The following is a 56,667-nucleotide window of genomic DNA, read 5'->3' as shown; positions in this document are numbered from 1 at the left end:
CAGGAACGCGAGCTGCTGAACGGCCTCGCACGCCGCGGCGGACAAGGCGTCCTCTCGCTGCGGTCGGCCCGCGAAGCCGATCCCGACGGGAAGGTCGTCGCGCATGGGGAGGGCGAAGACGCCGACGACCTCGACCGACGCCGCGAACGACCCTTCTCCAGCTGGAAACGCATAGGCGGACCATTCGTAAGACGGTGACGCGAGGTCATGAACGATCGGCACCGGGCGGAGCTCGCCCGCCCACGCGCGGAGCACGCGATCCCGCTCGGCAAGCTCCCACACCGCTCGTTCACACGCCGCGCGCCATCCAGAATGGATCGCGACGCCGTTCGAGCGCGCGTAGACCCAGCGCTCCGGCTCAGGATTCGCAGGAAATACGTCGGCGCGGTCCAGCTGACCGACGATGGCTCCGGTCTCGTCGCGCAAGGGGTAGGAAGCCTCTCCCTCCGCGATCGCCTGGACGGCAGAGACGCGCTCGACGAGTTCGAACCACGCGCGCTCGGTGGCGGGTCGACCACGCGCCGCCGCCGAGCCGCAAATCTCCTCGCCGGTCGGTCCCACCGCGGACACACCCGACCGGTGGACCGTCCAGCCGTCGACGTCGATCGTGTCGCCCACCTCTTCCGGTACGGTCCACCCCTCAGGCAGCGGAAACACTCGGCGCCTCGACGACCAGCGTCGTCCCGCTCTCCGCAGCGGGAACGACGGCCGTGCACTCTGCGCAGTAGTTGTCATAGCGCGCCATGCACTCGGCGAGGATCTTGCGCATCGCCGGCAGCATCGCCGGATCGGTGATGAGGTCGTCCATGAGCTCGAAGCCTTCCTCGGCGTGCGCTCCGTCGAGCTCGATATGGTTCGTGATGACGGTCAGCGCCTCCAGCGGGATCCCGCAGCGCTGCACGAGCATCTCCACCCACGTCGGCCCGACCATGACGGTGATGAACTCGGCGAACGCGGCGTACGCGAGGTAATACGCAGGATGGTCGTCAATCGCGGACTCGATGTACGCGGCGAGCTCGCGGGCGCCGGGGGCGACGTCGCCGGACGCCCCCGCCCTCTTCGCGCGGAGCGTCCGCAGGTCGGACTCGGACCACGCTTCGTGCCCCACCTCCTCGCCGACCTTCTTGTCGAAGTGATCCGCGAGCTCGTCCAGCCCTCGCGCCCGCGCGGCGTCGCGCGCGCGAACCAGATGAACCGGCGTCAGGCAGATCATGAAATGCAGCGAAGCGAGGTAGCGCGCCATCATCTCCGGGGTGAGCCTTCCATCCTTCGTCGTCGCGAAGAGGGAGTTTGCCTCCGGCTTGGAGATGTACCGTTCGATGTCGATTCGAAGCGCGCGACCAATCATTGACTGTTCCTTTCCCGGCGCCGACCCGACGCCTCCCAGAGACTCGATGGCGGCACGGCCCTCCCCCCACCGTGCCGCCCACGTGTCGATCGCCTCAGAGGCTGGTGCGAGCGAACTTCTTCACGGACTACCTCCTTCCTTCGACTGAGCGCTGCGTCCGTAGTTGGGGACGCTGATGTACTGGCGGCGGAAGGCCTCTTCCGCCTTCGGGTTGAAGAAGCGCGTGAAGCGGAGCATCGTCCCCCAACGCTCCGAGAGCGTGGTGGAGGTGATGAGGAAGCCCGCTTGGAGGAGCGCGCGCTGCACCGGCACGTTCGCCGGCGACGTGTCGACCTCCGCGCGGTCAATCCCCTGCTCGGCGAGCAGCGAAGAGGTCCGCCGCGTGAACTCCGTGAGGAGCGAGCGCTCGCGGTACTTCGGCAGGAGCGCGAAGCTCCGCGAGTACCACGTCGACCAGTCGGTCGGATGCCCGATCGCGATGCCGGCGAGCTCTGCGCCGTCGCGCAGAACGGAGATGTCACACTCCTCGAGGAAGCGGCGCTTCGCGTCCGTCATCGCCTCCGTGAGGAAGGGGCCCGCCTCCAGCGCGAAGATCGACGGGTAGTGATCGGCGATGAAGGAGCGCACCTCCTCGAGCCCGGCCGGCTCGCAGACGATGCCGTCGTGCGTCCAGGTCGGCCATTCGAGCCCCCACAAGCGTTTGCTCATCCGACTGCGCTCCGTGGCGCTCGCGCGTGTCATCGCACAACCTCCTGCGACAGCGTGCTCATGCCGTGGTTGTGATTTCTCGTTTTTCTCGGTAACTAAGTCTTCCACCGAGAAACAGGATCTCGAGCCTGTCAGTCTAGGCGAGACTAAAAGGCCCGACCAAGTATTCAACAACCCCGACGAAGCGCCATATTTAGCGGACGAACTGCATTTATACGCCCACGAACCGTTCGGCGCTCGCGTCGGCGAAGAGACCAATGTAGGTCGATCGAAATTACCCCTGACCTCACATTTCGCACATTCAACACTGAAAGCGTGCGCTCTGCCTACTTTCGCGTTTATCCTGTTTCGGATGAACATGCGTCGAACGGAGCGTGCTTGCGCTCTCGAAGGGACGAGGCAGCCATGATCGATCTTTCCCCTCGCCCGACCGTGCTCGTCGTCGAGCCGGATGACCTCGTTCGGCGCGTGCTCGTGCGGCGGCTCGCGACGCGCTGCGAGGTCACGCCGCTCGCGAACGGCGCGTCCGCCCTCCAGCGCCTGCGCGAGCAACACTTCGACGTGCTCCTCCTCGACCTCGCGGTCGGCGACATGCCGAGCGCCGAGGTCGCGCGATGTGCGCTCGAGCTCGACCCGGAGCTCGCGATCGTCGTCAGCGCGACGTCGACCCGAACGCCGTCGGTCCCCGGCTCCGTCGCCGCCCTCGCGAAGCCCTACGACTCCGCCGCCGTCGACCGCGCGCTCGACCTGGCCCTCGGCGCACGCCGCCGCACGGCGTAGCCCTCCCGCGCGAGCTCGCCGGGCGACCTACTGGAAAAGCTCGTCGACGCTCGAGACGGTAACGGCGCGGACCAGCCATCGACCGAGAACAGCCGGATCAGACTCGGCGGCGAAGCGGACCTTCGCGTCTTCGGAGACGGTGAGGCCCCGAGCGGCGAGCACCGCAAGGAGCCCTTCGAGCTTGCCCTTGAGCTCGCCCTCGAGCCTGCCTTCGAGCTTGCCCTCGAGCTTGCCCTCGAGCCTGCCTTCGAGCTTGCCCTCGAGCTTGCCCTCGAGCTTGCCCTCGAGCCTGCCTTCGCGACGCTCGTGCTCGCGCTCTTGGCGGAGGGCGATGGCGTTGAGCTTCAACGCGTCGGAGCGGTCGCGTGCCAGGCGGGCGGCTTCTGGGTCCTGAGAGAGCTCGTCGAGGGCGGAGCGGGCAGCGCTCATGATAGGATCCTCCGTCGCCAAAGCATCCAACTCGGCCTCCGACTCCGCAAGGAGAAACCGTCCCCACCGGCGCACGGCCTCGTCGGCGCCGGGGACGCCGATGAAATCGAGCTGGAGCAGGTGGATCGCGAGCTGCGACGAGAAGAGCTCGTGCGTACGGCGCTCGCGGAGCTCGAAGATGGAGTGGTACTGCTCGAGATCCTGGAAGAGCGGTGCGACCGTCCAGATGACGAGGATGGTCGGCGTCAGCCCGTCGTAGTCGCCGCCGCGCGCGAGCTGGCCCGCGTAGTCGCGCGCGGCGTAGTAGAGGAAGCGGTCGGCGAGCGCGCGGTAGGCGCGGACCTGCATCTCGACGTCGACACGGGTGCCGTCCGCGAGCCGAACGCGAACGTCGAGCTCGACGCTCTTGTCGCCGATCAGGTCGCCTACGATCGTAGGGTTGAGCACCTCGAGCTCGTCGATGCGCTGCCCCAGCACCGCCTCCAGCATGCTCCGAAGCAGCTCCGGATAGCGCGTCAGCAGCAGCTTGAACGTGACGTCGAGCTTCGGGTCCAGACGAGCCATCGAGGCGCGAGCATAGCGTGTCGTGCGCGGTGGGGCGGCCGTTGCCTAGCACCTCGCGCGCCGGACAAGAGCGCACACCTCACACGAGCTCGGGAGACGACGCGCGTTTCTGTGAGGTGAGGTGTCGCTGGCTCACGATCTCCGTCATCAGCTTCGTGCGTACGAGCCGGAGGGGGTGGGCGACGCCCTTGACCGTCGTCTCGAGCTTCGAGACGAGGCGGAGCTTCGACTTGTCGACCTCGGGGAGGCGGTCCCAGACCTCCTCCTCGAAGACGATCTCCCCCGTCTCCGCGCAGTGCTGCACGCGGGAGGCGCAGTTCACCGTCTGACCGAAGTAGTCGATCGCGTCGTTGGCGGTGACGACGTAGCAGGGGCCCGCGAAGAGGCCGAGCTTGATCCCCGTGAGCTCGCCGTTGTCGGCGTCGACGCGGAACGTCTCGAAGGCGTGGAGGCAGGCGATCGACGCGCGCACGCAGGCGAGCGGCTCGATGAACGCCGCCATGATCGCGTCGCCCATCGTCTTCACCACCGAGCCGCCGTGCTCGTCGATGACCTTCCGCAACACGTCGAAGTGATCGTCGACGAGACGGAACGCGGCCGCGTCGCCGGCCCGCGTGTAGAGCGCGGTCGAGCCGGTGAGGTCGCTGAACAGGATCGCGACGCTCGCCACCTTGAGCGGCGTGCTCGGCTTGAGGAGGTCCTTCGAGAAGAAGCGGCGGAACTCGCTCAGGGTCGTGACGACGTGCGCCGTCGCCGCGCGGCTCGCGTAGCCGAGGCGCTCGAGCTTCACGTGGAGCGGCGTGCTCGTCCGGTTGTGCACGACGATGCTCGCGCCGGGCGCGACGTCCACCGCCGGCGGCGTCAGCGCCTCGCCCTCGAGCGTCACCGTCGCCGACGTCGCGCCTTCGCTCGTCACGTCGACGGACGCGATCGCGCCGCCGCGCGCGAAGACGCGGTAGCGGCCCGCCTCCGCCGGCGCCTCGAGCGACTTCTCGCCGCGCGCGTCGACGACCGCCTGCGCGACGACGTGGGGCGTGCGCGCGGGACCGCCGATGCAGAACATCATGTTCGACACCTCGCGCACGCTCGGGTGCGGGACGAAGGTGGCCTCCACCGCCTTGTCGAGCTCCACCCCGAACTGGAGATCGCAGAGCTGGCAGTGGCTCGCGTCGCCGATCTCCGCGAGCGACGTGACCTGATCGCTCGCGGTGCGGCAGCTCGGGCACACGAGCGCCCACCGCAGCTCGACCACGCCGAGCGTGACGGCGTGGAGGCAGATGCGGAGCATCTCGCGCTCGTCCACCCCGTGCTCGTGCGCGAGCTCGAAGGGGCGGATGCGGACGAGGTCGGCGTCGGGGCCGTTGCGAATGAGGTCCACGAGCGTCGCGATCGCCTTGGCGTCGAGGTCGCGCTTCTCGAGCTCGCGCTGCGCGAAGTCGAGCCGCTCCTCGTTCGCGGGGGAGCTCGGCTTCAGGTACGGGCTCGGCGCCTTGTCGCGGAGGTGCGCGTCGATCGACTCGGCGAGCTTCGCCATCCGCGCGACGATGCGGTTGCCCTCGATCTGGGCGATGGGGCGGAGCAGCCAGTGACGCGGCACCAGGTCGAGGCGCACCGTCACCTTCGTCCCGCCGTCGGGCGCCGGATCGAGCGTGATGCCGTAGGTGTACGACTCGAGCGGGCCGGAGCGCATCTTCCGGTAGACGCTGAACGACTTGTTGAGCGTCCACTCGAACGGCGCCTCCTCGTACGTCATCGTCATGCCCGCCGCCTTCGCCTCGACGAGGAAGCGGGCGCTGCTCTTCGTCCCCTTCTCGATCGGCCGGTAGACGTTGGCCGATCCGATGACGAGGCGATTCGTGCGATCCGTGTCGGTGATGAACGGCCACACGTCGCCCGGCGACGACGAGAGGCTGAACGAGGACGACACGACCACGGAACGCATCGGCGACTTCTCAGTATAGTGGGAGGGTGTTGAAACCGGGGCAGGTCGTCGATCGGTACGAGCTCGTTTGCCCGATCGGCGAGGGTGGCATGGCCACGGTGTGGGCGGCGCGCGAGCGGGACGGGGCCGGACGGCTCGTCGCCCTGAAGATGATCCATTCCCGTTTCGCGGAGGATCCGTCGTTTCGCGCGATGTTCCTGGACGAGGCGACCATCGTCGCCGCGATCGAGCACCCGAACGTCGCCAAGGTCTACGAGCACACCGCGCAGGCGGATCGCCTCTACCTCGCGATGGAGTACGTCGACGGCGATTCGTTCTTCTCGCTCGTCTCGCAGCACCGGACCGCTCCTGTCGCCGTCGCGCTCCACGTCGTGGCCGAGGTGTGCGCCGGCCTCCACGCCGCCCACTCCGTCGTCGGGCCGGACGGCGCGCCGCGCAACGTCGTCCATCGTGACGTGTCGCCGCAGAACGTCCTCCTCTCGCTCGACGGGCGCGTGCGCATCATCGACTTCGGGATCGCCCACGCGCGCGACCGCCACGCGCACTCGACCGCGCTCGGGACGATCAAAGGCAAGATCCGGTACATGTCGCCGGAGCAGGCGCGGCGTGAGGAGATCGGCCCCTGGACCGACGTGTTCGGGGCCGGCGCGATGCTCTTCCGCGCCCTCGTCGGCTCGACGCCGTACGCCGCCAACACCGACCTCGTGACGATGCAGGCGCTGCTCGCCGCCGCGCCGCCGCTCGTCCCCCTCCCCGCCGACATGCGCCCGGAGATCGCGCAGGTCATCCAGCAAGCGATCGCGCCGAACGTCGCCGATCGCTTCCGCTCGGCGGAGGCCCTCCGGCGCGCGCTGCTCGGCCTCCTCGCCGAGCTGAGCGAGATCCCCGATCTCCCCGCTTTCGTCGACGCGCGCATGAGCGAGCAGGCGCGCCAGCGCCACGCGCTCCTCGGCCGAGCGCAGGTCGTCCCGGACCTCGCGCCGCCGGCGGTGAAGCGGACGCCGCAAGGCACCGCGCTCATGGCGCCGCTCGCGCCGCTCGCGCCGGAGCCGGCGCCCGCGATCAAGTCCACCGCGCTGATGCCGACGCGCCCGGACGGAAAACGCGAACCCCCGCCGCCGGAGCCAGCGAGCAGCGATCCGGGCTTCATGGACGTCCGCGCGATCGTCGAGGGGCGCGTCCCCGACCTGCCGGCGCCGGAGCATCGGCCCGCGAACGAAGGACGCTCCCTCGCGCAGCCGCAGACTCCGCAGAAGCTCGAGCTCCAGTTCGAGCCGAAGAACCGCGCCGCCGCGCCGGTGAAGAGCGGCGTGCCGCGCATCGCGATCCTCGTCATCAGCGCGGTCATCCTCGTCGTCGTCTTCTTCATCGCGCTGCCGCTCATCGTGAAGAACCGCGCGATCGCGACCGCGCACGACGCCGGGTTCGAGATGACGATCGAGCGGACCGGGGTCGGCCTCGGCACCGCGACGTTCCGCGGGGTGAAGCTGAAGCCCATTCGCGTCCCCGGCGTCAGCGCCGACGTCGACGAGCTCTTCGTCTCCGGGTTCAGCATGAAGGAGCTCCGCGCGATCGGCGCGCACGTGCACCTCGACGGCGCGCCCGCCGACTTCGAGATGGGCCTCGGCCTCGTCCTCTCCGAGAACCGCGTCCGCTTCGCGGGCACGCCGCAGGCGCCGCGGCGCTTCACCGTCGCGGGGGGCACGATCGAGTGGAAAGGCCCCGGCGGCGCGGGCTTCGAGGCGGGCGACGTCGGGCTCGAGGTGGAGTCGCGCGGGAACGGGAACGAGGACGTGAAAGGCTCGATCGGCCGCTTCTTCTACAAGACGGGGAAGACGAGCATCGGGCCGTGGGGGGCCTCGCTCGAGAGCGGGCCGCAGGGCAGCCGCTTCCGCCTCGCGCTCGATCCCGCGCTCCCGGACGGTCCGAGCGTGCTCGTCGTCGCGAGCCCCTCCGCGCCGGTGCGGATCACGGTGAAGATCGCGCGCTCGCCGATCGCGAACCTCGGCCTGAAGCCGGCCGAGGTCGGCCTCCCCGCCGACGCGTCGACCGAGATCGAGACGTACCTCGAGGGGGAGATCGCGCAGGACGGCAAGATGAGCCTCGTCGGTCCGACCTCGCTCTGGGGCCTCAAGGTGAAGGACCTGAAGAAGCCGATCGACGTGAAGATCGAGGGCGGCGTCAGCGGGATCGCCGGCCAGCCGCTCGACATCGACAGCATGCTCGTGTCGTTCGGTCCGTTCAGCGCGGTCGTGACGGGGACGATCACGCCGGACAAGGGCAACCTCCGCGTCGACGCGCTCGCGAAGGCGAACCCGATCCCGTGCGAGAAGCTCGCGCGGATGGAGGCGAAGACGATGGGCTCCTTCGTCCAGATGCTGCAGGCCTTCGGCGAGAGCACGGGCGCGCTCAGGATCCGCGGCGAGGTGAACGCCTCCTGCGCCGTGAAGTACGACAGCGCCGATCCCGACGCGACGAGCGTGACCTGGCTCGCGAAGGAGACCTGCGGGCTGTCGATCTTCGGGCTCTGATGCTATGAAGGCGCCGCCATGCGTGGATTCCTTCAGCCTGCCCTCAAGAACGTCCCCACCGACAACCAGAGCGCCTTCGCCAAGCTCTCGCGCGGCCGCCGCGTCAGCATCGCGGAAGCGGCGCAGACGAACCTCGTGAAGGCGTCGCAGTGGGCGCGCGGCGAAGCGGTCCCGACCGCGGTCGCGGAGGCGCTCGACAAGGGCGTCGCCGCGCACGCCGCGAAGAAGAAGTAGCGCTCGCCCGTACGCTACGGCACCACCCGCACCGCGCCGAACATCAGCGTGGGGTGGAAGGTGCAGCGATAGCCGAACGTGCCCGGCGACGGGAACGTCACGTCGAGACGGTCGTCGGGTTGATCGCTCGAGACCGTCGGGACCGGGTTCGGCACGTCGCCGCCGGCCGGCTCGAGCGGGTGCTGCCGGAAGCTCCCGGTGAAGCTCACCGTCGTGCCGGCCTTCACCGTGATGCAGTGGTTCGAGTACTGGCGCGGGTTCGCGCCGGTGTTGAACGCGATCTCGATCGCGCCGCCGTCGGTGAAGTCGCCCGCCGCGAGCTCGACGTCCGTGCACTGGACCACCGGCGCCTCCGCGTCGGCCTCCTCCTCGATCGCGGCGTCGATGCCCGCGTCGGCGACGGGGACCGCAGGCGTCGTGTCGTCGTCGCCAGCGCACGCCGCGGCGACAACGACGGCAGAGGCAACGGCGAGCAGCGCGAAGCGAAAGCGCGTCACGCCGGAAGCTTAGGATGTCGAGCAGCCCTTTACAGGCGGCGGATAGCCTGCTCATATGTCCAGGTATTGCGGCATGCCTGGTGCTGTCCCTGCGAATCCGCCCATCTTCCACATCACGCACGTGGAGAACGTGCCGAGCATCCTCGCGCACGGCGGCCTCTGGTCGGACTCGCAGCGCATCGCGAAGAACCTCCTCACGACGAACATCGGCTACTCGCACATCAAGCAGCGTCGGCTGAATCGTCCCGTCACGGCGGGCTCGGGTGGCAGGCTCGGGGACTACGTTCCGTTCAACTTCTGCCCGCGCTCGGTGATGCTCCTCGTTGTATCACGGGGACACCAAGACTCGCCCCTGGGCGGACGAACGAGATCACTCGAGGGCGATGTGGGCGCGGCGGCTACCCGTGCTTCTTCGCGAAGTCCTTCATGAAGGACGCGAGCGCCTCGCACCAGGCCGGCTCGACCGCGTTGTAGATCGACGCGCGGAGGCCGCCGACCGCGCGGTGACCCTTGAGGCCGATCATCTTCGCCGCCGTCGCCTCCTTCACGAAGGTCTCCTCGAGCCCCTCGTTCGGGCAGCGCCAGACGACGTTCATGATCGAGCGCGAGGCGGGCTCGACCGGGCACCTGTAGAAGCCGCCCGAGCCGTCGATCGCGTCGTAGATGTGCTTCGCCTTCTCGCGGTTCCGCTTCTCGACGCCCTCGACGCCGCCGAGCGACTCGAGCCACCCGAGCGTGTTGCGAACGAGGTAGATGCCGAACGTCGGCGGGGTGTTGTAGAGCGACTGGTTCTCGGCCGCGGTGCGGTACTGGAAGATGGTCGGGATGTCCTTCCGCCCCTTCGCCGTGAGCTCCTTCTTGAGCGCGACGATCGTGACGCCGGACGGTCCGATGTTCTTCTGCGCGCCGGCGTAGACGAGATCGAATTTCGACGCGTCGACGCGGCGCCCGAGGATGTCGCTCGACATGTCGATCACGACCGGCACGCCGGCCTCGGTGGTGGGGAACGGCGTCTCCGCGCCGAGCGCGTACTCGACGCCGTGGATCGTCTCGTTGCTCGTGAGGTGGAAGAACGCGGCCCCCTTCGACGGCTGGATCTCCGACTGCTTCGACACGCGGGTGTAGCTCTTGTCCGCGCCCTTGGTCGAGTGCGCGACGTGAGGCTCGCCCCCGCCGATCGCCTTGATCGTCTTCGCCTCGGCGACGGCCTTCTCGCCCCACGCGCCGTTGACGACGTAGTCCGCCGTCTTCCCCGCCTCGAGGAAGTTCATCGGGATCTGGGCGAAGGCCTGCGAGGCGCCGCCCTGCACGAAGAGGACGTCCCACGTGTCGAGCGGGGTGCCGAGGTGTTTCGCGACGAGGGCGGTCGCCTCGTGATGCACCTTCTCGTAGACCTTCCCGCGATGGGAGTGCTCCATCACGCTCATGCCGGAGCCCTCGAAGTCGAGGAGCTCCTCGCGAGCGCGCTCGAGCGCGGCGAGAGGGAGTGCAGCGGGCCCGGCGTTGAAGTTCATCACGCGGCTCATGGGCGCCCACTCTACCACCGAAACTGGTTATGCTCCGCGCGTGCGTCGTAGCCTCCTCTTCGCCGTCGCCGGCTTCATCGCGGCCTGCAACGGCAAGGCGACGAAAGAGCAGTGCAGCGAGATGCTCGACAAGTACCTCGACATGACGATCGAGTCCGACCCTTCCCTCGCCGACCTCCCGCCCGCCGAGGCGCGGGCGGCGCGCGAGATGAAGAAGGCGCTCCACAAGAGCCAGCCGAAATACGCGACGGTCGCCAACCAATGCGAGGCCGAGATCACGAAGAGCGAGTACCGCTGCGCGATGAAGGCACCGAACCCGGAGACCTGGCAAGCATGCATCGACTGACGTCCGCTCTCTCGATCCTCCTCTTCCTCGCGGCGTGCGGCGGCAACAAGGAGCCGGAGACGCCGAAGCCGTCCGACGGCGCCGAGAGCGGCGAAGGCGACGCCGGCGCCGACGACGACGCGGGCGGAGAGCCGAAGAAGGACGTCTGCCAGGGGTTCTCGATCTCGAACCTCGAGGAGCTCCTCGGGAAGAGCGACTGCGAGACGACGGACTCGCCGACCACGCTCGCGAACCCCGACCTGAAGGGCAAGCTCGAGGTCACGCTCTCGGCGAGCCCGACCAAGGCGACGCCGGGCGGCAAGGTCGATCTCCAGGTCACGTTCACGAACAAGACGAAGGAGCCGATGCCGCTCTACTTCCGGATCGATCCGCTCGCGCGCTTCGAGACGGAGGCCTACGACGTGAAGTCGAAGAAGCGCGTCGACATGCCGGCCGGCAACCCGCCGCCGCCGCCGAAGGGCCACAACCCGCCGCCGCCCGCGGACCAGAAGGTCGCGAAGGTGACGATCGCGCCGAGCGGCTACGCGAGCGTGCGCGTGCCGTGGGAAGCGGTGAAGATGAAGTGGGCGCCGGACAAGGTGCGCGGCACCTCGGCGGAGAAGGGTTTTCCGCGCACGCCGGCGGGGCCGCTGCCGAAGGGCAAGTACCAGGTGAAGGTCGTGACCCCGCTCATCGGCGTGTTCGAGGGAGGCGAGCACGAGATGAGCGCGCCGGCGGTCGAGATCGAAGTCGGCACCTGAATGACGTTCCGCGCGGTCTTCTTCGGGACGCCGCAGTTCGCGGTCCCCTGCCTCGACGCCCTCGCCGAGATCGCGGAGGTGACCGCGGTCGTCTGCCAGCCCGATCGGCCGCAGGGGCGCGGGCTCGAGCTGCACGCGCCGCCGGTGAAGGAGCGCGCGCTCGCGCTGGGGATCACGGTGCATCAGCCGACGAAGGTGCGCACTGGCGAGCTCGCGCGATGGCTGAAGGAGCAAGGCGCCGACGTCGCGCTCGTCGTCGCGTACGGCCGCATCCTCCCGAAGGACGTGCTCGACGCGCCGCGCCTCGGCTGCGTGAACGTGCACGCTTCGCTGCTCCCGAAGCTGCGCGGCGCGGCGCCGATCACGTGGGCGGTCGTCCGCGGCGAGCCGGAGACCGGTATCACGCTGATGAAGATGGACGAAGGCATGGACACCGGGCCGATGCTCGAGCTGTTCCGCACGCCGATCGATCCCGACGAGACGGCGGGCGAGCTCTCGGAGCGCCTCGCCGCGATGGGCGCGCTCGCGGTGCGGAAGGGCCTGCCGAAATACGTCGCCGGCGAGTACGTCCCGATCGCGCAGAACGACGCCGAGCACACCGTCGCGCCGATGCTGAAGAAGGAGGACGGGCGCATCGACTTCACGAAGCACGCGCGCGCGGTCCACGACCACGTGCGCGGGATGAGCCCATGGCCCGGCGCCTTCACCACCGCGCGCGGAAAAACGTTGAAGGTGCACGCGACGCGCGTGACCGACACGCCCGCTGCGGCGACGAGCGCGGCGCCTGGGACCGTCGTCCTCGCGGACAAGAGTCGCGTCGTCGTCGCGTGCGGCGCGCGCGCCGTCGAGCTCGCGCGCGTGCAGCTCGAGGGCAAGAAGCCGGTCAGCGCGAGCGACTGGTACTCGGGCCGCGGCGTGATCGAAGGCGACGTCCTCGGCGCGGCGATCTGACGCGTAGACCGACCGGGTGACACCGGGCGAAAACGAGCGTCCTACGTTGGTCGCTCCCCCACCCCTTTCCGGAGGTTTGCCGTATGCGTTTCGTCTTCGTCGTCCCTGCTCTCGTTGCTCTCGTCGCCGGCTGCACGATCACGACCACCAACGAGCCGGCGCCGGTCGATACGGGGACGCCCGACGCGGGCGGGACGACGCCGGAGGCGGCCGCGCCGACGCCGGCGACGGTGCCGTTCCAGCTGAGCAACCTGAAGCTCGACGGCGTCGACGCGTCGAAGCTCGGTGACGTCGTCGTGAGCCATGCAAACTGCACGTTTCACACGGAGACGAAGGAGGTGAGCTGCATCGACAACGACCTCGTGCAGTACGTCACCGTCGATCAGCCGGGGGCGGGCAAGATCGGCATGTACGTCGCGAAGAGCGTCCGCGTCGAGCCGAACGCGCGCATCGTTCCGAAGGGCACCTTCGCGCTCGCGATCGTGGCGCTCGAGTCCTTCGACGTGCAGGGCACGATCGACGTGAGCGCCGATCGCGACTACGCGACCGCGGGCGGCTTCGTGCACGGCACGTCGGGCGACGTCCAGGGCGCGGGGCCGGGCGGCGGCGGCGCGGGGTCCACCACCAACGGCGCGGGCGGCGGCGGGTACTGCGGCGCCGGCGGCAAAGGCGCTGCGCTCACGACCGGCGGCACGCCGGCGGCCGGCGGCGCGGCGTACGGCACGCCCGAGAACGTCCCGCTCGTCGGCGGCTCGACCGGCGGCGCCGGCACGCTCCCAAACTCCGGATCGGGCGGCGGCGCGGTGCAGCTCGTCGCGGGCACGACGTTCACCCTCGGCGCGAACGGCATCGTCGCCGCCGGTGGCGGCGGCGGCGCGTTCGTCGGCGCGGCGGGCACGCAGCACGGCTCCGGCGGCGGCTCGGGCGGAGCGATCCTGATCGAGGCGCCGACCGTCACGCTCGCGGGCTCGCTCCTCGCCGAGGGCGGCGCCGGCGGCGCGAAGGACTTCGGGCAGAACGCGCAGCTCAGCTCCACCGCCGCAGAGAGCGCCGCGCTCGCGAACGGCTCGCTCGGCGGAAGCGGCAGCGGCGGCGGCCAGATCGACGGCGGCGACGCGACCGCGCTCGCGGGCGACAACGCCCCCGGCGGCGGCGGCGGCGCGGGCCGCATCCGCATCAACTCGACGAGCGGCGCGAGCACGACCGGCGCGAAGCACCTCTCGCCCAACGTCGGCTCGACCTGCCTCACCGAGGGCACGCTCGCCGCGCCGTGACTCCGTGAAACCTGACAGCACCCTGACAGGTTCGACGCTTCCTTTTCTTCGGGCGCCGCGCCATGGTGTCGAGGATGGCGAGGTCCGCCAAAGCTCGGCCGGCGGTGGATCCGCTCGGCGGGTTCCACGAGGCGTCGCGCTCGTGGTTCCGCGCCGCGCTCGGGGAGCCGACGCTCGCGCAGGCGATGGCGTGGCCGCACATCGCGGCGGGGAAGACCACGCTCCTGCTCGCGCCGACCGGATCGGGCAAGACGCTCGCCGCGTTCTTCTCCGCGATCGATCGGCTCGCCAACGCGCCCGAGCCCGAGCCGAAGAAGCGGCTCAAGGTCCTCTACGTCTCGCCGCTCAAGGCGCTCGCGGTCGACGTCGAGCGGAACCTGCGCGCGCCGATCGTCGGCGTCGCCGCGGCCGCGGGCCGGCTCGGCGCTCCGATGCGGCAGCTCGAGGTCGCGGTGCGCACCGGCGACACGCCCGCCGCGGATCGCACGAAGATGCTGCGCGCGCCGCCGGACGTGCTCATCACGACGCCGGAGTCGCTCTACTTGCTGCTCACCTCGTCGCAGCGCGAGATCCTCACGTCGATCGAGACCGTCATCATCGACGAGATCCACCAGATGGCCGCGAGCAAGCGCGGCGCGCACCTCTTCCTCTCGCTCGAGAGGCTCGAGGCGCTGCGGCGCGGCGTGGGCGTCGACGTGCCGCTCCAGCGCGTGGGGCTCTCCGCGACGCAGCGGCCGCTCGAGGAGATCGCGAAGCTCCTCGGCGGCGCGGAGGCGCGCGGGAAGAAGGTGACGCCGCGGCCGGTGGAGATCGTCGACGCGTCGGCGAAGAAGACGCTGTCGATCACGGTCGAGGTCCCGCCGCCGCTGCCGCCGGTGCTGGAGGAGCTGCGCGGACCGCTCGACGACCTGGAGGAAGAGGAGGATCAGCGGAGCATCTGGCCGCAGGTGCACGCGCGGCTCGTCGAGCGCGTGCGGATGGCGCGGTCGACGATGATCTTCGTCAACAGCCGCCGCCTCGCGGAGCGCCTCGCGACCGCGCTCAACGAGACCGCGGGCGAGGAGATCGCGCTCGCGCACCACGGCTCGGTCGCGAAGGAGACGCGGCGCGCGACGGAGGAGCGGCTCAAGGCCGGCAACCTGCCGTGCATCGTCGCGACGTCGAGCCTCGAGCTCGGGATCGACATGGGCGCGGTCGATCAGGTCATCCAGGTCGAGGCGCCGCCGTCGATCGCCTCCGGCATCCAGCGCATCGGCCGCGCGAGCCACCACGTCGGCGGCGTGCCCTCCGGCGTGCTCGTCCCGAAGCACAAGCACGACCTCCTCGCCTGCGCCGCCGCCGCGACCGGGATCGAGGACGGCGACGTCGAGACCACCTACTTCGCGCGGAACCCGCTCGACGTGCTCGCGCAGCAGATCGTCGCGATCGCGGCGATCGGGCTGGCGGGACGGAGCGGCGCGAAGCGAAGCGCGCGGAAGAAGAAGCGCGAGGACGAGCACGTCGTCACCGACGTCGAGGCGCTCTGGGACCTCGTGCGCGGCGCGGCGCCGTTCGCGGACCTGCCGCGATCGAGCTTCGACGGCGTGCTCGACATGCTCGCGGGGCGCTACCCGAGCGACGAATTCGCCGACCTCCGCCCGCGCATCACGTGGGACCGCACCGCGGGGACGATCGCACCGCGCGCCGGAGCGCAGCGGCTCGCGATCCTGAACGGCGGCACGATCCCGGACCGCGGGCTCTACGGCGTGTTCCTCAAGGACGACGCAAGCGCCGACGGCGAGGTCGCGAAGGGATCGAGCAAGGGCAAGACGTCGCGCCGCGTCGGCGAGCTCGACGAGGAGATGGTCTTCGAGCTGCGCGAGGGCGAGGTGTTCCTCCTCGGCGCCTCGTCGTGGCGCGCGGAGGAGATCACGCGCGATCGCGTCCTCGTGACGCCGGCGGCCGGCATCCCCGGCAAGATGCCGTTCTGGCACGGCGATCGCGCGGGGCGCACGGTGGCGTTCGGCGCGCGCATCGGGAAGCTCACGCGCCGGATCGCGGAGGCGAGAGGAGGCGCGATCGATCTCCTGAGGACGGAGCATCACCTCGACGGGCGCGCCGCGAACGACCTCGTGGCGTACGTCGCCGAGGAGGTGAAGACGGCGGGCGCGGTCCCGAGCGACAAGACGATCGTGGTAGAGCGGGTGCCGGACGAGCTCGGCGATCTCCGCATCTGCGTGCTGACGCCCTTCGGCGCGCGCGTGCACGCGCCGTGGGCGATGGCGGCGCTCGCGCGCCTGCGCGAGGAGCGCGCCGGCGACATCGAGGCGGTCTGGTCCGACGACGGCATGGTGTTCCGCGTGCCCGGCGGCGAGTCCGCGCCGCCGACGGAGCTCCTGCTCCCGTCGTCGGAGGAGATCGAGGACATCGTCACGCGCGAGCTCGCCGGATCGTCCTTGTTCGCCGCGCGCTTCCGCGAGTCCGCCGCGCGCGCGCTGCTCCTTCCGCGGCAGTCGATCGGCAAGCGCACGCCGCTCTGGGCGCAGCGGAAGCGCTCCGCCGACTTGCTCGCGGTCGCCTCGCAGTACCCCGCGTTCCCGATCGTCCTCGAGACGTACCGCGAGGTGCTGCGCGACGCATTCGATCTGCCCGGCCTCGTGGAGCTCTTGCGCGCGGTCGAGGCACGGAAGATCCGCGTCGTCACGGTGGACGCGCCGGCGCCGTCGCCGTTCGCGTCGTCGCTCCTCTTCGCGTTCGTCGGCAACTTCATCTACGACGAGGACGCCCCCGCGGCGGAGCGGCGCGCGCAGGCGCTGACGATCGATCACGCCCAGCTCCGCGAGCTCCTCGGCGAGGTCGAGCTGCGGAAGCTCCTCGATCCCGAGGTGGTGCTCGAGCACGAACGGATGCTCCAGCGCCTCGAGTGGCCGCTCAAGCACGCCGACGCGGTGCACGACGTGCTCTTGTGGCTCGGCGATCTCTCGGAGGAGGAGCTCGCGGCGCGCAGCGCGGAGCGCGAATGGATCGACGATCTCGTGCGGGCGAAGCGCGTCGTGCGCGTCCGGCTCGCGGGGGAGGCGCGCGTCGTCGCGGTCGAGGACGTCGCGCGCTACCGCGACGCGCTCGGCATCGTCCCGGAGCGCGGCCTCCCCGCGGTCTTCCTCGAGCCGACGGAGGGCGCGCTCGCGAGCCTCGCCGGGCGCTGGGCGCGCACGCACGGGCCCTTCACCGCGGAGGCGCTCGCGGCGCGATGGGGGATCGGCGAGGCCGCGATCGTGACCGCGCTCGAGGCGCTCGTCACGCGCGGCAAGCTCACGACGGGCGCGTTCCTCCCCTTGCCCGCCGGCGCACGCGCCGACGCGCCGCCCGAGTACGTCGACGTGGAGGTGCTGCGCGCGTTGAAGCAGAAGACGCTCGCGCGGCTGCGCAAGGCGATCGAGCCGGTCGCGCCGGAGGCGTTCGCGCGGTTCCTCGTCGCGTGGCAAGGCGCGGAGGGCGGCTCGCGTGGCGATCCGAGCAGCGTGCTGCTCAAGGTCATCACACAACTGGAAGGTTGCCCGATCCCCTTCTCGGTCCTCGAGCGCGAGGTGCTGCCCGCGCGCGTGCCTGGTTTCCGCCCGCACCACCTCGATCAGCTCTTCGCGACCGGCGAGGTGGTGTGGGCCGGCGTGTCGCCGATCGGATCGACCGACGGACGCATCGCGCTCTACCTCACCGAGCGCGAGGCGTTGCTCGCCGCGCCGCGGATCGACGAGCCGCCGTCGGGCCCCCTCCACGTCGCGCTCCGCGATCTCTTCGCGCGCCGCGGCGCCGTGTTCTTCGCCGAGATCGCGCGCACGATCGGCGGCTATCCGCGCGACGTCCTCGACGCGCTCTGGGACCTCGTGTGGAGCGGCGAGGTCACGAACGACGCGCTCGAGCCGCTCCGCAGCCTCGCGCGGAGCGGGGGCGACGACGTGAGCGGGCGCCAGCGCCGCCACCGCTTCCTGCGCTCGCGCGGCGGGCTGCCCGGCTCCGAAGGCCGATGGTCGCTCCGCTCCTCGCGCTGGGCGGAGACGCCATCGCCGACCGAGCGCGCGGCCGCGATCTCGCGCGCGCTGCTCGAGCGCTACGGCGTCGTGCTGCGTGAGGCCGCCGCCGCGGAGGGCCTCCCCGGCGGCTTCTCGTACGTCTACGACGTCTACCGCGCGATGGAGGAGCAAGGCCGCCTCCATCGCGGCTACTTCGTCGCCGGCCGCGGCGCGACCCAGTTCGCGCTCCCCGGCGCAGAGGAGCGCCTCCGTAGCGCGCGCCGCGCCGAAGACGACGAGCCGCGCCCCGTCGTCCTCGCGGCGACCGATCCGGCGAACCCGTACGGCGGGCTCCTCCCCTGGCCCGCTGCGCGCGGCCGCACCGCGCAGCGCGCGCCCGGTGCGCGGGTCGTCTTGCAGGAAGGGCGGCTCCTCGCGTGGATCGCGAAGAGCGGGCGGCACGTCGCGACGTTCTTCGCGGAGGACGAGCCCGCGCGGTCGCAGGACGCGCATCGGCTCGCGCGCGTGCTCGCCGAGCAGGTGCGCGTGATCGTCCTCGACACGATCGACGGCGAGCCCGCGCGCGACAGCCCGTTCGCGCCGCTCTTCGCGGAGCACGGGTTCGCGCGCCGTCAGGGCGAGCTCGTCCGCATCCCCGAGACGACCAAGTCCTTCGGCCGCGCGCGCCTGGGCGCCCGCCCCGACGTCGGCATCGACTTCGACTTCGGCGCGGAGGACGCGGAGGACGAGACCGCGAGCGACGACGACGCGACGTCGTTCGACACCGACTTCGAAGCGCTCGATGCCTGAGGGCGACTCGATCTGGAACCTCGCGGCGAAGCTCCAGCCGCTCGTCGGACGCGAGGTCGTCGCCTTCACCGCGCGAAAGCTCCCCGCCGCCGACACGAAGTCGCTCGTCGGCCGCACGGTGACGAAGGTCGAAGCCCGCGGCAAGAACCTGCTCATCCGCTTCGACGACGAGCGCGTCTTGCACGTCCACCTCCGCATGGAAGGCCGCCTCTTCGCCGAACGCCCCCGCTCCGCGTTCTACCGTCCGCGCACGACCGAGCCCGACCTGCGCCTCGCCGTGCGCGGCGTCCGCGCGATCGTCGGCACCAAGCTCCCGGTCCTCCGCGTCCTCCGCCCGAAGCAGGCCGCGCGCGCGGACGACCTCGCGTCGCTCGGCCCCGATCTCTGCGACCCGAGCTGGGACGCGGCCGAGGCGCTGCGACGCTTCCGCGCGCTCGGCGACCGCGCGATCGCCGACGCGCTCCTCGTCCAGCGCGCCGCGGCGGGGATCGGCAACGTCTACAAGTCCGAGGTCTGCTTCCTCGAGCGCGTCGCGCCGGCGGCGATGCTCTCCGCCGTGAGCGACGACGTCCTCCTCGCGCTCTTGCGCCGCGCGAGCGCGCTCCTCCGCCAGAACCTCCGCCCCGGACCGCGCACCACGCGCGCGGCGCTCCGCGGCCCGCGCCTCTGGGTCTACAATCGAGCGCACAGGCCCTGCTTCGAGTGCGGGACCCCGATCCAGCGCTTCATGCAAGGTCCGTCTCCCGGCCGCTCCACCTACTGGTGCCCTCGTTGTCAGCCTCTCGCCTCGCCCGCCTGATGTCCGAGCTCGACGCGGAGTTCCCCAAGTTCCGCATCCGGCACAAAAGGAACAGCAAGCTCCAGAAGGCGATCCACGTCGCGCTCGCCGCCCTCACGCTGGGCGGGCAACGCGTGTATCTTACACACTATCACACGGTGCTCTTCGGCACGCTCTGGGTCCCCGACTCGTGGGACGCGATGACGGACGACGACAAGTACATCCTCCTCCGTCACGAGCGCGTCCACCTGCGGCAGCGCGCGCGGATGGGCGACCTCGTGATGAGCTTCGTCTACCTCGTGCCGTTCTTCCCGCTCGGCCTCGCCTACGGCCGCGCGCGCATCGAGTGGGAGGCGTACGTCGAGACGCTGAAGGCCACCGCCGAGGTCTACGGCGTACAAAACGCGGAAGCGCTGCGTGATCACATCACGCAGCGCTTCACGGGTGCCGAATACGGCTGGATGTGGCCCTTCCCTCGTACCGTTCACCGCTGGTTCGACGAAGCGATGAGCGATATCCGAGCCGAAGCGGGTTAGCGGGTTAGCCGGTCAGCGGCTCACTTGCTCGACTCGATGAGGCTGCGGAGGTCGAACATGCCGGCGGAGATGGTCGAGGACTCGGCGCCCTTCGCGGTGGTGATCGAGTCGACGAGGCCCGCCTTGATGAAGCGCTCGCGCTTCACGAACCAGCTGGAGCGGACGTCGGTGTCGACCGTGAGCGCGACCTCGAGGTTCTGCGCGGGGACGAGGGTGAGGAGCGGGTAGAAGGTCGCGTGCTCGGCGTCGAGGTCGGCGTCGATACCGTCGGCGCGCTTCTTCAGGTCGTCGAAGAGGCGGGTCGCGGTGAGGGCGCGCTGGTGGGCGGCGGAGTCGATGACGGCGCCCTCGAGCATCTTGCGGGCGTCGCCCTCGACCGTGAAGCGGATCGCGAGGGGGTGCGAGACGAAGCGCTTGCCGGCGAGCGTCTGCGGGAGCGCCTTCTCCGCCGCCGACATCGCGCGGTAGTTCGCGGCGTGGGAGGTGAAGATGTTCGCCATCTGCTCGACCGTGCGGCCGGAGTCGGACTCGGCGGCGAGGCCGGCGCGGAGGCGGTCGTTCGCGTCACGGACCTCGCGGCGCTTCGCGTCCACCGCCGAGAGGTAGCCACGCATCGCGGCGAGGTAGTCGTCCTTCGAGCGCGAGGCGAGGATCTCGAGCGCCTTGTCGTCGAAGCGCGCCTCGGTCGTCACCGCGACGCCGGGGCCGGAGAGCGCGTCGAAGCCGTGGATGCCGGTCGACTGGAGCGTGAGCCGGATCTCGGCGGCCTTGCGGACGAGCGCCTTGAAGTCGGGGGCGAGGCGGGAGATCTTCGGCTCGATCGCGGCGAGGCCCTGCGTCTTCTTCCCGATGAACGCGGGATCGTCGAGGAGGCGGACGTTGCACTTCTCGTCCCAGTGCTTCGTCGTCGGGCCGGAGTCGCCGCCGCCGGAGCGGCGCTCCTCGACCGGGCACTTCTGCCAGAGCGTGCGCTCCATGTCGTTGCCGTAGACGTCGAGCGTGTCGACGACCTCCTGGCCCGCGACGCCGCGGATGAGCGCGTCGATGTTGTCGAGCGCGAAGTCGTTGTCCATGTGCTTGTCGGAGGAGAGCGTCTGGATGAAGAGGTTCGCCTCGCTCTTGAACGACGTCGGGCTGCTCTCGTCGATCGACTCGGCCGCGATGCCGGTGCGGGAGAAGCCGTGCTTGCGCTGGAACCAGCCGCCGTCCTTCGCGAGGTGATCGAAGAGGATCGACTTCGCGCCGTCCGGGGTCTGGAGGACGAAGGTGCCTTCGCGCTTCACGACCGCGCGGTGGTAGATGTTCATGCCGAGGAGCTCGAAGCCGAAGTTGCGCGTCGTCGTCGTCGCGGCGCGCACGGCGTCGAAGTCGGCGAACACGGCCGGCTCGCGCTGGTCGAGGTCGCGGTTGTACATCGCCTGCGCGAGGCGGAGGTCGAACTTGAGGAGCTGCTCGAGCGCCTTCTGCGTGTCGGCGCCGCCCTTGTCCATGTGGACGCGGAAGCGGGAGAGGCTGACGCGCGAGGAGCCGCTCGAGGCCGAGCCCGCGATCGAGAAGGAGAGGTACTTGTTGACCTGCTTCTCGACCGCCTTCTCGACGATGCCCTTGAGGCCGACGCGATGACCGCCGAGGTCGACGTCGCGGAGGCAGCTCTGGCCGTCGTCGCAGATCCCCTTGATCCCGAACTCGTCGCCGATGCCGGCGCGGAACGAGACGCCCTGGCCCTTCTCGACGCCGACGTCGACGACGACCTCGTCGCCCTCGAGGCGGACGAGCTGCACGTCGATCTGCCCCTTCACGACGCCGGCGACGCCGGCGGAGACGACGATGCGGTAGCCGATCGAGCCGGGGTCGGTGACGAAGATCGGGGCGCCGATGCCGAAGTTCGCGCCGAGCTGGCCCGCGCCGCGGAGGGCGAACATCTCGCCCGGCTTCATGCCCTTGATGTCCGCCATCGTGCGCGGGTAGACGAAGCCGCGGCTCGCCTTGACCGCCTCGAGCGGCGCGGAGAGGAGCGACCCGAGGCTCTCGTTCTTCGTCGCGACGATGACGCGCGAGGTGAGCGCCGCGTCCGCGTTGAAGCCGAGCGTGACGCTCGTGCCGTTGAAGCCGCCGGCGCCGAAGCTCCAGGACGGGCCGATGCCGGCCGAGGTCGTGAACGCGCTCTCGACGAAGAAGTCGTCGGCGGTCGACTCGAGGTGCTTGAGGCGGATCGCGTTGACCTCGGTGCCGAGCTCCTTCTCGCCGAACTGCGCGGCGAGGCCGCTGACGATCGAGTCGAGCGCCTTCACCTCGAAGCGGTCCGGGAGGACGAGGTTCGGGTCGGCCTTCGGCGCGAAGACGGAGGGAGCCTCGAAGCGGAGGCCGCCGCGGAGGGCGCCCGACGAGGTCGAGAGCGCGTCGTTGAGGCCGTCGGTGGCGAAGCCGACCGAGACGCGGGTGAGGTCCCCGAGGTCGAGGCGCTTGGCGTCCGAGAAGTAGGACTTCACGGAGCCGATTTCCCCCTCCGCGGACGCGACGTCTTCGTCGGTCTCGGCCGCGCAGGCCGCGAGGGAGAGGAGCGAGAGAGCAGCGAGGTGGCGGTAGGAGAGGGTCATGGTGTTGCCTACACCCAACTACACAACGCGTGCCTACCCGAATTGCGCATCATTTCGCGCTTTGCGTTTCAGATTTCTGGGTCCACCGAGCCATCGCCGATCCACCTCGTAGGATCCACACGGTACAAATTCAGTGACTTGGGAATCACTTCGGGGTTTGCGGCCGAAGTTGGATCGTCGGAACCCCACTTGTCAGGAGGGCCGAGCGGCGGTGGGATACTGGGAATGGATCCCTGGAGCCCGATCGCCGGCATCAGTCTCGAACGCTACGCGGAGCTCTCGGCCGAGGTGACGGGCGAGACGGATCCCGCGAAGCAGGCCGAGATCGTCGGGAAGCTCGGGGTCTCCGCCGCCGACTGGCAGGCGGCGACGAGCGGCTGGACGGCGCGGATGCAGGACCCGAGTCTCATGGGCCAGGTCGCGACGCGGTACATGCCGCTCTACCAAGCCGCGCTCGCGAAGAAGTCGGGCGGCGCGCCGCAGGTCACGTTCGACGACTACGTCGCGATGAGCGGCTGCGTGCCGGTGATGGGCAGGGCCGGAATGCTTGCACATTACAAGCTCACCGAGGCCCAGTGGACGATGATCGCGGGCCACTGGAACAGCGTCATCCCCACCAACCCGGCGTACATGCAGTACGGCGTGCTGGTCGAGCAGGAGGCCGCGCGGCTCCGCGCGGGCGGGCAGCCGAAGCCGCTCGGAGGCGGCGGCGCGGCCGCGGCCCCGGCTCCCGCGCCGGTCGCTCCGGCTCCGGCGGCGGCGCCGAACCCTTATGGCTACCCGCAGCAGCCAAACCCGTACGCGCAGCAGCAGCCCTACTACAACAACCCGAACTACCAGGCGCAGCAGGCGGGCGCCGCCGTCGGCAACGCGTTCAACAGCTTCGGCAACGCGCTCGGCTCGTTCTTCGACAGCGCGATCGGCGCGTTCAACCCGGGCTCGCGCGTCATCGTGACGTGGAGCGACGGCGGCCGCTACCCGGCCACCGTCACCCAGGCCCCGCGCAACGGGCAAGTCGAGGTCGGCTTCCCCGACGGCCGCCGCGTCTGGGTCCCCCAGCACGCGGTGATGGCGAACTACTGACGCGCGCAGCGGCGGAGGAGGCGCGCGCCGTCACTTCGCGCGCGAGTAGACCTTCACGCCGACGCGGCCGGCGCCCTTCGTCGCGACGGCGTCGAGCTTGTACGGGAGCGCGATCGGCGAGATCGGGCAGAGCGCCTTCGCGCCCGGCGCGAGGACCGGGAGCGCCTTGTCGTTCGCGCCGCTCTGGCCTGCCTCGACGTTGTAGAACGGCGGGCCGTAGAGCTTGATGTCGAGCTGCGTGACGGTGCCCGGCAGCGACGTGCCGATGATCGTGTAACACTTGTTCGGCTCGAGGGTGACCATCATGACGAGGTGGTCGCCCTCCTTCATCGTCTGGCGCCCCGGCTGCCCCGTCTCGCTCATCTTCGGCGCGCTCTTCGCGGAGGCGGTCGCGAGGAGCGCGTCGATCGCGACGTCCATCGCCTGCTCCGTGAGCGCCGGCGCCGGCGCGGCCCCGCCCGCGTCCTCGCCGGTGAAGAACGGCGGCGCCACCGGTCCGCCCGCGTCCTCCGCCGGCGGCGCGGTGATGACGCCCGCCTCGTCCGGCGGCGCTCCGGCGTCCTGCGCACCGACCGAGACGTTGACCGGCGGCGGGTTCGACTTGCACGCCGCGACGATCGCGGCGGCGAGGAGGACAGACGACGAGATCACGATCGTGCGGTTCATGGGCCGCGCTTATAACACGTCGACGGCGAGGCTCGCGCCACCGTCGATCTTCGGGGTGATCCGCGCCGAGAGCTTGCGCCAGGGACCGTTCCCGTCCGCGCGATCGGCCGCGATCATGCGCGACGTCGCGTCGACGAGCGACTGCGCCGCGTCGATCGAGCGCAGGTGGCCGGCGCTGTCGAGGACGGTGAGCGTGACGTGGAGCGGATCGACCGTGATCACGAAGAGCGCCTGTTTGTAGGCCGGCGCCGCCTTCGCGAGGCTGCTCAGCACCGTGGTGGCGACGGGGACGAAGATCGCGCGGGCCGGCTCGCGGATCTTCGTCGGCGGCTCGGTGTTCCGCCGCGCGGGCGGGTTGGAGAGGCCGACGACGGGCGGCGGCACCGAGAGCTGCCCCGCGACGAGCTCGCGCGGGCGCGGCGAGTCGAAGAGGCCGACGAGCTCGATGTCGACCGGCCCGCGCTCGACGTGGAGGCCCTGCCCGCCGGCGAGGACGACGCCGAGCCGCGCGAGGTCGAGCGCCTCGTCCTCGCCGAGCTCGGCGACGATGCTCATCGAGAGCTGCGCGACGCCGCGGTCGGCGCCCTCGCGCGCGATCGCCTCCGCGTGCGAGGCCGTCGCGCTGGTGGGGCGGCCCGCCCACGCCCAGCGGAGGAGCCGATCGCGCAGGGCGTAGCTCGCGACCACCTCGCCGTACCAGCGGCCGATCACCTCGCCGCGCCGGGTCTCCCACGTCACCATGCGCGTGACCGGATCCCAGCTCACGTATTCGCCGCGGTCCCGCCGCGAGACCTCTCGCTCTCGGAGCACGCGGAGCTCGCGTTCCAGGTCGAGCCCGAGCCGGAGGGTCTGCTCGTCGAGCGGCATGGTGTTGGGCGAGGCGCGCGCGAGGAACCGAGCGCTCCTGTCGAGCTTCTACCATCGTGCGGCGGATCCTTGTAGCGTAGCCGCATGTCGGCTCCCTCCCCCGCTCGTCGTCGCATCCCCCGCGCGCTGTTCGTCCTCGCGATCGTCGGCGTCGTCCCCACCGTCGCCAGCTGCAACAAGAAGACCGAGGTGGTCATCGTCGACGCTGGCGAGCCGCCGCCGCCGCCGCCGGAGACCCCGACCGAGCTCGTCCCGATCGAAGAGGAAGACGCAGGCGAGCCCGACGCCGAAGCGGCGGCGCCCTTCAAGGGACCGGCGGTGAACCCGAACGTCGCGCGCGTGAAGGCGTGCTGCAACGCGCTCGCGGCGCAGGGCAACCAGAACAAGAACTCTCCCGAGGGCCAGATGGTCCTGAGCGCCGCGGCGCAGTGCAACGCGGCGGCGGCGCACCTCGGCCCGAACGGCACCGCGCCGGAGCTCGCCGTCATGCGGCAGATGCTCGTCGGCAAGACGCTGCCGGCCGTGTGCCAGGGTCTCTGACTCCGAGTGCTAGGATGAAGGTCGCTTGAAGACCTTCGCTCTCTCGACGCTCTTCGTCTTCACCCTCGTCGCCGGCTGCTCGGGCGACGACACGCCGAGCGGGACGCCGCCGCCGGGCTCGAGCCCCGACGGCGGCCCCGGCGTGACCGGGATCGACACGTCCGACAAGATGCCCGCGCCGCAGGGCACGTGGACGAAGCCGACGAACCTTGCACACTACAAGTTGTTCGACGGCCGCGACGCCGCGATCGCGTACTTCGATCAGGCGCGCACGCGGGCCCCGAGCCTCGCGAACGACGAGCCGGTCCCCGCGTCCGACGCGCGCTACGCGTCGGTCGACGGGCCGGTGGACGAGATCTGGAAGGGTTTCCAGGCCGCTTACGCGCGCGACACCGAGGGGGTGCCGACCCCGATCGTGATCCTCGTCGAGGCGAGCGCGCCGGGCGCGTACGCGATCTACGACGACGAGATCGGCCAGTCGCCGAACGTCTTCATGATCCAGACCCCCACCCTCCCGCTCGGCGACGCCGCGCTGCGCGGGGTCATCGCCCACGAGCTCGCGCACCACGTCCTCAAGCACAAGTGGCCCGGCGTCGGCGAGAAGATCGAGCGCTGGTACGACCCGACCAAGGCGAAGGGCAACGGCTTCGGCTTCGAGCAGGCGAACGACGCGGCGCTCGCGGCGACGGGCACGAAGTACATCGTGTTCGCGACGACGACGGGCGACTACCCGCTCACGGAGTGGAACGGCTTCAGCCGCCCCGACGCCGGCATCGAGTACTACCGCGCGCTCATCCACGATCAGGCCAAGGCGAAGAGCGCGGCGCCGTGCGCCGAGGCGGAGGGGGCGCGCGATCAGCTCCTCCGCTTCGTCGATCCGCTGCGCTCGCGCGTGACGGGGACGCTCGTCGCGACGCCGGCGCAGCTCGGGGAGATCGACGCGTTCGCGAAGGCGTACGTCGCGAAGGAGACGACGTGCGCGAGCGCCCTCCCGGGCAAGTTCTTCGACGTCGTCGCCGCCGACGCGAACGCGACCGAGGCGGCGGTGCGCGCGCAGGCGTCGGCGGCGGAGATCGACGCGAACGACGGCGCGAGCAACGCCTACGACGCGATCGTCCGCCTGACGAAGACGTACGACGACTTCCTGCTCACCGTCGATCCGAAGACGATCCGCTACTACAGCTTCGAGGAGCAGGCCGACGACGTCTCCGCCGCGGTGCTGCTCGCGATCTCCGGTGATCCGCGCGGGCTCGCGACGTACCTCGAGCAAGGCGCTCTCGACGCCGCCGGCCGCGCCGAGTGCACCGCGCTCAAGGGCGCGGGGGAGCCGCCGTACGGCATCTTGAGCGATCCCCACCACGCGAACTGCTGGCGCGTGTGGCACGCCGAGAAGCTGATCGCTTACTTGCTCTCGAAGTGATCGAAGCCCTTGGCCCGCGGCGGCGCGCCGTCCACCAGCACCGCCGCGGCCCCGCGCGCGAGGACGGTGCCGATGCGCGTGAAGCCCGCGAGCGGCCCCGCGCTCGTCGCGAGGAGCGCATAGTCCTCCCCGCCAGCGATCGCGAGGTCGAGCGGCTCGCCCCCAACACGCGGCTCGCCCCCAACACGCGGCTCGCTCCCGACGCGTGGCTCGCTCCCGACGCGTGGCGGGAGCGTGAGCGTCGAGGAATCGATCGCGATCGTGACTCCGCTCGCGTCGGCGACGTGCGCGGCGTCGCGGGCGAGGCCGTCCGAGATGTCGACCGCGGCCGACGCGCCGGCGAGCGAGAGGCCGACGAGCGCGCGCGGCCGGCGCCACGCCGCGACGCACTCGGCGAAGCGAGGACCCTCGAAGACGCCGCGCTCGAGGGCGCCACGCGCGAGGGCGCCGCGCGCGAGGGCGCCGCGCGCGAGGACGGCGAGCCCCGTCGCGGCGAAGCCCACGCGGCCTGCGAGCCACACGCCGTCGCCTTCGCGCGCGCCGCTCCGCAGCACCGGGTGCGCGGTCCGGCCGAGGAGCGTCGTCGTGATCGAGGTCTCGGTGCCGCGCGCGAGGTTGCCGCCGACGACGACGGCGCCGATCGCCTTCGCCGCCGCGGCCTGCCCCGCGGCGAGGGCGGCGAGGTCGTCGTCGCCGACCGACGGCGCGAGGACGAGCGACGACAGCGCGGCGAGCGGAGCCGCGTGCATCGCGGCGAGGTCGCTCGCGGCCGCCATGAAGCTGCGCCAGCCGACGTCCTCCCACGAGAGCCACGCGCGGCGGAAGTGCGTGCCCTCGACCTGCGCGTCGACCGTCCACACGAGCCGCTCGCCGACCGGCTCGAGGACCGCCGCGTCGTCGCCGATGCCGACGCCGCTCGCGGGCTGACCGAAACATGCCGCGAGGAGCGCGACGCGCTCGGCCTCCGTTCTCACGATCTGCTCCCCCTCCCCCTCTCCGCGATCACGTCGGGGCGGGCGGCACGCGAGAGGGCAGCGCGGCGCGGCGCGTCTGGGCGGAGGGGAGCGTGACGACGAACACGGTGCCGTTCGGATCGTTGCCCTCGACGCGCACGGTGCCGCCGTGCGCGTCGATGATGCGCTTCACGATCGAGAGGCCGAGGCCGGTGCCGCCGTACTCGCGCGTCGACGACGAGTCGACCTGGTAGAACGCGTCGAACACCTTGGTGCGCTCGCTCGCCGGGATGCCGATGCCGGTATCGGCGACGCGGACCTCGACCGCCTTCATCATCGGGACGAGGATGATCATGCCGTCGTCGTCGTCGTCGTCGTCGTCGCCCCTCGCCGCGGGCACGTCCTTCACGCGCGCGATCATGCTGACGCGGCCGCCCTTCGGCGTGAACTTCACCGCGTTGTCGACGAGGTTGATGAACACCTGGCGCAGGCGCTCCGCGTCCGCGGCGAGCTCGCAGACCTCCGCGTCGTCGTCGAGCACGAGCTCGACCTCCTTCTTCCGCGCGACCGGCGTCAGCGTCGACATGACCTCCTTCAGGATCGGCGAGATGCTCGACGGCGCCTGGCGGAGGCTCATCGTGCCGCTCTCGAGCTTCGAGAGATCGAGCAGCCCCATGATCAGGCGGAGCAGCTGCTCGCCCTTCGTGTGGATCGTCCGGACGTACTCCTCTTGCTCACCCTGGAGCGGGCCCGCGATCCCCTCCGCGAGCATCTCGCTGTAGCCGATGATCGAGGTGAGCGGCGTGCGGAGCTCGTGGCTCATCGTCGCGAGGAAGTTCGACTTGAGGCGGTCGACCTCCTTGAGGCGCGCGAGGGTCTGCTCGAGGCGCACCGTCTTCTCCTGCAGCTCGCGGTAGCTCTCGCGCACGCTGTACAGGTGCATCTTGCTCGTCACCCACGCCTTGTGGCTCGAGAAGATGATGAGCTCCAGCGTCTCCTTGAGGTGCTGGCCGATGCGGACGATCTGCACCGGCCCGATCCGCGGGACGCGCGCGAGGCGCTCGTTCGCCTGCACGACGTCGAGGCGCTTGTCGGTCTGCGCGAGCGCGGGCGCCGCCTCCTTCAGCGTGTCCGGCGCGTACGGACCGAGGACGATGCGCCCGACGCGCCGGCCCTCGTGCTCGAGCGAGACGATGCGGTACGCGAGGCCGGTGAAGCAGGTGTGCTGGACCTCGCCGCTCTCGCCGGGGTCGACGTTCTTCGCCGCGGACACGGTCTGGCCGCACGCGGCGCGCGAGCCCGGCGTCTCGTTGACGAAGCGGCAGACGTCGAGCTCGTGCGCGACGTTCGCGAGGAGCACGCCCTGCGACGAGTACACGCGGACGCCGATGTCGAAGAGGCCGTACATGCTGCGGCAAAGGTCGTCGAGCGCCTCGCGGTCGACGACGTCCTCGAGCGCGATCGGCGCGTCGGCGGTCACGTCCTCGTCGTTCTCTTCCATCGCGCTCATCGGCGACCTGCCTTGAGCTGCCCGCCCACGTGAGCGTCCGAGAGCTCGCGCCATCTCCCTGGATACCCCAGGCTCTCCGCCGCCTTGGCCAGGAACGCGTCCGGCTCGATGTGGAGCTTCTCGGTGAGGTCGTGCACCGTGTCGAGCTTCCGCCACGCGCCCTCGAGGAGCCCGAAGAACGACTCGATGACGCCGCGCCCGTGCACGGCGGACGCTTTGTAGACCGGCTCCTTCCCGCGGAGCGCGAGGTCGTCGATCTCGAGGTCGGTGCGGACGCCGGTGAGGTCCCGCTTGTTGAACTGGATGATGCAAGGCACGTCGCGCATGGAGCGGCCGAGCGCCTTCAGGTTCTCGCGGAGGTCGAGGAAGGAGGCGGCGTTGTTCTCGGTCTCGGAGATCTGCGAGTCGGCGATGAAGGCGACCGCGTCGGCGCCCTGGAGGACGAGCTTCCGCGTCGACGCGTGCACGACCTGACCGGGCACGGTGAAGACCTTCACGCGGAGGTTCATCGCGCCGTCCTTGCTGTCGGCCTTGAAGACGAGCGGCAGCATGTCGAAGAAGAGGGTGCGGTCGTCCTTCGTCTCGAGCGTCATCAGGCGACCGCGGCTGTCTTGGCGCGTGAGCTCGTGGAGCGCCTTGAGGTTGGTCGTCTTGCCGCTCATGGCGGGCCCGTAATAAACGAGCTTCAGCGCGACCTCTCTGGCGGCGAAATTCAGCTGCAACTTAAGGTGTGATCGTATCATGGGCCCGTGCTCAAGGAAGGCGACAAGGCTCCGGCGTTCGATCTCGAGAGCGATGAAGGCGGGCGCGTCTCGCTGAAGGACTTCTCGAACAGGACGCTCGTTCTCTACTTTTATCCGCGGGACAACACCCCGGGCTGTACGCGTCAGGCTCAGGCGTTCACCGCCTCGAAGAAGGCGATCGAGGCGGCGGGCGCGAGCGTGGTCGGGGTCTCGCGCGACTCGCTCAAGAGCCACACCTCGTTCCGCGACAAGTGTGGCCTCGGCATCACGCTGCTCTCCGACCCGGACCTGGGCGTGCATCGCGCCTACGGGGCGTGGGGGATGAAGAAGATGTACGGCAGGGACGTCGAGGGCGTCCTGCGCACGACCTTCGTCATCGACCGCGGCAAGGTCACGAAGGTGTTCCCGAACGTGAAGGTGGACGGCCACGCCGACGCCGTTCTCCAGGTGCTCACGAAGACGACGAAGGACGAGGTACCGATGGCAGCGAAGAAGAAGAGCAGCGGAAAGAAGCGCACGAAGAAGTCGACGGCGGCCGCCCTCGGCGAAGCGGCCGGCGCGCTCGTCGCGAAGGCGGTCGGCAAGGTCGCCGCCGCGACCGCCCCGAAGGCCAAGAAGGCCAAAGCCGCCGCGAAGAAGAAGGCCGGCAAGCTCGCCGCCAAGGGCAAGGCCGTCGTCGAGAAGGCCGCCAAGAAGGCCCGCGCCACGAAGAAGAAGGCCACCACGAAGAAGAAGGCAGGCGCGAAGAAGAAGTGAGCGCCACGCCCCCCTTCCCGAGCGCCGCACGCGCGTGCACAAGCCCTGCGTTTACGCCCGCCCTCCTCCAGAGCGCCGCACGCACGCGCATCCGCCCCGCGTTCACGCCGCCACCCTTCCAGAGCGGCGGGTCGCCGCCCGACGGGATTGCACGGGCCGCGGGTGGGTGAGGTCGCGCAGACGCCTGTCGTGTGGCTCGCCGAGCCTGGGGCTCGACGAACGGAGGCCGCGCGCTCGCTCTCCGAGTGGGCGCGGGCGCGAGGCCTCGTCCTCGTCGCGCCGGACGAAGGGGCGGCGGCACCGCCGATCGCGAGCGCGGAGGACACGACCGTCGCCGAGCACGTCGAGCGCGAGCTCGCCCGCGCGCAAGAGGCCGCGGGCGCGGCGGACACGGACGCGGCGGAGCGCGCGCTCGCCCGCGCCGAGGCGATCCTGCGCGAGCATCCCGAGGCGCTCGCGGCGGCGTGGCTGCGCGCGGAGGTGCTCCGCGCCTGGTCGAGCCGATGGCTCCGCCTCGAGCCACGCGACGAAGCGCGCGCCCGCGCCGCCTGGCAAGAGGCCGAATCCCTCGACGGCGGCCGCGCCCCCGGCATCGGCGAGCGAAGCGCCCCCACCCCCGCGAAGCTCCGCGTCACGTTCACTGCCGCCCCAGGCACGACCATCCACGTCGACGGTGTGCCGATTACAACAAATTCAGCCATTTACGCAACTTCCCCGTCCCCGCGCTCCGACGACTCACCGGCCACCTCCCCAACCACGCGCCCCGATGGCGCGCCGGCCACTTCCCCGTCACCAAGCCCCCACGGCGCGCCCAACACCTCCCCGTCCCCGCGTCCCGACGGCGCGCCCGCCTCTCCGTCATCGCGCCTTGGCGAAGCGCAGGTGGAGCTTGGGGCGGGGGAGCACTCGGTGGTCGCGAGCGTCGATGGCGTGACGACGTATGCGGCCTGGATCGCGATCGCCGGGCCGACGACGATCGCGCTCCCCTCCTCGACGCCGAGCGCGTGCTCGCGTGATGCGTTCGCGCGCGTGCGGCGCGATGGGGAGCGTATCGTCGCGCCCGGTGCGGCGTGCCCCGCGTGGGTCGCGGCGATGCCCGGCGACGTGAAGGACAGCGTCCTCGTCGCCCGTTGCGAGCGCGACGCGTGCGGCCCCCTCCTCGAGTGGCGCGTCGAGCACGCGAGCGTCCTCGCCGTGCCGCAGCCGCGGGACCGCTCGCAGAGCGCGTGGCCCGCGTGGGCGACCTGGACCCTCGTCGGCCTCGGCGCCGCGACCGCCGCGTCGGTCGCGCTCGTCGCGTCCGGCGTCTTCGAGTCCCGCCCCGTCGAACACCGCTTCGTCGTCGGCGGAGCCCGTCAGGAATGAGCCACCGACGCTTCGCCGACGGCGGGCGCGCTACGCCACTTCGATGGCGAACGCGTCGCGCCGCTTCGACGGCGGGGACGCGCTGCGCCACTTCGACGGCGGGGGACGCGCTACGCCACGTCGACGGCGGACGCGGCGCGCTACTTCGACGGGGGGACGCGGCGCGTCGCTTGGTGTGGGAGGCGCGCTTCGCCTTCTTGGCGGCGGTGGAGCTCGTCAGGAAAGGGGATGACGTGCGGGGGACGCGCGGAGCTCGTCAGGAAGGATGTCGCGGATCGACGCTTCGGCGGGGGCTTCGAGAGTGTAGTGCGGGGGGTGGGGGCCGTGCGGCGGGGGGCGGTGGGGCGTGGAGTGGCGGCCTGACGTTGCCGGTGAGAAGACGCTCGCGACGCCGCACGCGAAGAGCTTGCCGGTGGAGAAGACGCCCGTGCAACGCCTAATGAAAATTTCGGGAAGGGAACCGACGGGCGCGGTGTCTGATTCGACAAGGAGGTCACGTCAAGGAAGACAAGCCGCATCAGTCCCCCCAACAGTTGCTGTAGTCGGGCCCTCGGCGCACTTGGTGCGCTCGGGGCCTGACCCCTTTTGTGGCGCAAATCTGCTGAGATTTTGCGCGACTGGCCCCGTTGCGCGGCCGCGGGGCGAGGCTTAGCCTAGGTCGAACACGAGGTTCATGATGGCTGACGCTCCGGCGCTCGATTTTGCTGCGTACGTCACGAAGAAGAAGGAAGAGCGCGCGGGTGGGCTGGCCGCCGGAGAGAACGACTACTCGTTCGTCCTCGACCGCCAGTCGCGCGCGGCGGTGGAGTCGGCGCGGCCGATCCAGCTCGCCGTCGCGAGCACCGTTCGCCTGTGGAAACAGGTCTGGCGCGGACAGCTCCTCGGCTCCGCGGTGAAGGTCTCGGACCGGCAGTTCCCGCGCATCCAGGGGCTCACGAAAGAGTGCTCCCAGGAGCTCGGCATCCGCGTCCCGCAGGTCTACATCGTGAACCACCCGCAGATGAACGCGGGCACCTACGGCACCGACGAGGAGAGCTTCATCCTCATCCACAGCGCCCTCGTCGATCACTACTCCGACGAAGAGCTCCGCACCGTCATCGGGCACGAGTGCGGCCACATCCACAACGCGCACGTCGTGTACCTGACGACGCTGCACTACTTGAAGACGATCGCGGCCGCGTTCGTGCCGTGGATCGTGTACCCCGCGATGATCCCGCTGAACGAGCTCTCGCGGCGCGCCGAGATCACGTGCGACCGCGCCGGCATGCTCTGCAGCAAGAACGAGCAGGTCGCCGCGCGCGCGCTCACGAAGCTCGTGCTCGGGTCGCGGAAGCTCTACGACGAGTTCAACCTCGACGCGTTCCTCGAGCAGTACGAAGAGGGCAAGGACTCGCTCGGCCGCTACATGGAAGCCGTCGCGACGCACCCGTACCTCCCGAAGCGCGTCCTCGCGATGCGCGTGTTCGCCCAGAGCGAGCTCTACAAGAAGGCGGCGAAGATCACGCCGGCGACGGGCCTCACCATGAGCGAGGTCGACGATCGGGTGAAGGCTCTGATGAAGGGAGAGGCGTGAGATGCTCGAGGGATTCCGCGAACGTAAGCTCGACGTGACGGTGGCGCTGCAGGAGCTCGGCGAGATCGCCGGCTCGCTCGGCGCGAAGAGCCTCAAGGAGCGCCTCGATCGCGAGCTCGTGAAGAAGCTCGAGGAAGACCGCTTCCACCTCGTCGTCGTCGGCGAGTTCAACCACGGAAAATCGAGCTTCGTGAACGCCCTCCTCGGCGAGACCGTGCTGCCCACCGGCGTGACGCCGACGACGGCCGCGATCCATCAGCTGAAGTACGCCGAGCAGCCGGAGGCCACCGTCGTCTACCAGTCGGGCAAGCGCGAGTCGCTCGCGTTCGAGGAGGCGCGGAAGTTCGCCGTCGGCGGCGGCACGAGCGTCGACGACGTCGACTACCTCGAGGTCGGCTACCCCGCCGCGCTCCTCAAGGAGCGCATCCTCCTCGTCGACACGCCAGGCGTGAACGACCTCTCGCTCCAGCGCGCGGACATCACCTACAGCTACATCCCGCGCGCCGACGCGGTGCTCTTCCTCCTCGACGCGGGGCAGATCCTCAAGGAGAGCGAGCGGCAGTTCCTGAACGAGAAGCTCCTCAAGGCCTCGCGCGACAAGATCGTCTTCGTCATCACGAAGTGGGACATCCTGAACGAGGACGAGAAGAAGGAGGCCCTCGCCTACGCGCGCACGCAGCTCGCGAACCTCGTGAAGGAGCCGGTCGTGTTCCCGATCAGCGCGGAGATGGCGCTCCAGGGCGACGGGCTGGCCCAGTCCGGCATGCCCGAGCTCCTCGCGCACCTCACCGATTTCCTCGCGGAGGAGCGCGGGCGCATCCTCCTCGACAACGCGCTCGGCGAGGGCGTCAACGTCGGCAACCTGCTGGCGAAGGGCGTCGACGCGCGCCGCCGCGCGATGGCGATGAAGAGCGACGAGCTCGAGCGCCGGATCAAGGTGCTCGAGGACGACCTGAAGGGCACCGCCGGCACGATCGAGCAGCGGCGGATGAAGATCCGCGAGGAGATCAGCGGGATCAAGGTCGGCGCGCAGAAGGACCTCGAGAAGTTCGTCGACGACACGATCCGCCAGCTCCCGAACGTCATCGAGTCGGCGAAGCAGGACGACCTCCGCAAGTTCCTCCCCTCCTTCCTCGAAGACACCTTCCGCCAGTGGGCGGAGGCCGAGTCGGGGGAGATCGCGCTGAAGCTCGAGGCGCTCGCGGAGAAGACGATCGCGCTCATCAAGGAAGACGCGCACGAGGCGACGAAGCGCGTCGGCGAGGCGCTCGGGCACGACGTGAAGAAGCTCGACATCCAGATCGACACCTTCCGCTACGACGCCGGCATCGCGGCGGTCCTCGTCCTCGGCCTCGGCATGATGTTCGTCAACGTCATGGTCGGCGGCCTCCTCACGATCGCGGCGCCGATCATGGCGCTCGTGCTCCGCGACCGGATGGATGCAGAGTACAAGAAGCGCGCGATCGAGCAGGCGCCCGAGGTCATCAAGCAGGCGGCGACGCAGGTGGGGCCGAAGATCGACGAGATGATCGAGGACTTCGCGAAGAAGCTCGACGCCTGGGTCGTGACCGCGGGCGAGGAGCTGTATCGCGAGATCCTCGAGGTCCTCAACGCCGCCCGCGAGGCGCGCGCGAAGGCGGACCACGACGAGGCGAAGGCGAAGACCGAGGTCGACGAGCAGGAGACGCGGCTCGAGGCGGCGAAGAAGCGCGTCGCGGACCTCCGGACGACGCTGTGGTCGCCGAAGGACAAGCTCCGCATCGACGCGTCGGTCACGCCGGAGCCGCCGCCCGCGACGGCGTGAGGCCTTGAGCGAGACGCCGGCGACCGCGTTCCTGAAGAAGCACGCGGTCGCCTTCACCGAGCATCCCTACGAGTACGAGGAGCGCGGGGGCACGCGCGTGTCGGCCGCGAAGCTCGGCGTGCCCGAGCACGCGGTCATCAAGACACTGGTGATGGAGGACGAGGCGAAGAAGCCGCTCGTCGTCCTGATGCACGGCGATCGCGAGGTCTCGCAGAAGAACCTCGCGCGCCAGGCCGGTCGGAAGACGGTGGAGCCGTGCAAACCCGACGTCGCGCAGCGCCACTCCGGCTACCAGGTCGGCGGGACGAGCCCGTTCGGCCTGCGGAAGCCGATGCCCGTCTACGTCGAGCGGAGCATCCTCGACCTCGAGCGCATCTGGATCAACGGCGGCCGCCGCGGCTACCTCGTCGCGCTCGCGCCGCAGGAGCTCCTCCGCGTCGTCGCAGCGAAGCCGGTCGACGTCGCGCTCGAGAAGTAGGGCTCAGCCGACCTTCAGCTCGAGCCGGGCGACCCGCACCTCGAGCGCGGCGATCTGAGCCTTTTCCTGACGGGTATCGAAGTCCGTCCGCAGACGCCGAACCTCGTCGCGCAGCTCTGCGAGCTCCACCTTCAGTTGGCTGGTCTCCACCTTCAGTTGGCTGGTCTCCACCTTCAGTTGGCTGGTCTCCACCTTCAGTGGTGGATGTCGCGCGAGTTCTGAGTGACGGCGGCCTCGAGGTTCGAGAGGCGCTCGTTGACGCGCTCGAGCTGGGCGTTGAAGCTTCGCTCCAGCCGCTCACCCCACATCGTCATCGCCTCCAACGTGGCGCGCTGCTGCGAACGAATCTCCTCGAGGAGCGCGCCGAAGTGGTGGGTCTCGGACACTGCCTTCGACGTGCGCTTTCTCGTTGCCATGCGAGTCTCCTATGCATCATGGCGGCGCGAGAGGGTCAACGGACGCCGCAAGAACGTGGTCGGCCCGCCGCGCCGCGAGTTGCGCGATCTCGTCGGCGACGAGGGCATCGCTCGCGCGAAGCTGCGCGACTCAGTGGACTTCTTCGATGCAGTAGAGGCGCGCTCGCTCGATGCAGTTGCCATTCGTTGTGGGCGTCCCCGTCCAGCCCTCCCTCGCGTCGAGCGCCCCGTACTTGCCCAGGGGCCCGCTGTTGGAGAGCGTCCAGTTACCGCAGTGCCGGCGGCGGCTCCGGCTCCGGCTTCGGCGGCTCCGGGAGCGGCGGGCCCTCGCCGGCCTTCACGAAGACGCGGCGTTCGCCGATCGCGAGCGGCGTCACCGCGCGGCCGGGGCCGACGTAGAGGTCCTTCTGCGCCTGCGCGAGCGCCTTCAGCGCGTCGCCGGGGGTGTCGGTCGAGTTGACGAACGTGTCGTAGTGGATCGGGACCATGCTCGCGGCTTCGAGGTCGACGAAGGCTTGGAGCGCCTCGCGCGGGTCCATGTGCGTGCGGCGCATGAAGTCGCGGGGCTCGATCGGCGCGATCGGCAAGAGCGCGACGTCGATCTTCGGGAAGCGCTGCGCGGTCTCGACGAAGTTCCGCTGGTCGTACGCGCTGTCGCCCCCGAAATAGACCTTCATCCCGTGGTACTCGACCACGTAGCCGGTGAACGAGCTCTTCATCCACGCGCCGTCGATGCCGTAGCGGAAGCCGACGTGATCGACCGGCACCGCCGTGACGCGGAGACCGTCCTTCTCCCACGCCTGCCACGTGTGGAGCTCCCACGCGGGGAACGCGAAATTGTCCGGGAGGTAGGCGCTCCCGTTCCGCGGCAGGAGGAGCGCCTTCACCTTGTCCTCGATCAGCTCGAGGCTGCCGTACGAGAAGTGATCGAAATGCATGTGCGAGACGAGGACCGCGTCGACCTTCGGCACGTCCTTCGGATCGATCCCGGGCTCGACGAGACGGCTCGCGACCTGCCCCACCACCGACGTGAAGACCGGATCGGTCAGGATGACCTTGTCGTCGATCTGCACGAGCGCGGTCGCGTGGCCGACCCAGAGCACCCCGAGCCGCGTGTCCTTCGCGGTGGGCGTCTTGTTCTGCGTGACCTTGCGCGGAGAGGCGAACAGCGCCCCGACGCCGCGCAGACCCGCGCTGCCGATCCGGCAGGCGGGGAGCGCCGGCAGCGCGAGCGCGACGGCGGCGAGCAGCGCGAGGCCCTTACGGCGCGGCACGGGACCACTCCACGTCGACGTTCCCGAGGCGAACGCGCATGATGACGAGCCAGCCCGGGTTGGGCGTCCCCTCCGACACGAAGCGGAGCGTGCGCCGATCGCCGTCCTCGAGGTCGCTCTCGCAGCGAACCGCCGGCGGCTCGTTCGGGAAGAGCGCATACGCGCAGTAGTGGCCGACGTTCCCGCCGAGCTGATCGTGCGCGAGCACGTCGATCTCGGCGACGACCCGGCCCTCGGCGTCGCGCGCGACCCGCATGTCCTCGATCTCGACCGACGCGCGCGGGCCTTCGCAGGCGGCGAGGGCGAACAGGAAGAAGAGCGGGGCGCGCATCAGAAGTACCGGAGGCGCAGCGTCGCGATCGTCGCGAGCGCCTCGTGGCGCGGCGCGACGGTGACCTGGAGGCCGAGGAAGCCGTTGAGGACGTACGCGCCGACGTCGTAGGCGACGCGGAAGCCGTGCGCGTCGTAGACCGACGTGCCGAGCGACACCGAGAGGCGCTCGCCCCTCTCGAGGACGGGCAGGTACACGCGGACGCCGGGGCGCGCGACGAGGGCGTCGACATGACCGCCGATGTACTCGAGCGACGCGGAGAGCTCGACCGAGCCCGCGTGCCGCGCGAACGGATCGACGACGAAGAAGCGCCAGCGCGGCTGCGAGCGATGAACGCCGAACGACCAGAGCACCGGCGTGAGCTGCCAGCGCAGACCGAACGCGGTGCGGACGCGCTCGTCCGCGTTGCCGTCGACGTCGACGTTCTTCGTGTGCCCGAACGCGAGCTCGGGGCTCGGGAGGAGCTGGAAGAGGATCCACGCGAAGCTCGGGTACGGCTTCGGCGGATGGGCCTCGATCGGATCGTCGGGGAGCGGCGCGCGATGGACGTCGAGCGGGGGTGGCTCGTCCGCGTGCGCCTCCGCCGCGGCGAGGACGAGCGTGAGCCCGGTCACGAGGGCAAGGGCGGCGTGCCTCACAGCCCGAGCGCCTCCGCGACGCCCTGGCGGCCGAGAGACTCGATCGCGTGGCGGCGCTCGACGAAGCGCTGCCAGCGCTTGCCGACGCGGATCGCGTCGTCGGTGATGCGCGTGATGGTGAAGCGCAGCGCGGCGAGGAGCAGCTCGTCGTAGAGCACCGCGCGATCGGCGCGCTCGAGCTCGCGCACGCTGCGGTACCCCTCGACGAGGGCCCGCGCGATCCCGAGGTCGAGGGTGGAGCCGTACGACCACGAGAGGATCGCGACCGCGACGTCGTAGGCGAACGGCCCGTCGTGCGCGCTCTCGAAGTCGAGGAGCGCAGCGATCTTCTCCGGGTTCTGGGGATCCCAGAGCACGTTGTCGCGGAAGAGATCGCCGTGGACGAGGCCGCTCGGCGCGCGCCCCTCGTCCTCGTCGCGACGCTCCGCGGCGGCGAGCGCGGCGGCGCGGAGCGCGGGGGCGAGGACCCGCGCCTCGGGATCGCTCGAGAGCGCGACCCGCTCGCAGCGCATCTCGAGCTCGCGCGGACCGAAGCGCCCCGCGTCGAGCGGCGCGTCCGGCGCGTGCCCGGCGCGGTGGATGCGCGCGAGCGCGCGGCCGACCTCGTTCGCGTGGAGCAGCGTCACGCCGGCCTGGCAGACGATGCCGCCGTCGACCCACGGGAAGATCGCGGCCGGCTTGCCTAGGACGGTCTTCAGCGTGGCGCCGTCGAGCGCGACGACCGGGGCCGGCGTCAGGACCCCGTGGCCGGAGAGGTGGGTGAGGACCTTCGCCTCGCGCGCCGCGCCCTCGGCGTCCTGCTCCTCGTAGATGCGGAGGAAATAGCGCCCCGCGCCGAGGTCGAGCGCGTAGCTCGTGTTGACGGTGCCCGCCTCGATGCCGCGCGCGGCCAGGAGATCCCCGAGGCGGTACCCCGCCACCAGCTCCCGCAGCTCGTCTTCCCCCGGTCGGGTGAGGATCGCCATTCCGCAATTGCGGTTCTTACTCGATCGACTCGAGGGGGTCTTCCAGAAAACCTTGGACTCGAGCGGAACGGCCATGGTATGCGGCCCAAAGTTCCGCAGACTTGAGAGCGCACCTTATGGCAGCCAAGAAGACCGCGAAGGGGAAGCCCGAGACCAAGGCCTCGGCGAAGAGCACAGCGAAGGCCTCGTCGCAGGCGAAGCCTGCAAAGGGTGCCGCGCCCGCGCCGGAGGCTCCGAAGCGTAAGCTCGGCCTTCGCGGTGCAGCGCCGTGGGCGGCGCGCCACGCGGCGAAACACGCCGCCGAGGCGCGTGCCCGCGCGGCCGAGCCCCCCCTCCCCGGCAGCGCGCGCGCGACGATCCGCACGCCGGCGACGGCGGAGGCGATCAAGGCGAAGATCGCGGACCTTCACAACGCGCTCCAGCAGATCAAGGGCTTCCGCAAGAACCTCGCGAAGGGCTTCTTCGACGTGGGTCTGGTCCTCCGCGAGGTCCAGCAGAAGCGCCTCTTCGAGGCCAAGGGCTTCGGCACGTTCGAGGCGTTCCTCGAGCGCGAGACGGCGGAGCTCGGCAAGACGACGGCGCTCCGCCTCGTCCGCATCGCGACGCTCTTCCAGAAGGAAGCCGCGCTCGAGCTCGGCATGGATCGCATCTTCATGGCGCTCGCGGCGATCGAGGCCGGCGACGGCCTCGCCCCCGACGCGCGCCCGAGCGGCAAGATCCCGCCGCCGCCGCTGTCGTCCTCCGTGCTCCCGCTGAAGCCGCCCGGCCGTTAGCGGACGTTCGCGATCACGAACAGCGCAAACGCGAGCCACCCGAGCGCCGATTTCGTGCTCATGCGGGGCACGGTTGCACGCGGCGCGACGCATGGCCAAGAAAGCGTCACGCCGCGTTCGGCGACGCGCGCGCCTCCCACGCGCGGACGCCGAACAGCACCGTCGTGTGGTTGCGATCGAACAGGCGGCCGATCTCGAGGTAGCTGAACGCCGTCGTCGGGTGGTTCCGGAGGCGCCACCAGAGCTCCTGGCGCGCGGCCGACACCGCGCGCGTGCGCCCGCGGCCGCAGACGTCGTCGCGCGTCACGTGGTGGCGGCGGCAGACGTCGTCGAGGAGCTCGGTGAGGTCACGGTCGATCAGCGCTTGGAGGACGGACATGTCCGCGCGCATCGGCCCGCTTCGGGCGAAGGTTGCGATATTCTGGCGCCGCTTGGGGAACCTGCGCTGGCAATGGAAGCTCGCGAACCGCGGCGTGGTCACCGCGGAGATCGATCGCGCGACGAGCCGCGAGTCGGTGCAGCAGGACGGTCGCGTCCTCTCGGAGTGCGCGCGCGGCGGCAAGCCCGACGGGCACGTCGTCGCAGTCGCGCCGGCGATCGCGGCGGGGCTCTCGGAGCGGCCGCCGCTCGAGGCGGTCGTGTCCTTCGATCCGACGCTCGCGATCTGCGTCCTTCGCGTCGACGGGCACGAGGTCGGGCCGACCGCGTGGCCGGTGAAGGAGCGGAAGGTCGTGGAGGTGAAGCCTCCGAAGCCGTGGGGGACGTACGCGCTCTTCGGGGTGCTCCTCGCCGGCGCGGCGGTGCTCCTCTTCTTCCGGCTCACGCGCCCGCCGGAGCCGCCGCCGCCGGACCGGAGCCTCCACGGAACGACGCGCGCGCTGAACGGCCTCTTCATCGCGCACTACCCGCCGGAGATGGAAGCGAAGCCGGCCGTCTTCCCCGCGAGCGCGAGCGGGATCGCGATCGAGGACAAGGAGCAGCGGCTCTCGATCGTGCTCGCCGCGGTCCCGCAGGACTCCGCCGCCTCGCACGACGCGTGGGGCTTGCAGCAGCGGCTCCGCGACGAGGCGCTCGCGAACGTGCCGAAGGGGATCGCGCGCTTCGAGGAGACCGCGCGCCGCGACGAGCGGTGCCTCGGCGAGCCGGGGGCGGTCGTCGTCGGTCGCCTCGCGCACGGGAGCTCGCGCCGCGCGCGGGTGTGGTCCTGCGCCTTCGTCCACGAGGGCGCCGGATACTTCGTGCTCTACTCCGTCGCCGAGCCCGCCGACGACGCGGCGGAGAAGCGCGCGCGGACGATCCTCGACTCGACCGAGCTGACGCGCCTCGCCGATCTCGGCGCGCCCCCTTCCCCGTCGGAGCTGCCGTCCCCGGCGGAGATCGCGAAGTGACGCGACGTGACGTGAAGGGCCGCGTCGCGCGCGCGTTCGCGGTGCTGCTCGCGGTGCTCGCGTGTCAGCTCGTTCCGCCGTTCATCTACAACACGTACGGCCCCGGCGTCGCGATCGCGACGGTCGTGGTCCTCCTCGCGTGCGCGCGCTTCGTCGACGCTCGCGTCGTCGGCGTGACCGCCCTCGCGATCGCGTTCGCGTCGTGGTGCGTCGCGGAGCAGAGCGTCCAGCGCGAGCTCCGCGTCTGGGAGGGCTCGTCCGACCTCGAGGACGGGCTCGTCATGCTCGCGTTCGGGGTCGGATCGCTCGGCGGGATCGCGCTCGCGACGTGGATCGGCGGGCGCGCCGCGACGAAGGTGGTGGTGCTCTCGCTCGCCGGCGTCCACGCGCTCGTCACGACGCTCGTCGCGCTCGCGATCGTCATGCACTTCGTTCGCCCGCGTCCGCTCAACCACGGCGCCGACGTCGCGACCGCGATCGCCGGGCTCGCGCTCGGGGTCGGGTACGCGCTCCTCGCGTGGCGCGCGCAGCGGGCGACCGCGGCGCGGCTCGCCACCGCGACGAGCGGCCGCCACGCCGGCGACGGGTGGGTCGAGCTCGACGACGGCAAGCTCCACCACCCGCCGCTCGCGGCGCGACCGCCCGGCCCCGTCGTCGTGCACGGCGCGAAGCTCGCGCCCACGGCGGGGTATCGCGACGGCGCGACGGGGTCGGCGGACGCGGTCGACGAGGGCACGATCGACGAGGTGCGGGCGCGCGGGCGGGCGCGGCTCGCCGGGCGCCTCGCGGTCGGCGCCGCGGTCGTGGTGATGGGCGCGCTCAAGGTGCTGTCGGTCGGCCGCTTCGGCGCCGGCGTGTTCTTCGGCGGCGCCCCGCCGACGCGCCTCGATCGACTGAGGTGATCAGCGCCCCATCGGGATCGACACGACGACGCGCGCGCCCTTCCCGCGCGCGCTCTCGATCTCGACGTCGCCGCCGTGCTGGTCGACGATCTTGCGCACGATCGAGAGGCCGAGGCCGGTGCCGGCCTCCTTCGTCGTGAAGAACGGATCGAACACGTTCGCGAGGAGCTCCGTCGCGATGCCGGGGCCGGTGTCCTCGATGCTCATAAGCACGCGCTCGCCCTCGGGCCGCACGCGCACGGTCAACGTGCCGCCGTCCTGCTTCATCGCCTCGAGCGCGTTGACGACGAGGTTGATCGTCACCTGCTTCAGCTTCTCGCGGTCGCCGATCGCGACGCAGCCGTCGGGCGGGAGGTCGCGCACGATCGTGACGCGGCGGCTCTTCGCGGTCTCCTCTTCGAGGTCGAGCACCTCGTCCGCGAGGCGCGGGACGTGGACCGGCTCGCGCGCGATCCCGCGCGGCCGCGCGAGCTCGAGGAACTCGGTGAGGAGGCGGTTCAAGCGGCCGATCTCGTCGCCGACGATGCGCGCGCGGTCCTTCAGCCCGCCGCGCGTCGACTCGTCGGCCTCGATCCGATCGAGCTTGCGCGTGAGGAGGTGGAGCTGGAGGACCGCGGCGTTGAGCGGGTTCCGGATCTCGTGCGCGAGGTTCATCGCGAGCTCGCCCATCGCCGAGAGCGCCTCCGCGTCGGCGGCGCGCCGCTCGAGCGCGCGGCTCTCGGTGACGTCGATGCCGACCGCGTACACGACCTCGGACGGCTCGCGCGAGCGGGAGAGGTGCCAGCGCACGCGCTTGCCGCGCGCCGCGGTCGACGGATCGACGAAGCCGGTCTCGACCTCCGCCGCGCGCCCCACCGCGCGCGTCTCCGCGAGCGCGGCCTTCATCGCGGCGTGCTCCTCGGCGGGGATCCACGTGTCGAGGAAGGGTTGGCCGAGGGCGGCGTCGCTCGACGTGCCCGCGAGCGAGGCGGCCTTCCGGTTCATCAGCGTCACGTCGTCGGTGGCGGAGAGCGCGACGACGAGCACGTCCGTCACCTCGACGAGGTCGCGGTAGCGGCGCTCGAGCTCGTCGCGCTCGTGCTTGAGCTCGACCTTGGTGAGGGCTTGCTCGACGATCGAGATGAGCTCCTCCGGCCGGAACGACTTGAGGACGAAGGCGAACGCGCCGGAGCGGAGCGCGCCGATCGCGGCGTCGACGCTCGCGAAGCCGGTGAGGAGGAGGACCTCCGAGAACGGCGCCGCCGCGCGCAGGGGCGCGATGAGGTCGACCCCGCTCGTATCCGGCAGCTTCACGTCCACGATCGCCACGTCGAACCCTCGCTTCGCGAGCGGGACGGCGGCGGCGCCGCTCGTCGCGGTCTCGATGGAAACGCCGGCGATGCCCGACGCGAGGACCGCGCGGAGCGTGTCGACGAGCTCGAGGTTGTCGTCGACGATGAGGATGCGCCGGCGCGATCCCTGACTACTCACGTGGTCCTCACGTGGGGCTGTCGAGCAGACGTTTCAAGGTCTCGTTGACGAGCTGCGGGTTCGCGCTGCCCTTCGTCGCCTTCATTACCTGCCCGACGAAGAAGCCGAAGACGCCCGTCTTTCCGGAGCGATACTGCTCGACCTGCTTCGCGTTCGCGGCGATGACCTCCTGGCACGCGGCCTCGATCGCGCCGGTGTCCGAGATCTGCGACATCCCGAGCTCGGCGACGAGCGCGCTCGGCGACACCTCGTGCCCGCGCTCCTTCGTCTTCGCGTAGAGCTCCTTCGCCTGCTTGCCGCTGATCGTCTTCTTCGCGACGAGGGTGAGGATCTCGACGAGCTGCTTCGGCGTGATCGGGAAGCTCGCCTCGAGGCCCGTCGTCGTGACGTCGCGGAGGACCTCGCTCTGGATGAAGTTCGCGATCGCGACCGCGTCCGGAGAGAGGAGCGCCGCGCGCTCGAAGAAGCCGGCCACGCGCGGGTGCTGGGTGAGCACCTCCGCCGCATAGGGCGTGAGCCCGAGCTCGGCGACGAAGCGCTCGCGCTTCACGCGCGGCGTCTCGGGGACCGTCGCCTTGATCTGCGCGACGAGCACGTCGTCGAGCTCGAGCGGGAGGAGGTCCGGCTCGGGGAAGTAGCGATAGTCCATCGCCATCTCCTTGCTCCGGAGCGAGAACGTCGTCCCGTTCTTCTCGTCCCAGCCGCGCGTCTCCATCACGACCTTGCCCCCCGTCTCGAGGACGTGCGCCTGGCGCTGGATCTCGCCGGCGATCGCCTTCTCGACGAAGCGGAACGAGTTGATGTTCTTCAGCTCGACGCGCGTGCCGAGCTCGGTCGTGCCGGCGGGGCGGATCGACACGTTGGCGTCGCAGCGGAACGATCCTTCCTCGAGGTTGCCGTCGTTGACGCCGAGGAAGATGAGGACGTCGCGGAGGGCGCGGAGGTACTCGGCCGCCTCTCGCGGCGATCGCAGATCGGGCTCGCCGACGATCTCGATGAGGGGTGTGCCGGCGCGGTTCAAGTCGACGACGGAGCCGCCGCCGAGGTCGTGGAGGTTCTTGCCCGCGTCCTCTTCCATGTGGATGCGCGTGAGGCGCGCGCTCTTCTTCGCGCCGTCGACCTCGTACTCCACGACGCCGCCCTGCGAGTACGGCTCGTCGTACTGGCTGATCTGGTAGCCCTTCGGGAGGTCCGGGTAGAAGTAGTTCTTCCGCGCGAAGCGGCTCTTCGGCTGGATTTTGCAGCCGAGCGCGAGGGCCGCCTTCACCGCCATCTTCACCGCCTCGGCGTTGAGGACCGGCAGCGCGCCGGGGAGGCCGAGGCAGGTGGGGCACACGTTGGTGTTCGGGGGCGCGCCGAACGAGGTCGCGCAGCCGCAGAACAGCTTCGACTTCGTGAGGAGTTGGGCGTGGACCTCGAGGCCGATGACGGCTTCCCAGGTGCTCATGCGCGCTACTGTACTCGGTTTCTTGGCACTGTCATGACCGTGCCCGTACCGTGCAATCTTCCATGCCGCCCGACGCGTGGCTCCGCGGTCTCCCGCTCGCCCTCCTCACGGTGTCGCTCATCGCGGTGCCGGTGCTCGTCCTCTCGCCGGAGGGGATGCCGCGGATGCGCGCGCTCGAGAAGGAGCTGAAGGACGTCGAGACCGAGAACGCGGAGCTCCGGCGCGACGTGTCCCGCCTCCGCGCCGAGGTCAAGGACCTCCGCGACAACCCGACCGCGGTCGAGCGCATCGCGCGCGAGCAGCTCGGCCTGGTGCGGAAGAGCGAGGTCGTGTTCCAGTTCGACAAGAAGTAGATCGCGCGCGGCACATCCTCCCGAAGGTCGGATAGGCTTGGCCTCGTGGACGATCTGACGAAGGCGCTGCTCCTCGAAGAGGCCGCGTCGTCGCGTGCGGTCGCCGACGCGTTGTTCACGGCGGTGAACGGCCGGATGCCGCTCGTGCAGTCGCTCGTGGAGACGGGCGCGACGACGAGCGACGTGCTCGCCCGCTACCTCGCGCGGAGCGAGGCGCCGTTCCTGCGTCAGATCGCGCCGCTGCCGGAGCTCGTCGCGCGCCTGCCCGCCGGCCTCTGCGCGCGCCTCTTCGCGATCCCGGTCCGCCACGACGCGATCACGGGCACGATCGACGTCGTCGTCGCCGACGCGACCGACCTCCACCCCGCGAACGAGATCGGCTTCCACCTCGGCGCCCCCGTCCGCCTCGTCCGCGCCACCCCCGCCGCGATCGAAGAAGCGCTCCGCAAGATGCGCAACGACGACCTCCGCCGCGAGCACGCCCAGCGCCCCTCGATCCCACCCTCCTCCCAGTGGGGGGGTGAGGGGGGACGAAGCCCCCCGTTCATGTCGAGCGCCGAGACATCGGGGTATGGGGCGGAGCCCCATCACGAAGACATGCTCTACGACTCGCGGCCGCGGGCGTATACGCCGTCGGCGGTGCCGCGGGCGGCGAAGCCGAGCCTCGTCATCCAGCCCGAGTCGGCGCCGCCGCCGGGTCCTGCGCCGCCGGTGCGGATCCGCACGCCGCCGTGGGGCACGCCGGTCCATACGCGGACCGATCCGCCGCCGCCGAGCGGCTACGGCTCGGAGATCCCGCTGCCGCTGACGCGCAAGACCTTCTACCCCGCGAAGGTGAAGGGCGGCACGCAGCGTCCGCCGGGCCTCCTCGATCCGAGCGCCTCGCCGCTCGGCGAGGGCTACAGCTTCGACGCGACGGGGCTCCGCGACCTCGTCGAGAAGTCGGCGCCGCGCATCGACGAGCTCGGGCCTTCCCTCTCCTTGCCGAGCACGGGCGCGGGGCCGAGCACAGGCACGGGCGCGGGGCCGGGCGCGGGCGCGGGCGGCTCCGCGCAGCCGCCGCTCGGCTCGTTCATCCCCGGCCCGCCGCCGGTCCCGGGCTCGCTCACGCCTTCGTCGTATTCGGCGTTCGCGCCGCAGGTCGCGGCGGAGATGAGCGGCGTCATCGCGGCGCTCAAGGCGGCGGGCTCGCGCGACGAGGTCCTCGAGCTGGTCCTCACCGGCGCGCGGCTCGTCGCGACGAAGGTGGCGCTCTTCGTCGTGAAGAAGGGCGGCTACCTCGGCTGGATGTGCACGCCGGAGTTCGCCGATCGCTCCCAGCTCCAGGCGGTCTTGATCCCGCTCGAGGCGCAGAGCGTCTTCGATCGCGCGATCCGCGAGGACGTCTACCTCGGACCGATCCGCTACGACGACGTGCACGCGCCGTTGCTGCGCATCCTCAAGAACCCCACCCGCGACGTCGCGGTGGTCCCCATCCGCGTGAGCGGACGCACCGCCGTCGTCATCGTCGCCGACGAGCTGGGCGACACGATGATCGGCACGCGCCGCCTCGAGGAGCTCGCGCGCGCGGCGGGCGACGCCTTCGGCCGCATCGTACGAACGAAGCGCTGATCGCTCACGGGCCCGCGCGTCGTGAACGCCGGCGCGTCAGTGGCGGCTCTGCGGCGCGCTGCGGTTGGCGGGATGGGTGCCGTAGGCGAGCGTCGTGCGCGGGTTCTCCTGCGCGGCGGTGGTGGTGCGGGGCGCGTGCTCGTCGACGTGGACGGTGAGGACTGGGACCTTCGACGTGCGCACGACCTTCTCCGCGACGCTGCCGATGAGGGCGCGCGGGATCCCCGTGCGGCCGTGCGTGCCCATGACGATGAGCGTCGCGCCCGTCTCCTCGGCCGCCTCGTTCACCATGTGCCAGGCGTCGCCTTGTTTGATGATGCCGCGCACCTCGACGCCCGAGCCTTGCCGGCTCGCGACCTGCCGATTCAGGCCCGCCTGCGCGCCTTCGAGGATGCGCGTCGTCAGCTCCGCCGTCGCGACGAGCGCGCCGTCGGGGAAGCCCATGATCGGGATCTCGTAGGCGTGCATGAGCACGACCTCGGCGCCGAACACGCGCGCGTAGTCGATCGCGTAGTCGATCGCGGCTTCGGAGGGCGCCCCGAAGTCGGTGGGAACGAGGATGATCTTCGGGAGCGTCATGCTCGAGATGAACGCAAGCGGCGGACCACGCGCATGTCTTGCACGCGCTTGGCTGCGTCGGCCCGCTGGCCCGCGCGAGGGCATCGAGCTTTCCCCTGGCCCCTGGCCTGGCCCGGGCCGGCCCGGGCCATATGGTCACGAGCGCCAAGGGCGCGAGATCGCTGGAGCGGGAGCGTGGCATGCGTGCTGCTGAGGCGAAACGGCCATGCAGCCCCACGTCCCTTTCTCGCCCAACGACCGTGCTCTCGCGCTCCGCATCGCCGCCTCCTTCCTGTGGGCGGACCTCGAGATCGCCGAGAGCGAACGCAACTTCCTCACCAATCTTGCGCGCGAGCTCGACGTCGAGGAGGACGTCGACGCGTTGCTCGCCTGTCCGCCCGAGCCCGAACGGATCGATCCGAACGAGATCGGCCCCCACACCGCCGGCCTCGTCCGCGACGTCGCCCTCCGCGCCATCGCCTCCGACGGCCACGTGCACGAAGAGGAGATGCTGATGTTCGACCTCTTGGACGATCTACTTTGTTCGTCAACGTCGGGGGCTTCGCCCCCGACACCCCCACCCCAGACACGGCCCTCGCGCTAACGCGCTCGGGGCGCTTCGCGCCCGCTTGCGCGGCCGCTTCTGGGGCCCCTTCTACTCAATGTCAGGGGCTTCGCCCCCGACACCCCTCCCCCAGACACGGCCCTCGCGCTGCGCGCTCGGGGCGCTTCGCGCCCGCTTGCGCGGCCGCTTCTGGGGCCCCTTCTACTCAATGTCAGGGGCTTCGCCCCCGACACCCCTACCCCAGACACGGCCCTCGCGCTGCGCGCTCGGGGCGCTTCGCGCCCGCTTGCGCGGCCGCTTCTGGGGCCCCTCCAGCCTGAGGCGAGGGCCGCCGCTGGCGCGATCCGGCGGGGGCAACCTGGGGCCCCGCGACCGCGGCCGCCACAGCGGTTGCGAAGCAACCCGAGCGCGCAGCGCGAGGGCCGTGGTCGCGGGGTGGGGGTGTCGGGGGCGAAGCCCCTGACGTTGAAAAAACTATGCGAGATTTATCTTCACCGCCTGGGCGTTCCAGATCTCCGTGGCGTACTCGCGGATGGTGCGGTCGCTCGAGAACCAGCCGCTCTTGGCGATGTTCTTCACCGCCTTCGAGTGCCAGCTCGTCTTGTCCAGGAAGGCGTCGCTGACGCGCTTCTGGCAGCCGACGTAGGCGTCGAAGTCGGCGAGCAGCAAGTACGCATCGTGGTCGAGCAGCGTGTCGGTCAGGGGGCGGAAGAGGGCCGGGTCCTCCGCGCTGAAGAAGCCGTTCGCGATGAGGTCGATCACCTCCTTGAGGCGCTCGTTCTTCTCGTAGATCGCGCGCGGGCTGTAGCCCGTGCGCTGGACGTTGTGGACCTCCTCCGTCGTGAGGCCGAAGAGGAAGAAGTTGTCCGCCCCCACCGCGTCGCGGATCTCGATGTTCGCGCCGTCGAGGGTGCCGATCGTGAGCGCGCCGTTCATCGCGAGCTTCATGTTGCCCGTGCCCGAGGCCTCCTTGCCCGCGGTCGAGATCTGCTCCGAGAGATCGGACGCCGGGATGATGCGCTCCGCGAGCGAGACGCGGTAGTTCGGGAGGAACGCGACCTTGAGGCGGCCGCCGAGATCGAGGTCGCTGTTCACGACGTCGGCGATGGAGTTGATCAGCTTGATGATGAGCTTCGCCGCGCGGTAGCCCGGCGCCGCCTTCGCGCCGAAGAGCACGGTGCGGGGGGCCTCGAGCGCGTTCGGATCGCGCTTCGCGTCGAGGTAGAGGCGGATGACGTGGAGCGCGTTGAGGAGCTGGCGCTTGTACTCGTGGAGGCGCTTGATCTGGACGTCGAACAGCGAGTCGGGATCGAAGCGGAGGCGGTAGTGCTTGAGGCAATACTGCGCGAAGTCGGCCTTGTTGGCGCGCTTCACCGCCGCGACCTTCTCGACGAAGGACGCGTCGGTCGCGAGCGGGGCGAGCTCCTCGAGGCGCTCGAGATCGGTGACCCAGCCCGGGCCGATCGCCTCCGTGATGACGGCGGAGAGGCGCGGGTTGCAGGAGTGGAGCCAGCGCCGCGGCGTGACGCCGTTCGTCTTGTTGGAGAACTTCGCCGGCGTCATCTCGGCGAAGTCGCGGAGCACGTCGCGCTTCAGGAGGTCGGTGTGGAGCGCCGCGACGCCGTTGACCGCGTGCGAGCCCGCGACGGCGAGGTGCGCCATGCACACCTTCTTCTCGGTGCCGGGCAGGTTGGCGGAGGGCTCCTCGATGATCGACATGCGCCGGATGCGCGCGTCGTCGCCGGGGAACTTGGCGACGAGCGCGCGGACGAAGCGGCGGTTCACCTCGTAGATGATCTGGAGGTGGCGCGGGAGCAGGCGCTCGAACATCGCCACCGGCCACTTCTCGAGCGCCTCCGCGAGGAGGGTGTGGTTCGTGTAGCCGCACGTCGCGACCGTGATCTCCCAGGCGCGGTCCCACGGGACGCCCTCCTGATCGACGAGGACGCGCATCAGCTCGGCGACCGCGATCGCGGGGTGCGTGTCGTTGAGCTGGATCGCGTTCTTCTGCGCGAAGCTCTCGAAGTCGCCGTGCGTCTTCTTGTAGCGCCGAACGATGTCGGCGACGGCGCAGGCGACGAAGAAGTACTCCTGCTTCAGGCGGAGGTCGCGGCCGGCCTGGTTGTGGTCGTTCGGGTAGAGGACCTTCGAGATGACCTCGCTCGCGTTCTTGTCCTCGACCGCGCGGACGTAGTCGCCGTCGTTGAAGACCTGGAGGTCGAACTCGTTGCCCGCGCGCGCCTGCCAGAGGCGGAGCGTGTTGACGGTGTCGTTGCGGTAGCCCGCGATCGGCGTGTCGAACGGGACGCCGAGGACGTGCTGCGCCGGGACCCACTTCATCACGCGGTCGCCGGCCTCGTTGGTGGTGTCCTCCACCCGCCCGCCGAAGCCGACCGAGACGGCGTACTCCGGCCGCATGAACTCCCACGGGTTGCCGAACTTGAGCCACTCGTCGGGCCGCTCCACCTGCCAGCCGCCCTTCAGCTCCTGCTCGAAGATGCCGAACTCGTAGCGGATGCCGTAGCCGTAGCCCGCGTAGCCGAGCGTCGCCATCGAGTCGAGGAAACAGGCCGCGAGGCGACCGAGGCCGCCGTTGCCGAGGCCCGGCTCGGGCTCGGACTCGAAGACGTCGGAGATGTCGAGACCGGCGTCGGCGAGGAGCTTCTTCGCGCGGTCGTAGAGGTCGAGCGCGTGGAGGTTGTTCGTGAGCGCGCGCCCGAGGAGGAACTCGGCCGAGAGGTAATAGACGCGCTTCACGTCCTGCTTCGAGTACGTCTCCTGCGTCTGCGCCCAGCGATAGACGAGGCGGTCGCGCACGGTGAGCGCGAGGGCGAAGAAGCGATCGAGCTTCGTCGAGTTGAAGGCGTTCTTGCCGATCGAATACGAGAGGTGGTCGAGGAAGGCGCGCTTCAGCGAGGCGTCGTCCATGCCGGTGCGGTCGTCTTCGATCAGCGGACGATGATCCGCCTCGATGCTGGGCGACGTCATCGGCGGCTCACTCTTCTGGCTCTTCGGCTGCATGCCCGACCAGCGTCGAGCATCCGAGCCCGCGCTTCAATGAGGTTTTTCGGAAGGTGGACTGGCAGGGAACACGAGGGTGTAGGACTTGTCGCCGACGAGGTAGAGCGTCGTCTTGGTCGTGTCCTTGCTCGCGGCGCGATCGGCCTCGAACGCCGGGTACCACGCGAGCCGCTCCCACGACGGGTTCTTCTTCACGTACTCGGGCACGATGATGTCGAGCTCGGTGTAGCGGCCGCCGGCGAAGCGTTCGAGCTCGGGACCGAAGCTGTAGTCCTTCATCTGCGCGCTCGGCATGAGGTCGTTGTGGAGCGCGCCGTTGTACGCGACGACCATCGTCTTGCCCGCCGCGGCGTCGGCGCGGTTCCGGTTCACGAGCTGGACGACCTTGTCCTGCGTGAGCTTCTTCACGTAGCCGAGCATCGTGATGACGGCGTCGGCGCCCGCGTCGGCGACGGTCGCGAGCTCGTCGCAGGTGGGGCGGAGCGGCCACGGCGTGACGCCGGCCGCCTTCGCCTTCACGCCGAGCGTCACGTACTCGTTCTGGTTCGTCTCCGCCTGCGCCTCGACGACGGGCTTCTGCGCGCTCGCGACCGCGCGGACCGTCTCCTTCTTGCACGTCGGATCGGGGATCCAGAGCTCGACGACGATGTCGCTCGCCTTCGGCGCGACGATCGGGAGGAGCGAGTCCATGAAGCGCTTCGTCGACGACGCGAGCTTCTCGGAGCCCTTCTGCGCGTGCGCCTCGCCGATCGCGAGGATGAGCGGATCGGTCGCGAGCACGTGCTTGAACGCGGCCTCGGGCGTGTCGAAGCGCCAGCACGTGAGCCCCGACGGCGTCGAACAATCGGTCGCGCCCGCGGGCGTCGGCGGCGGCGGCGCGTTACCGCTCGCGACGGGCGCAGGGTCCGCGTCGGGCTTCGCCGCGCCGGGCTCGCCGGCCGGGGCGGGCGTGCGCGAACAGGCGGCGACGGCGAGGAGCGCGAGGAGCGAGGAGGCGCGGTTCACGCGCGCCATCCTCGCACGACCTGGTCACCGCGGGCGGCCGAGTTCGAAATGCGCCTTGATCCGCTCCGGCGAGAGGACCACGTCGTAGATCGCCACCTCCGCGATCGCGCCCTTGAACGACGGCCCGCCCTCGGATCCGCCGCCGACGAGGAACGAGCCGCCTTCCGCGCCGCGCTCCGCATGGGGCGACCTCGTCAGCCGAGCGAGTGGCGCGAGTACGCCGGATATTCGCTCGTCGAGTCGAGGCAGGACACGAGGCGCGGGGCGACGGCGGCGCGGTCCTCGGCGGCGAGCTTCTGGCTGCCGGGGTGGGAGTCGGTGCCCATGATCGACTCGAAGACGCCCGACGCGCGGATGTTCGCGAGCGCGTCGCCGGGGAGGACGAGGTGGCTCGCGATCGCGTGGACCTTCGAGGCGCCCGCGGCGAGGTACGCCTTGCCCGCCTGCACGAGCGAGGAGCCGGTGCGGATCATGTCGTCGTAGACGACGACCTCCTTGCCCTTCACGTCCGCGTTGATGCCCGTCACCGCCATGCCGCCCGCGTCGTCGCGCCGCTTGTAGACGAACGCGGGCTCGACGTTCAGGTCGCGCGCGAGGCTCTGCACCCACTTCGCCCGCCCCGCGTCGCAGGCGCCGAGGACGAAGGGCCGCCCCATCATGCGGTCCGCGATCTTCGCCGTGATGATGGGTGCACCATACACGTGTCGCGTGAGGATGCGGTCGTCGAGGTAGAACTCGATCCCGTCGGTGTGGAGGTCGAAGAGGAAGAGGTGGGTGCCGCCCTCCGGCGCCGGGATCGCGGAGAGGAGACGCGCGCGCGCCTTCGCGACGACGACCTCGCCCGGCTTCACCGCCCGCTCCATCGTCGAGTAGCCGTAGTACGGCATGACGATCCAGAGCGACCGCGCGCCGCCGCGCGCGATGCCGCAGGCGAGGTCGAAGACGTCGAGCCAGTCCGCGTCGGTCGGCGTGCCGCCGAGGAGCACGACGTCGCGCTGGAAGAGGTCCGAGAGGATGCGGAGGTAGCGCTCGCCGTCGGGGAACGTCTTGCGCTCGAGGTCGCCGTGCTCGAAGTCGCCCGCGGCGAGGAACGACGGCTCGAGGTACGCGTACGACGGGATCGTGAAGAGGAGGCGGCGCATCGCACCTGACCTTTACCGTGCTAAAGCAGCGCGGTCATGTCCTACGCCGATCTCCGGAAGAAGTGGGAGGCCGAGACCCTCGCGCGCGTGGAGGCGAAGGAGAAACCCCGCGCCCGCGTCGCGAACCTCGCCGGTCACGCCGACGTCGCGCCGCTGTACGGTCCGGAGGACCTCGCGGGCTGGGACCCCGAGCGGGACCTCGGCGTCCCCGGCGCGCCGCCGTTCACCCGCGGCGTGCAGCCGAACATGTACCGCGGCCGCCTCTGGACGATGCGCCAGTACGCCGGCTTCGGCACCGCCGCGGAGTCGAACGAGCGCTACCACTACCTCCTGAAGCAAGGACAGACCGGGCTCTCGGTCGCGTTCGATCTCCCGACCCAGATGGGGCGCGACTCCGACGACGAGCGCAGCCTCGGCGAGGTCGGACGCGTCGGCGTCGCGATCGACTCGCTCGACGACATGCGGACGCTCTTGCGAGGGCTCCCGCTCGACAAGATCTCGACGTCGATGACGATCAACTCGACCGCGTCGATCCTCCTCTGCCTCTACATCGCGGTCGCGGAGGAGCAAGGCGTGTCGCGGACCGCGATCCGCGGCACGATCCAGAACGACGTGCTGAAGGAGTACATGGCGCGCGGGACGTACATCTATCCGCCGCGCCCTTCCCTCCGCCTCATCACCGACATCTTCGCGTTCTGCGGGAAGGAGGTCCCGCGCTGGAACACGATCTCGATCAGCGGCTACCACATCCGCGAGGCGGGCTGCGACGCGGCGCAGGAGATCGCGTTCACCCTCGCCGACGGCATGGCCTACGTCCAGGCGGCGAAGGACGCGGGCCTCGACGTCGACCAGTTCGGCGCGCAGCTCTCGTTCTTCTTCAACGTCCACAACAACGTGCTCGAGGAGGTCGCGAAGTTCCGCGCCGCCCGCCGGATGTGGAGCACGCTGATGAAGGAGCGCTTCGGCGCGAAGACGGACCGCGCGCGGGCGCTCCGCTTCCACGGCCAGACCGCGGGCATGACCCTCACCGCGCAGCAGCCGCTCGTGAACGTCGCGCGCGTCACGATGCAGACGATCGCGGCCGTGCTCGGCGGCTGCCAGTCGCTCCACACGAACAGCTACGACGAGGCGCTCGGCCTCCCCACGAGCGAGTCGGCGACGATCGCGCTCCGCACGCAGCAGATCGTCGCCTACGAGTCGGGGATCGCCGACTTCGTCGACGCGCTCGGCGGGGCGTGGGCGATCGAGGCGCTCACGAACCGCCTCGAGGCGGAGGCGAACAAATACGTCGCGCGCATCGACGAGCTCGGCGGCATGGTCGCCGCGATCGAGCAGGGCTACCCGCAGCGCGAGATCCAGAACAGCGCGTACGCCTACCAGCTCGAGATCGAGAAGAAGCAGCGCACGATCGTGGGGCTGAACGACTTCGTGCAAGACTCGCCCGCGGTCCCGATCATGAAGATCGACCCCGAGATCGAGCGCGCGCAGGTCGAGCGCCTCCGCGCCTTCCGGGGGAAGCGCGACGCGTCGAAGCACGCCGCGGCGCTGCGCACGATCGACGCCGCCGCGCGCGGGAGCGACAACCTCCTCCCCTTCATCCTCGACGCGGTGAAGGCGGGCGGCACGGTGGGCGAGATCGCGAACGTGCTCCGCGAGGTGTGGGGTGAGCACACCGAGACGCTCGTCCTTTGACGATCGATCTCCTCTACGTCGACGACCACGTCGCGATCGCGAACAAGCCGTCGGGGCTCCTCGTGCATCGCGGCTGGGATCGCGACGACGACGTCGCGCTCTTCCGCGTCCGCGACGCGCTCGGGGGCGCGCACGTGTTCCCGCTCCACCGCCTCGATCGCGGCACCAGCGGCGCGCTCGTGTTCGCGCGGACGCAGGAGGCCGCGCGCGCCCTCGCCGCCGCGTTCGAGGGGGGACGCGTCGAGAAGCGCTACCTCGCGCTCGTCCGCGGCGCGGTGAAGGCGGACGAAGGCGTCATCGACTACCCGATCCAGAGGTCCGAGGACGGACCGCGCGTGCCGGCGCTCACCCGCTACCGCGTCCTCGCGCGCTCCACCGTCGACCGCTGCTCGCTCGTGCTCGCGCGGCCGGAGACGGGCCGGCTCCACCAGATCCGCCGGCATTTGCGGCACATCGACCACCCGCTCGTCGGCGACGTGAAGCACGGCTCGGGGTCGATCAACCGCCACTACCGCGCGACGTACGACCTCCATCGCCTCGCGCTCCACGCCCACGCGATCGCCTTCGCGCACCCCGTCACCGGCGCCCGCGTCGAGGTCGAGGCGCCGCTGCCGGACGACCTCCGCGTCCCCTTCGAGAAGCTCGCGGTCGCCTTCCCCTTCGCCTTCGCATGAGCCGCCGCGCCAACTACGGCCACCGCTGCAAAGCATGCATGATGCACATGAGCCTGTGCATCTGCGCGCTCATCCCGCGCCTCGAGACGCGGACGCGCCTCGTC

At 70.5% G+C, this 56,667-nt stretch carries 53 protein-coding genes (2 of these 53 only partly in view); 28 read left to right on the top strand and 25 right to left on the bottom strand.

Annotated elements, in window-relative coordinates:
* The 3 genes from KF837_12215 to KF837_12205 form a co-directional block, all read right to left on the bottom strand.
* On the bottom strand, nt 1–618 hold the 5' portion of the coding sequence (locus KF837_12215) for a YcaO-like family protein (protein MBX3228076.1). It extends 312 nt beyond the left edge of the window; the window shows 618 of its 930 coding nt (coding positions 1–618); the start codon lies at nt 616–618; the stop codon falls past the left edge of the window.
* Between the two features lie 22 nt (nt 619–640).
* Nucleotides 641–1,348 (bottom strand): hypothetical protein, encoded by a 708-nt coding sequence (locus KF837_12210; protein ID MBX3228075.1) that lies wholly within the window; start codon nt 1,346–1,348, stop codon nt 641–643.
* Nucleotides 1,349–1,468: 120 nt separating this feature from the next.
* Entirely contained in the window at nt 1,469–2,056 is a 588-nt protein-coding gene (locus KF837_12205; GenBank protein MBX3228074.1) for a hypothetical protein, read from the bottom strand.
* 405 nt (nt 2,057–2,461) lie between these two features.
* Between KF837_12205 and KF837_12200 the strand changes: the two genes are divergently transcribed.
* Complete coding sequence (locus KF837_12200) at nt 2,462–2,836, top strand: hypothetical protein (protein MBX3228073.1); 375 nt, start codon at nt 2,462–2,464, stop codon at nt 2,834–2,836.
* Between the two features lie 27 nt (nt 2,837–2,863).
* Here KF837_12200 and KF837_12195 read toward each other — a convergent pair whose 3' ends face one another.
* Both KF837_12195 and KF837_12190 read right to left on the bottom strand, forming a co-directional pair.
* On the bottom strand, nt 2,864–3,829 hold the full coding sequence (locus KF837_12195; GenBank protein ID MBX3228072.1) for an Rpn family recombination-promoting nuclease/putative transposase: 966 nt from the start codon (nt 3,827–3,829) through the stop codon (nt 2,864–2,866).
* A 79-nt stretch (nt 3,830–3,908) separates the two neighbouring features.
* Nucleotides 3,909–5,771 carry an adenylate/guanylate cyclase domain-containing protein gene (locus tag KF837_12190; GenBank protein ID MBX3228071.1) on the bottom strand — a complete coding sequence of 621 codons (1,863 nt, stop codon included), beginning with the start codon at nt 5,769–5,771 and terminating at the stop codon, nt 3,909–3,911.
* A 26-nt stretch (nt 5,772–5,797) separates the two neighbouring features.
* Here KF837_12190 and KF837_12185 point away from each other — a divergent pair, with 26 nt between their 5' ends.
* On the top strand, nt 5,798–8,302 hold the full coding sequence (locus KF837_12185; GenBank protein MBX3228070.1) for a serine/threonine protein kinase: 2,505 nt from the start codon (nt 5,798–5,800) through the stop codon (nt 8,300–8,302).
* An 18-nt stretch (nt 8,303–8,320) separates the two neighbouring features.
* Nucleotides 8,321–8,536: a hypothetical protein gene (locus tag KF837_12180; GenBank protein MBX3228069.1), complete on the top strand. Its 216-nt coding sequence runs from the start codon at nt 8,321–8,323 to the stop codon at nt 8,534–8,536.
* A gap of 14 nt (nt 8,537–8,550) precedes the next feature.
* Here KF837_12180 and KF837_12175 read toward each other — a convergent pair whose 3' ends face one another.
* Nucleotides 8,551–9,033: a hypothetical protein gene (locus KF837_12175; protein ID MBX3228068.1), complete on the bottom strand. Its 483-nt coding sequence runs from the start codon at nt 9,031–9,033 to the stop codon at nt 8,551–8,553.
* Nucleotides 9,034–9,154: 121 nt separating this feature from the next.
* On the opposite strand from KF837_12175, the gene KF837_12170 reads away from it, so the two are divergent.
* Nucleotides 9,155–9,463, top strand: coding sequence for a DUF4433 domain-containing protein (locus tag KF837_12170; GenBank protein MBX3228067.1), 309 nt, complete (start codon nt 9,155–9,157; stop codon nt 9,461–9,463).
* Here the strand turns inward: KF837_12170 and serC are convergent.
* A complete protein-coding gene (serC, locus tag KF837_12165; GenBank protein MBX3228066.1) occupies nt 9,432–10,559 on the bottom strand; it encodes a 3-phosphoserine/phosphohydroxythreonine transaminase in 1,128 nt (375 codons plus the stop codon). The genes KF837_12170 and serC overlap by 32 nt on opposite strands.
* A 40-nt stretch (nt 10,560–10,599) precedes the next feature.
* Between serC and KF837_12160 the strand changes: the two genes are divergently transcribed.
* The 7 genes from KF837_12160 (at nt 10,600) to KF837_12130 (ending at nt 19,983) form a co-directional block, all read left to right on the top strand.
* Nucleotides 10,600–10,905, top strand: coding sequence for a hypothetical protein (locus KF837_12160; GenBank protein ID MBX3228065.1), 306 nt, complete (start codon nt 10,600–10,602; stop codon nt 10,903–10,905).
* On the top strand, nt 10,893–11,645 hold the full coding sequence (locus KF837_12155) for a hypothetical protein (protein ID MBX3228064.1): 753 nt from the start codon (nt 10,893–10,895) through the stop codon (nt 11,643–11,645). Before KF837_12160 ends, KF837_12155 begins: the two co-directional genes overlap by 13 nt.
* Nucleotides 11,646–12,596, top strand: a complete 951-nt coding sequence (gene fmt / locus KF837_12150; protein ID MBX3228063.1) for a methionyl-tRNA formyltransferase — start codon at nt 11,646–11,648, stop codon at nt 12,594–12,596.
* Between the two features lie 83 nt (nt 12,597–12,679).
* Nucleotides 12,680–13,870, top strand: a complete 1,191-nt coding sequence (locus KF837_12145) for a hypothetical protein (protein ID MBX3228062.1) — start codon at nt 12,680–12,682, stop codon at nt 13,868–13,870.
* Between the two features lie 74 nt (nt 13,871–13,944).
* On the top strand, nt 13,945–18,669 hold the full coding sequence (locus KF837_12140; GenBank protein ID MBX3228061.1) for a DEAD/DEAH box helicase: 4,725 nt from the start codon (nt 13,945–13,947) through the stop codon (nt 18,667–18,669).
* Complete coding sequence (locus KF837_12135) at nt 18,662–19,468, top strand: Fpg/Nei family DNA glycosylase (GenBank protein ID MBX3228060.1); 807 nt, start codon at nt 18,662–18,664, stop codon at nt 19,466–19,468. Before KF837_12140 ends, KF837_12135 begins: the two co-directional genes overlap by 8 nt.
* Nucleotides 19,468–19,983: a hypothetical protein gene (locus KF837_12130; GenBank protein ID MBX3228059.1), complete on the top strand. Its 516-nt coding sequence runs from the start codon at nt 19,468–19,470 to the stop codon at nt 19,981–19,983. The genes KF837_12135 and KF837_12130 overlap by 1 nt, the downstream gene beginning before the upstream one ends.
* 20 nt (nt 19,984–20,003) lie before the next feature.
* Here KF837_12130 and KF837_12125 read toward each other — a convergent pair whose 3' ends face one another.
* Nucleotides 20,004–22,580 carry a hypothetical protein gene (locus KF837_12125; protein ID MBX3228058.1) on the bottom strand — a complete coding sequence of 859 codons (2,577 nt, stop codon included), beginning with the start codon at nt 22,578–22,580 and terminating at the stop codon, nt 20,004–20,006.
* Between the two features lie 225 nt (nt 22,581–22,805).
* Between KF837_12125 and KF837_12120 the strand changes: the two genes are divergently transcribed.
* Entirely contained in the window at nt 22,806–23,663 is an 858-nt protein-coding gene (locus tag KF837_12120) for a hypothetical protein (GenBank protein MBX3228057.1), read from the top strand.
* A gap of 30 nt (nt 23,664–23,693) precedes the next feature.
* On the opposite strand, the gene KF837_12115 is transcribed toward KF837_12120, so the two are convergent.
* Both KF837_12115 and KF837_12110 read right to left on the bottom strand, forming a co-directional pair.
* Nucleotides 23,694–24,329, bottom strand: a complete 636-nt coding sequence (locus KF837_12115) for a hypothetical protein (protein ID MBX3228056.1) — start codon at nt 24,327–24,329, stop codon at nt 23,694–23,696.
* Between the two features lie 9 nt (nt 24,330–24,338).
* A complete protein-coding gene (locus KF837_12110; GenBank protein MBX3228055.1) occupies nt 24,339–25,196 on the bottom strand; it encodes a hypothetical protein in 858 nt (285 codons plus the stop codon).
* 84 nt (nt 25,197–25,280) lie between these two features.
* Here KF837_12110 and KF837_12105 point away from each other — a divergent pair, with 84 nt between their 5' ends.
* Nucleotides 25,281–25,736, top strand: coding sequence for a hypothetical protein (locus KF837_12105; GenBank protein MBX3228054.1), 456 nt, complete (start codon nt 25,281–25,283; stop codon nt 25,734–25,736).
* A gap of 25 nt (nt 25,737–25,761) precedes the next feature.
* Nucleotides 25,762–27,156: a hypothetical protein gene (locus KF837_12100; GenBank protein MBX3228053.1), complete on the top strand. Its 1,395-nt coding sequence runs from the start codon at nt 25,762–25,764 to the stop codon at nt 27,154–27,156.
* Here the strand turns inward: KF837_12100 and KF837_12095 are convergent.
* From KF837_12095 to KF837_12085, 3 genes are read right to left on the bottom strand one after another with little or no spacing between them, the layout of a single operon-like run.
* Complete coding sequence (locus KF837_12095) at nt 27,138–28,130, bottom strand: thiamine-monophosphate kinase (GenBank protein ID MBX3228052.1); 993 nt, start codon at nt 28,128–28,130, stop codon at nt 27,138–27,140. The genes KF837_12100 and KF837_12095 overlap by 19 nt on opposite strands.
* 28 nt (nt 28,131–28,158) lie before the next feature.
* Entirely contained in the window at nt 28,159–29,619 is a 1,461-nt protein-coding gene (locus KF837_12090; GenBank protein MBX3228051.1) for a PocR ligand-binding domain-containing protein, read from the bottom strand.
* The gene (locus KF837_12085) at nt 29,616–30,281 is read right to left on the bottom strand and encodes a GTPase domain-containing protein (GenBank protein MBX3228050.1); all 666 of its coding nucleotides are present in this window, start codon (nt 30,279–30,281) and stop codon (nt 29,616–29,618) included. Before KF837_12085 ends, KF837_12090 begins: the two co-directional genes overlap by 4 nt.
* A gap of 87 nt (nt 30,282–30,368) precedes the next feature.
* Here KF837_12085 and KF837_12080 point away from each other — a divergent pair, with 87 nt between their 5' ends.
* The 5 genes from KF837_12080 (at nt 30,369) to ybaK (ending at nt 36,338) form a co-directional block, all read left to right on the top strand.
* Nucleotides 30,369–31,118: a peroxiredoxin gene (locus tag KF837_12080; protein MBX3228049.1), complete on the top strand. Its 750-nt coding sequence runs from the start codon at nt 30,369–30,371 to the stop codon at nt 31,116–31,118.
* A 162-nt stretch (nt 31,119–31,280) separates the two neighbouring features.
* Entirely contained in the window at nt 31,281–32,483 is a 1,203-nt protein-coding gene (locus KF837_12075) for a hypothetical protein (protein ID MBX3228048.1), read from the top strand.
* A gap of 676 nt (nt 32,484–33,159) precedes the next feature.
* Nucleotides 33,160–34,056: a M48 family metallopeptidase gene (locus KF837_12070; GenBank protein ID MBX3228047.1), complete on the top strand. Its 897-nt coding sequence runs from the start codon at nt 33,160–33,162 to the stop codon at nt 34,054–34,056.
* A 1-nt stretch (nt 34,057) separates the two neighbouring features.
* Entirely contained in the window at nt 34,058–35,860 is a 1,803-nt protein-coding gene (locus KF837_12065; protein MBX3228046.1) for a dynamin family protein, read from the top strand.
* Nucleotides 35,861–35,864: 4 nt separating this feature from the next.
* Nucleotides 35,865–36,338: a Cys-tRNA(Pro) deacylase gene (gene ybaK / locus KF837_12060; GenBank protein ID MBX3228045.1), complete on the top strand. Its 474-nt coding sequence runs from the start codon at nt 35,865–35,867 to the stop codon at nt 36,336–36,338.
* A gap of 3 nt (nt 36,339–36,341) precedes the next feature.
* Here ybaK and KF837_12055 read toward each other — a convergent pair whose 3' ends face one another.
* The 5 genes from KF837_12055 to KF837_12035 form a co-directional block, all read right to left on the bottom strand.
* On the bottom strand, nt 36,342–36,530 hold the full coding sequence (locus KF837_12055) for a hypothetical protein (protein MBX3228044.1): 189 nt from the start codon (nt 36,528–36,530) through the stop codon (nt 36,342–36,344).
* 2 nt (nt 36,531–36,532) lie between these two features.
* Nucleotides 36,533–36,754: a hypothetical protein gene (locus tag KF837_12050; GenBank protein ID MBX3228043.1), complete on the bottom strand. Its 222-nt coding sequence runs from the start codon at nt 36,752–36,754 to the stop codon at nt 36,533–36,535.
* 266 nt (nt 36,755–37,020) lie between these two features.
* Nucleotides 37,021–38,187, bottom strand: coding sequence for an MBL fold metallo-hydrolase (locus KF837_12045; GenBank protein MBX3228042.1), 1,167 nt, complete (start codon nt 38,185–38,187; stop codon nt 37,021–37,023).
* 171 nt (nt 38,188–38,358) lie between these two features.
* On the bottom strand, nt 38,359–38,997 hold the full coding sequence (locus KF837_12040) for a hypothetical protein (protein ID MBX3228041.1): 639 nt from the start codon (nt 38,995–38,997) through the stop codon (nt 38,359–38,361).
* On the bottom strand, nt 38,994–39,962 hold the full coding sequence (locus tag KF837_12035) for a homoserine kinase (protein ID MBX3228040.1): 969 nt from the start codon (nt 39,960–39,962) through the stop codon (nt 38,994–38,996). The genes KF837_12040 and KF837_12035 overlap by 4 nt, the downstream gene beginning before the upstream one ends.
* Nucleotides 39,963–40,078: 116 nt before the next feature.
* Between KF837_12035 and KF837_12030 the strand changes: the two genes are divergently transcribed.
* Entirely contained in the window at nt 40,079–40,735 is a 657-nt protein-coding gene (locus KF837_12030) for a hypothetical protein (GenBank protein MBX3228039.1), read from the top strand.
* A gap of 106 nt (nt 40,736–40,841) precedes the next feature.
* Here the strand turns inward: KF837_12030 and KF837_12025 are convergent, their stop codons facing one another.
* Nucleotides 40,842–41,114, bottom strand: coding sequence for a hypothetical protein (locus KF837_12025; GenBank protein MBX3228038.1), 273 nt, complete (start codon nt 41,112–41,114; stop codon nt 40,842–40,844).
* A 52-nt stretch (nt 41,115–41,166) separates the two neighbouring features.
* Here KF837_12025 and KF837_12020 point away from each other — a divergent pair, with 52 nt between their 5' ends.
* Together KF837_12020 and KF837_12015 are read left to right on the top strand one after the other, a co-directional pair.
* Nucleotides 41,167–42,123 (top strand): hypothetical protein, encoded by a 957-nt coding sequence (locus KF837_12020; protein ID MBX3228037.1) that lies wholly within the window; start codon nt 41,167–41,169, stop codon nt 42,121–42,123.
* Nucleotides 42,120–43,025: a hypothetical protein gene (locus KF837_12015; protein ID MBX3228036.1), complete on the top strand. Its 906-nt coding sequence runs from the start codon at nt 42,120–42,122 to the stop codon at nt 43,023–43,025. The genes KF837_12020 and KF837_12015 overlap by 4 nt, the downstream gene beginning before the upstream one ends.
* Here the strand turns inward: KF837_12015 and KF837_12010 are convergent, their stop codons facing one another.
* A complete protein-coding gene (locus KF837_12010; GenBank protein ID MBX3228035.1) occupies nt 43,026–44,468 on the bottom strand; it encodes a response regulator in 1,443 nt (480 codons plus the stop codon).
* Between the two features lie 34 nt (nt 44,469–44,502).
* A complete protein-coding gene (gatB, locus tag KF837_12005) occupies nt 44,503–45,942 on the bottom strand; it encodes an Asp-tRNA(Asn)/Glu-tRNA(Gln) amidotransferase subunit GatB (protein ID MBX3228034.1) in 1,440 nt (479 codons plus the stop codon).
* Between the two features lie 62 nt (nt 45,943–46,004).
* Here gatB and KF837_12000 point away from each other — a divergent pair, with 62 nt between their 5' ends.
* Together KF837_12000 and KF837_11995 are read left to right on the top strand one after the other, a co-directional pair.
* Nucleotides 46,005–46,295 (top strand): septum formation initiator family protein, encoded by a 291-nt coding sequence (locus KF837_12000; protein MBX3228033.1) that lies wholly within the window; start codon nt 46,005–46,007, stop codon nt 46,293–46,295.
* A 45-nt stretch (nt 46,296–46,340) separates the two neighbouring features.
* Nucleotides 46,341–47,906, top strand: coding sequence for a hypothetical protein (locus tag KF837_11995; protein ID MBX3228032.1), 1,566 nt, complete (start codon nt 46,341–46,343; stop codon nt 47,904–47,906).
* A 36-nt stretch (nt 47,907–47,942) separates the two neighbouring features.
* On the opposite strand, the gene KF837_11990 is transcribed toward KF837_11995, so the two are convergent.
* Nucleotides 47,943–48,485 (bottom strand): universal stress protein, encoded by a 543-nt coding sequence (locus KF837_11990; protein ID MBX3228031.1) that lies wholly within the window; start codon nt 48,483–48,485, stop codon nt 47,943–47,945.
* Nucleotides 48,486–48,690: 205 nt separating this feature from the next.
* On the opposite strand from KF837_11990, the gene KF837_11985 reads away from it, so the two are divergent.
* Nucleotides 48,691–49,068: a hypothetical protein gene (locus KF837_11985; GenBank protein ID MBX3228030.1), complete on the top strand. Its 378-nt coding sequence runs from the start codon at nt 48,691–48,693 to the stop codon at nt 49,066–49,068.
* Between the two features lie 435 nt (nt 49,069–49,503).
* On the opposite strand, the gene KF837_11980 is transcribed toward KF837_11985, so the two are convergent.
* The 3 genes from KF837_11980 to KF837_11970 all read right to left on the bottom strand — a co-directional run bounded on the left by KF837_11980 (nt 49,504) and on the right by KF837_11970 (nt 54,197).
* Nucleotides 49,504–52,017 (bottom strand): glycogen/starch/alpha-glucan phosphorylase, encoded by a 2,514-nt coding sequence (locus KF837_11980; GenBank protein MBX3228029.1) that lies wholly within the window; start codon nt 52,015–52,017, stop codon nt 49,504–49,506.
* A 66-nt stretch (nt 52,018–52,083) separates the two neighbouring features.
* Nucleotides 52,084–53,055, bottom strand: coding sequence for a hypothetical protein (locus KF837_11975; protein MBX3228028.1), 972 nt, complete (start codon nt 53,053–53,055; stop codon nt 52,084–52,086).
* 194 nt (nt 53,056–53,249) lie between these two features.
* Nucleotides 53,250–54,197 carry a ribose-phosphate pyrophosphokinase gene (locus KF837_11970; GenBank protein ID MBX3228027.1) on the bottom strand — a complete coding sequence of 316 codons (948 nt, stop codon included), beginning with the start codon at nt 54,195–54,197 and terminating at the stop codon, nt 53,250–53,252.
* 36 nt (nt 54,198–54,233) lie between these two features.
* Between KF837_11970 and KF837_11965 the strand changes: the two genes are divergently transcribed.
* The 3 genes in view from KF837_11965 to KF837_11955 are tightly spaced (each overlapping or abutting the next) and all read left to right on the top strand, a layout consistent with a single transcriptional unit that may run on beyond the window.
* Nucleotides 54,234–55,889 carry a methylmalonyl-CoA mutase gene (locus KF837_11965; protein ID MBX3228026.1) on the top strand — a complete coding sequence of 552 codons (1,656 nt, stop codon included), beginning with the start codon at nt 54,234–54,236 and terminating at the stop codon, nt 55,887–55,889.
* The gene (locus tag KF837_11960) at nt 55,886–56,563 is read left to right on the top strand and encodes a pseudouridylate synthase (GenBank protein MBX3228025.1); all 678 of its coding nucleotides are present in this window, start codon (nt 55,886–55,888) and stop codon (nt 56,561–56,563) included. Before KF837_11965 ends, KF837_11960 begins: the two co-directional genes overlap by 4 nt.
* Nucleotides 56,560–56,667 carry the beginning of a DTW domain-containing protein gene (locus tag KF837_11955; protein MBX3228024.1) on the top strand. It continues 552 nt past the right edge of the window, so only the first 108 of its 660 coding nucleotides appear in the window; the start codon lies at nt 56,560–56,562; the stop codon falls past the right edge of the window. The genes KF837_11960 and KF837_11955 overlap by 4 nt, the downstream gene beginning before the upstream one ends.

Source organism: Labilithrix sp., assembly GCA_019637155.1.
In the GTDB taxonomy this organism is placed as follows: Bacteria; Myxococcota_A; Polyangia; order Polyangiales; family Polyangiaceae; genus Labilithrix.
Note: the sequence above shows the minus strand (reverse complement) of the source record. Positions and strands in the feature narration are given on the sequence as shown.

Bases quoted from the DNA above. Each gene is read 5' to 3' on its own strand.
- KF837_12135 (MBX3228060.1), top strand. From the start codon at position 18,662: ATGCCTGAGGGCGACTCGATCTGGAACCTCGCGGCGAAGCTCCAGCCG.
- KF837_12045 (MBX3228042.1), bottom strand. From the start codon at position 38,187: ATGCGCTCTTCCCGAACGAGCCGCCGGCGGTTCGCTGCGAGAGCGACC.
- KF837_12180 (MBX3228069.1), top strand. From the start codon at position 8,321: ATGCGTGGATTCCTTCAGCCTGCCCTCAAGAACGTCCCCACCGACAAC.
- KF837_12025 (MBX3228038.1), bottom strand. From the start codon at position 41,114: ATGTCCGTCCTCCAAGCGCTGATCGACCGTGACCTCACCGAGCTCCTC.
- KF837_12065 (MBX3228046.1), top strand. From the start codon at position 34,058: ATGCTCGAGGGATTCCGCGAACGTAAGCTCGACGTGACGGTGGCGCTG.
- KF837_12125 (MBX3228058.1), bottom strand. From the start codon at position 22,580: ATGACCCTCTCCTACCGCCACCTCGCTGCTCTCTCGCTCCTCTCCCTC.
- KF837_12000 (MBX3228033.1), top strand. From the start codon at position 46,005: ATGCCGCCCGACGCGTGGCTCCGCGGTCTCCCGCTCGCCCTCCTCACG.
- KF837_11985 (MBX3228030.1), top strand. From the start codon at position 48,691: ATGCAGCCCCACGTCCCTTTCTCGCCCAACGACCGTGCTCTCGCGCTC.
- fmt (MBX3228063.1), top strand. From the start codon at position 11,646: ATGACGTTCCGCGCGGTCTTCTTCGGGACGCCGCAGTTCGCGGTCCCC.
- KF837_12035 (MBX3228040.1), bottom strand. From the start codon at position 39,962: ATGGCGATCCTCACCCGACCGGGGGAAGACGAGCTGCGGGAGCTGGTG.
- KF837_12120 (MBX3228057.1), top strand. From the start codon at position 22,806: ATGGATCCCTGGAGCCCGATCGCCGGCATCAGTCTCGAACGCTACGCG.
- KF837_12155 (MBX3228064.1), top strand. From the start codon at position 10,893: ATGCATCGACTGACGTCCGCTCTCTCGATCCTCCTCTTCCTCGCGGCG.
- KF837_11965 (MBX3228026.1), top strand. From the start codon at position 54,234: ATGTCCTACGCCGATCTCCGGAAGAAGTGGGAGGCCGAGACCCTCGCG.
- KF837_12145 (MBX3228062.1), top strand. From the start codon at position 12,680: ATGCGTTTCGTCTTCGTCGTCCCTGCTCTCGTTGCTCTCGTCGCCGGC.
- KF837_12200 (MBX3228073.1), top strand. From the start codon at position 2,462: ATGATCGATCTTTCCCCTCGCCCGACCGTGCTCGTCGTCGAGCCGGAT.
- gatB (MBX3228034.1), bottom strand. From the start codon at position 45,942: ATGAGCACCTGGGAAGCCGTCATCGGCCTCGAGGTCCACGCCCAACTC.
- KF837_12130 (MBX3228059.1), top strand. From the start codon at position 19,468: ATGTCCGAGCTCGACGCGGAGTTCCCCAAGTTCCGCATCCGGCACAAA.
- KF837_12205 (MBX3228074.1), bottom strand. From the start codon at position 2,056: ATGAGCAAACGCTTGTGGGGGCTCGAATGGCCGACCTGGACGCACGAC.
- serC (MBX3228066.1), bottom strand. From the start codon at position 10,559: ATGAGCCGCGTGATGAACTTCAACGCCGGGCCCGCTGCACTCCCTCTC.
- KF837_12030 (MBX3228039.1), top strand. From the start codon at position 40,079: ATGGCAGCCAAGAAGACCGCGAAGGGGAAGCCCGAGACCAAGGCCTCG.
- KF837_12140 (MBX3228061.1), top strand. From the start codon at position 13,945: ATGGCGAGGTCCGCCAAAGCTCGGCCGGCGGTGGATCCGCTCGGCGGG.
- KF837_11990 (MBX3228031.1), bottom strand. From the start codon at position 48,485: ATGACGCTCCCGAAGATCATCCTCGTTCCCACCGACTTCGGGGCGCCC.
- KF837_12190 (MBX3228071.1), bottom strand. From the start codon at position 5,771: ATGCGTTCCGTGGTCGTGTCGTCCTCGTTCAGCCTCTCGTCGTCGCCG.
- KF837_12105 (MBX3228054.1), top strand. From the start codon at position 25,281: ATGTCGGCTCCCTCCCCCGCTCGTCGTCGCATCCCCCGCGCGCTGTTC.
- KF837_12110 (MBX3228055.1), bottom strand. From the start codon at position 25,196: ATGCCGCTCGACGAGCAGACCCTCCGGCTCGGGCTCGACCTGGAACGC.
- KF837_12070 (MBX3228047.1), top strand. From the start codon at position 33,160: ATGGCTGACGCTCCGGCGCTCGATTTTGCTGCGTACGTCACGAAGAAG.
- KF837_12210 (MBX3228075.1), bottom strand. From the start codon at position 1,348: ATGATTGGTCGCGCGCTTCGAATCGACATCGAACGGTACATCTCCAAG.
- KF837_12090 (MBX3228051.1), bottom strand. From the start codon at position 29,619: ATGAGCGCGATGGAAGAGAACGACGAGGACGTGACCGCCGACGCGCCG.
- KF837_11970 (MBX3228027.1), bottom strand. From the start codon at position 54,197: ATGCGCCGCCTCCTCTTCACGATCCCGTCGTACGCGTACCTCGAGCCG.
- KF837_12195 (MBX3228072.1), bottom strand. From the start codon at position 3,829: ATGGCTCGTCTGGACCCGAAGCTCGACGTCACGTTCAAGCTGCTGCTG.
- KF837_12085 (MBX3228050.1), bottom strand. From the start codon at position 30,281: ATGAGCGGCAAGACGACCAACCTCAAGGCGCTCCACGAGCTCACGCGC.
- KF837_12050 (MBX3228043.1), bottom strand. From the start codon at position 36,754: ATGGCAACGAGAAAGCGCACGTCGAAGGCAGTGTCCGAGACCCACCAC.
- KF837_11980 (MBX3228029.1), bottom strand. From the start codon at position 52,017: ATGACGTCGCCCAGCATCGAGGCGGATCATCGTCCGCTGATCGAAGAC.
- KF837_12115 (MBX3228056.1), bottom strand. From the start codon at position 24,329: ATGAACCGCACGATCGTGATCTCGTCGTCTGTCCTCCTCGCCGCCGCG.